This is a genomic window from Spirosoma arcticum, assembly GCF_054779955.1.
This window is the reverse complement of sequence record NZ_BAAGXG010000001.1, coordinates 173,015-229,621: the sequence shown is the minus strand read 5'-3', so window position 1 is coordinate 229,621 and position 56,607 is coordinate 173,015. Positions and strand designations below refer to the sequence as shown.

At 53.8% G+C, this 56,607-nt stretch carries 55 protein-coding genes (2 of these 55 only partly in view); 22 read left to right on the top strand and 33 right to left on the bottom strand.

Features of this window, described 5'->3' with window-relative positions; all coding sequences use genetic code 11:
* The 3 genes from ACYVHB_RS01010 to ACYVHB_RS01000 all read left to right on the top strand — a co-directional run.
* Positions 1-776, top strand: the 3' portion of a protein-coding gene (locus ACYVHB_RS01010) for a helix-turn-helix domain-containing protein (protein ID WP_461048764.1). 127 nt of this gene lie to the left of the window's left edge; only the last 776 of its 903 coding nucleotides appear in the window; the start codon falls outside the window, past its left edge; it ends in the stop codon at positions 774-776.
* A 103-nt stretch (positions 777-879) separates the two neighbouring features.
* On the top strand, positions 880-1,287 hold the full coding sequence (locus ACYVHB_RS01005; protein ID WP_461048762.1) for a cupin domain-containing protein: 408 nt from the start codon (positions 880-882) through the stop codon (positions 1,285-1,287).
* Between the two features lie 41 nt (positions 1,288-1,328).
* Positions 1,329-1,688 carry a cupin domain-containing protein gene (locus tag ACYVHB_RS01000; RefSeq protein ID WP_461048760.1) on the top strand — a complete coding sequence of 120 codons (360 nt, stop codon included), beginning with the start codon at positions 1,329-1,331 and terminating at the stop codon, positions 1,686-1,688.
* Between the two features lie 138 nt (positions 1,689-1,826).
* Here the strand turns inward: ACYVHB_RS01000 and ACYVHB_RS00995 are convergent, their stop codons facing one another.
* The 4 genes from ACYVHB_RS00995 to ACYVHB_RS00980 form a co-directional block, all read right to left on the bottom strand.
* Entirely contained in the window at positions 1,827-2,543 is a 717-nt protein-coding gene (locus ACYVHB_RS00995; RefSeq protein WP_461048758.1) for a DUF4386 domain-containing protein, read from the bottom strand.
* A gap of 22 nt (positions 2,544-2,565) precedes the next feature.
* Entirely contained in the window at positions 2,566-3,030 is a 465-nt protein-coding gene (locus tag ACYVHB_RS00990; protein ID WP_461048757.1) for a hypothetical protein, read from the bottom strand.
* A 167-nt stretch (positions 3,031-3,197) separates the two neighbouring features.
* A complete protein-coding gene (locus ACYVHB_RS00985) occupies positions 3,198-3,761 on the bottom strand; it encodes a Crp/Fnr family transcriptional regulator (protein ID WP_461048755.1) in 564 nt (187 codons plus the stop codon).
* 56 nt (positions 3,762-3,817) lie between these two features.
* On the bottom strand, positions 3,818-4,720 hold the full coding sequence (locus ACYVHB_RS00980) for a histone deacetylase family protein (RefSeq protein ID WP_461048752.1): 903 nt from the start codon (positions 4,718-4,720) through the stop codon (positions 3,818-3,820).
* A gap of 124 nt (positions 4,721-4,844) precedes the next feature.
* Here ACYVHB_RS00980 and ACYVHB_RS00975 point away from each other — a divergent pair, with 124 nt between their 5' ends.
* The 3 genes from ACYVHB_RS00975 (at position 4,845) to ACYVHB_RS00965 (ending at position 6,516) form a co-directional block, all read left to right on the top strand.
* A complete protein-coding gene (locus ACYVHB_RS00975; protein ID WP_461048750.1) occupies positions 4,845-5,594 on the top strand; it encodes an SDR family oxidoreductase in 750 nt (249 codons plus the stop codon).
* Positions 5,595-5,727: 133 nt separating this feature from the next.
* Positions 5,728-6,168 (top strand): hypothetical protein, encoded by a 441-nt coding sequence (locus tag ACYVHB_RS00970; RefSeq protein WP_461048749.1) that lies wholly within the window; start codon positions 5,728-5,730, stop codon positions 6,166-6,168.
* Positions 6,169-6,201: 33 nt separating this feature from the next.
* The gene (locus ACYVHB_RS00965) at positions 6,202-6,516 is read left to right on the top strand and encodes a hypothetical protein (protein ID WP_461048747.1); all 315 of its coding nucleotides are present in this window, start codon (positions 6,202-6,204) and stop codon (positions 6,514-6,516) included.
* Positions 6,517-6,610: 94 nt separating this feature from the next.
* Here ACYVHB_RS00965 and ACYVHB_RS00960 read toward each other — a convergent pair whose 3' ends face one another.
* Together ACYVHB_RS00960 and ACYVHB_RS00955 are read right to left on the bottom strand one after the other, a co-directional pair.
* Positions 6,611-7,333 (bottom strand): YciE/YciF ferroxidase family protein, encoded by a 723-nt coding sequence (locus ACYVHB_RS00960; RefSeq protein WP_461048745.1) that lies wholly within the window; start codon positions 7,331-7,333, stop codon positions 6,611-6,613.
* Positions 7,334-7,553: 220 nt separating this feature from the next.
* Complete coding sequence (locus tag ACYVHB_RS00955) at positions 7,554-11,315, bottom strand: PAS domain S-box protein (protein ID WP_461048744.1); 3,762 nt, start codon at positions 11,313-11,315, stop codon at positions 7,554-7,556.
* A 194-nt stretch (positions 11,316-11,509) separates the two neighbouring features.
* Here ACYVHB_RS00955 and ACYVHB_RS00950 point away from each other — a divergent pair, with 194 nt between their 5' ends.
* From ACYVHB_RS00950 to ACYVHB_RS00935, 4 genes are all read left to right on the top strand, one after another.
* Positions 11,510-11,845, top strand: a complete 336-nt coding sequence (locus ACYVHB_RS00950) for a PKD domain-containing protein (RefSeq protein ID WP_461048742.1) — start codon at positions 11,510-11,512, stop codon at positions 11,843-11,845.
* Between the two features lie 44 nt (positions 11,846-11,889).
* On the top strand, positions 11,890-12,876 hold the full coding sequence (locus ACYVHB_RS00945; protein WP_461048740.1) for a hypothetical protein: 987 nt from the start codon (positions 11,890-11,892) through the stop codon (positions 12,874-12,876).
* 105 nt (positions 12,877-12,981) lie between these two features.
* The gene (locus ACYVHB_RS00940; RefSeq protein WP_461048738.1) at positions 12,982-13,944 is read left to right on the top strand and encodes a hypothetical protein; all 963 of its coding nucleotides are present in this window, start codon (positions 12,982-12,984) and stop codon (positions 13,942-13,944) included.
* Positions 13,945-14,067: 123 nt separating this feature from the next.
* A complete protein-coding gene (locus tag ACYVHB_RS00935) occupies positions 14,068-15,000 on the top strand; it encodes a hypothetical protein (RefSeq protein WP_461048736.1) in 933 nt (310 codons plus the stop codon).
* Positions 15,001-15,310: 310 nt separating this feature from the next.
* Here ACYVHB_RS00935 and ACYVHB_RS00930 read toward each other — a convergent pair whose 3' ends face one another.
* From ACYVHB_RS00930 to ACYVHB_RS00870, 13 genes are all read right to left on the bottom strand, one after another.
* A complete protein-coding gene (locus ACYVHB_RS00930; RefSeq protein WP_461048734.1) occupies positions 15,311-15,619 on the bottom strand; it encodes a hypothetical protein in 309 nt (102 codons plus the stop codon).
* A 72-nt stretch (positions 15,620-15,691) separates the two neighbouring features.
* Entirely contained in the window at positions 15,692-17,131 is a 1,440-nt protein-coding gene (locus ACYVHB_RS00925; RefSeq protein WP_461048733.1) for a WG repeat-containing protein, read from the bottom strand.
* A gap of 83 nt (positions 17,132-17,214) precedes the next feature.
* Complete coding sequence (locus ACYVHB_RS00920) at positions 17,215-17,805, bottom strand: retropepsin-like aspartic protease family protein (protein WP_461048731.1); 591 nt, start codon at positions 17,803-17,805, stop codon at positions 17,215-17,217.
* A 103-nt stretch (positions 17,806-17,908) separates the two neighbouring features.
* A complete protein-coding gene (locus tag ACYVHB_RS00915; RefSeq protein ID WP_461048729.1) occupies positions 17,909-19,480 on the bottom strand; it encodes a hypothetical protein in 1,572 nt (523 codons plus the stop codon).
* The gene (locus tag ACYVHB_RS00910) at positions 19,477-20,370 is read right to left on the bottom strand and encodes a hypothetical protein (protein ID WP_461048728.1); all 894 of its coding nucleotides are present in this window, start codon (positions 20,368-20,370) and stop codon (positions 19,477-19,479) included. The genes ACYVHB_RS00915 and ACYVHB_RS00910 overlap by 4 nt, the downstream gene beginning before the upstream one ends.
* Positions 20,371-20,404: 34 nt before the next feature.
* Positions 20,405-21,670 carry a caspase family protein gene (locus tag ACYVHB_RS00905; protein ID WP_461048727.1) on the bottom strand — a complete coding sequence of 422 codons (1,266 nt, stop codon included), beginning with the start codon at positions 21,668-21,670 and terminating at the stop codon, positions 20,405-20,407.
* A complete protein-coding gene (locus ACYVHB_RS00900; RefSeq protein WP_461048725.1) occupies positions 21,667-23,226 on the bottom strand; it encodes a M48 family metallopeptidase in 1,560 nt (519 codons plus the stop codon). Before ACYVHB_RS00900 ends, ACYVHB_RS00905 begins: the two co-directional genes overlap by 4 nt.
* A gap of 33 nt (positions 23,227-23,259) precedes the next feature.
* Entirely contained in the window at positions 23,260-24,825 is a 1,566-nt protein-coding gene (locus ACYVHB_RS00895) for a caspase family protein (RefSeq protein ID WP_461048723.1), read from the bottom strand.
* Between the two features lie 301 nt (positions 24,826-25,126).
* Positions 25,127-26,485 (bottom strand): hypothetical protein, encoded by a 1,359-nt coding sequence (locus ACYVHB_RS00890; protein WP_461048721.1) that lies wholly within the window; start codon positions 26,483-26,485, stop codon positions 25,127-25,129.
* Between the two features lie 215 nt (positions 26,486-26,700).
* Complete coding sequence (locus ACYVHB_RS00885) at positions 26,701-30,141, bottom strand: hypothetical protein (RefSeq protein ID WP_461048720.1); 3,441 nt, start codon at positions 30,139-30,141, stop codon at positions 26,701-26,703.
* Between the two features lie 3 nt (positions 30,142-30,144).
* Positions 30,145-31,635 carry a hypothetical protein gene (locus tag ACYVHB_RS00880; protein WP_461048719.1) on the bottom strand — a complete coding sequence of 497 codons (1,491 nt, stop codon included), beginning with the start codon at positions 31,633-31,635 and terminating at the stop codon, positions 30,145-30,147.
* A gap of 99 nt (positions 31,636-31,734) precedes the next feature.
* Positions 31,735-32,178, bottom strand: coding sequence for a hypothetical protein (locus tag ACYVHB_RS00875; RefSeq protein ID WP_461048717.1), 444 nt, complete (start codon positions 32,176-32,178; stop codon positions 31,735-31,737).
* Between the two features lie 75 nt (positions 32,179-32,253).
* Complete coding sequence (locus ACYVHB_RS00870; RefSeq protein ID WP_461048716.1) at positions 32,254-33,756, bottom strand: hypothetical protein; 1,503 nt, start codon at positions 33,754-33,756, stop codon at positions 32,254-32,256.
* A 203-nt stretch (positions 33,757-33,959) separates the two neighbouring features.
* Between ACYVHB_RS00870 and ACYVHB_RS00865 the strand changes: the two genes are divergently transcribed.
* Positions 33,960-35,612, top strand: coding sequence for an Ig-like domain-containing domain (locus ACYVHB_RS00865; protein ID WP_461048714.1), 1,653 nt, complete (start codon positions 33,960-33,962; stop codon positions 35,610-35,612).
* 127 nt (positions 35,613-35,739) lie between these two features.
* Here the strand turns inward: ACYVHB_RS00865 and ACYVHB_RS00860 are convergent, their stop codons facing one another.
* From ACYVHB_RS00860 to ACYVHB_RS00845, 4 genes are read right to left on the bottom strand one after another with little or no spacing between them, the layout of a single operon-like run.
* Positions 35,740-36,504 (bottom strand): hypothetical protein, encoded by a 765-nt coding sequence (locus tag ACYVHB_RS00860; RefSeq protein ID WP_461048712.1) that lies wholly within the window; start codon positions 36,502-36,504, stop codon positions 35,740-35,742.
* 19 nt (positions 36,505-36,523) lie between these two features.
* Complete coding sequence (locus tag ACYVHB_RS00855) at positions 36,524-37,333, bottom strand: SDR family NAD(P)-dependent oxidoreductase (protein WP_461048710.1); 810 nt, start codon at positions 37,331-37,333, stop codon at positions 36,524-36,526.
* Between the two features lie 10 nt (positions 37,334-37,343).
* The gene (locus ACYVHB_RS00850) at positions 37,344-37,775 is read right to left on the bottom strand and encodes a DUF2147 domain-containing protein (RefSeq protein WP_461048708.1); all 432 of its coding nucleotides are present in this window, start codon (positions 37,773-37,775) and stop codon (positions 37,344-37,346) included.
* 46 nt (positions 37,776-37,821) lie between these two features.
* Entirely contained in the window at positions 37,822-38,436 is a 615-nt protein-coding gene (locus tag ACYVHB_RS00845) for a TetR/AcrR family transcriptional regulator (protein ID WP_461048706.1), read from the bottom strand.
* A gap of 252 nt (positions 38,437-38,688) precedes the next feature.
* Here ACYVHB_RS00845 and rsmA point away from each other — a divergent pair, with 252 nt between their 5' ends.
* The 8 genes from rsmA (at position 38,689) to ACYVHB_RS00805 (ending at position 46,212) form a co-directional block, all read left to right on the top strand.
* Positions 38,689-39,495, top strand: coding sequence for a 16S rRNA (adenine(1518)-N(6)/adenine(1519)-N(6))-dimethyltransferase RsmA (rsmA, locus tag ACYVHB_RS00840; RefSeq protein ID WP_461048704.1), 807 nt, complete (start codon positions 38,689-38,691; stop codon positions 39,493-39,495).
* A 90-nt stretch (positions 39,496-39,585) separates the two neighbouring features.
* Positions 39,586-40,938, top strand: coding sequence for a magnesium transporter (gene mgtE, locus ACYVHB_RS00835; protein ID WP_461048703.1), 1,353 nt, complete (start codon positions 39,586-39,588; stop codon positions 40,936-40,938).
* A gap of 296 nt (positions 40,939-41,234) precedes the next feature.
* A complete protein-coding gene (locus tag ACYVHB_RS00830) occupies positions 41,235-41,522 on the top strand; it encodes a DUF2442 domain-containing protein (protein WP_461048701.1) in 288 nt (95 codons plus the stop codon).
* Entirely contained in the window at positions 41,519-41,971 is a 453-nt protein-coding gene (gene dtd / locus ACYVHB_RS00825; protein ID WP_461048699.1) for a D-aminoacyl-tRNA deacylase, read from the top strand. The genes ACYVHB_RS00830 and dtd overlap by 4 nt, the downstream gene beginning before the upstream one ends.
* A 58-nt stretch (positions 41,972-42,029) precedes the next feature.
* Positions 42,030-42,392: a DUF2237 family protein gene (locus ACYVHB_RS00820; protein WP_461048697.1), complete on the top strand. Its 363-nt coding sequence runs from the start codon at positions 42,030-42,032 to the stop codon at positions 42,390-42,392.
* A 134-nt stretch (positions 42,393-42,526) separates the two neighbouring features.
* Positions 42,527-43,168 (top strand): O-methyltransferase, encoded by a 642-nt coding sequence (locus tag ACYVHB_RS00815; RefSeq protein ID WP_461048695.1) that lies wholly within the window; start codon positions 42,527-42,529, stop codon positions 43,166-43,168.
* A gap of 11 nt (positions 43,169-43,179) precedes the next feature.
* Positions 43,180-45,519, top strand: a complete 2,340-nt coding sequence (locus ACYVHB_RS00810; RefSeq protein ID WP_461048693.1) for a LysM peptidoglycan-binding domain-containing protein — start codon at positions 43,180-43,182, stop codon at positions 45,517-45,519.
* A 75-nt stretch (positions 45,520-45,594) separates the two neighbouring features.
* Positions 45,595-46,212 (top strand): DUF3109 family protein, encoded by a 618-nt coding sequence (locus ACYVHB_RS00805; protein WP_461048692.1) that lies wholly within the window; start codon positions 45,595-45,597, stop codon positions 46,210-46,212.
* Positions 46,213-46,845: 633 nt separating this feature from the next.
* On the opposite strand, the gene ACYVHB_RS00800 is transcribed toward ACYVHB_RS00805, so the two are convergent.
* Together ACYVHB_RS00800 and ACYVHB_RS00795 are read right to left on the bottom strand one after the other, a co-directional pair.
* Entirely contained in the window at positions 46,846-48,255 is a 1,410-nt protein-coding gene (locus ACYVHB_RS00800; protein WP_461048691.1) for a SulP family inorganic anion transporter, read from the bottom strand.
* Between the two features lie 6 nt (positions 48,256-48,261).
* Entirely contained in the window at positions 48,262-48,747 is a 486-nt protein-coding gene (locus ACYVHB_RS00795; protein WP_461048689.1) for a hypothetical protein, read from the bottom strand.
* 151 nt (positions 48,748-48,898) lie between these two features.
* On the opposite strand from ACYVHB_RS00795, the gene ACYVHB_RS00790 reads away from it, so the two are divergent.
* A complete protein-coding gene (locus ACYVHB_RS00790) occupies positions 48,899-49,594 on the top strand; it encodes a response regulator transcription factor (protein WP_461048687.1) in 696 nt (231 codons plus the stop codon).
* Entirely contained in the window at positions 49,591-50,958 is a 1,368-nt protein-coding gene (locus ACYVHB_RS00785) for a HAMP domain-containing sensor histidine kinase (protein WP_461048685.1), read from the top strand. Before ACYVHB_RS00790 ends, ACYVHB_RS00785 begins: the two co-directional genes overlap by 4 nt.
* 140 nt (positions 50,959-51,098) lie before the next feature.
* Here the strand turns inward: ACYVHB_RS00785 and ACYVHB_RS00780 are convergent, their stop codons facing one another.
* The 4 genes from ACYVHB_RS00780 to ACYVHB_RS00765 are packed head-to-tail and all read right to left on the bottom strand — an operon-like array spanning position 51,099 to position 53,864.
* Entirely contained in the window at positions 51,099-51,785 is a 687-nt protein-coding gene (locus ACYVHB_RS00780) for a hypothetical protein (protein WP_461048683.1), read from the bottom strand.
* Entirely contained in the window at positions 51,782-52,159 is a 378-nt protein-coding gene (locus tag ACYVHB_RS00775; RefSeq protein ID WP_461048681.1) for a GntR family transcriptional regulator, read from the bottom strand. The genes ACYVHB_RS00780 and ACYVHB_RS00775 overlap by 4 nt, the downstream gene beginning before the upstream one ends.
* 2 nt (positions 52,160-52,161) lie before the next feature.
* Complete coding sequence (locus ACYVHB_RS00770; protein WP_461048679.1) at positions 52,162-52,995, bottom strand: hypothetical protein; 834 nt, start codon at positions 52,993-52,995, stop codon at positions 52,162-52,164.
* The gene (locus ACYVHB_RS00765; RefSeq protein ID WP_461048678.1) at positions 52,992-53,864 is read right to left on the bottom strand and encodes an ABC transporter ATP-binding protein; all 873 of its coding nucleotides are present in this window, start codon (positions 53,862-53,864) and stop codon (positions 52,992-52,994) included. The genes ACYVHB_RS00770 and ACYVHB_RS00765 overlap by 4 nt, the downstream gene beginning before the upstream one ends.
* A 213-nt stretch (positions 53,865-54,077) precedes the next feature.
* On the opposite strand from ACYVHB_RS00765, the gene ACYVHB_RS00760 reads away from it, so the two are divergent.
* Complete coding sequence (locus tag ACYVHB_RS00760) at positions 54,078-55,109, top strand: NADP-dependent oxidoreductase (protein ID WP_461048676.1); 1,032 nt, start codon at positions 54,078-54,080, stop codon at positions 55,107-55,109.
* 222 nt (positions 55,110-55,331) lie between these two features.
* Here ACYVHB_RS00760 and ACYVHB_RS00755 read toward each other — a convergent pair whose 3' ends face one another.
* The 4 genes from ACYVHB_RS00755 to ACYVHB_RS00740 all read right to left on the bottom strand — a co-directional run.
* The gene (locus ACYVHB_RS00755) at positions 55,332-55,568 is read right to left on the bottom strand and encodes a hypothetical protein (RefSeq protein ID WP_461048674.1); all 237 of its coding nucleotides are present in this window, start codon (positions 55,566-55,568) and stop codon (positions 55,332-55,334) included.
* A 29-nt stretch (positions 55,569-55,597) separates the two neighbouring features.
* Positions 55,598-55,858: a hypothetical protein gene (locus tag ACYVHB_RS00750; RefSeq protein ID WP_461048672.1), complete on the bottom strand. Its 261-nt coding sequence runs from the start codon at positions 55,856-55,858 to the stop codon at positions 55,598-55,600.
* A 64-nt stretch (positions 55,859-55,922) separates the two neighbouring features.
* Positions 55,923-56,378: a hypothetical protein gene (locus tag ACYVHB_RS00745; protein WP_461048670.1), complete on the bottom strand. Its 456-nt coding sequence runs from the start codon at positions 56,376-56,378 to the stop codon at positions 55,923-55,925.
* 89 nt (positions 56,379-56,467) lie between these two features.
* Positions 56,468-56,607 carry the 3' portion of a peptide chain release factor 3 gene (locus ACYVHB_RS00740; protein WP_461048668.1) on the bottom strand. 1,462 nt of this gene lie beyond the right edge of the window, so the window shows 140 of its 1,602 coding nt (coding positions 1,463-1,602); its start codon lies beyond the right edge, outside the window — the gene reads right to left on this strand; it ends in the stop codon at positions 56,468-56,470.

Genomic DNA, 56,607 nt, shown 5'->3' with positions numbered 1-56,607 from the left:
TCCGAATCAACTTTGGACCGGTTCGTACTAATTTTTACCAGATTGTTCTTCCTACCCGTGCTCAGTTTGGGCATAAATTGAACGCCTTTGCGCGAACATCTACCGAAAATACCCTCATGTTTGGTGCGCAGGGGTTCACCGCATCATTCGTAAATACGAAACCCGTTGAGGGCTATGCAGTTTGGTTTAAACCCGAATTTTTACGAGTCGGCAGTCCGAACGGCCGGTTTCTGCAAACATTTTCGTTTTTTCGAGCCGGTGCGTTTCCGTTTCTACCCTTGCACGAATCGAAGGTGACTGAACTTATTGATCTCTACGAACGCATTGATTATGAGTACCAAAGTGATAATCCATATCGTTTCGATGTCATTCGGTCGTACCTGACCATTCTGCTTTTCCGCGCTAAACACCTCTATGAACAGGTTCCATCAGCGGCTCCGTTGGCGGTTCCTTCCCGTGCCGTTCAGGTGACGCAGGCCTTTCAGGATTTAGTTGCAGAGCGGGCGATTTTTGACCGGGCGGTGGCGTCTTATGCCAGCTCACTGTGCATTACGCCCAAACACCTTTCCGAGTCAGTAAAAGTAGCGACGGGTAAAACAGCCCATCAACTCATTGCTGAACAACTCTTACTGGAAGCGAAGACGCTACTCCTGCAAACCGAACTGACCGTTACGGCGATAGCACACGAGTTACGGTTTCACGATCCGGCTCATTTCTTCAAATTCTTCAGGGGGCAGACGGGGCAGTCACCCTCGCAATTCCGCATACTTCCGTAGTTTTTACCAAAGGTGCCGCCCTCCTTACGTTTTCGATTGCCCATGCACCCACCACCTTTGTCGTGTCAATACTGGCAGAAAACATTTTTATCATAACACAGTAATGGGTGCGAACCTCAACGAACACGACCAGATCATACCTGTCGAGACAATTCGATGGGCTCCCTACGCCCTGGCTGGCTTCGATGGCGAGTATATGGCCACTATCGTAAATACCAATCTTCGCAAGGCTCCTTTTATTGCGTTGCTTCAGATGAAGCCGGGTGCCCGGATCGTTAAGCATTACCATCCCAAACTGATCGAATCAGTTTATGTAGTTGAGGGAGAAATGATTAACGAAGGCGATCAGCTACTGAAAGCTGGCTCATTTCTCGTGCACGGTCCCGGCGTACTACATGGATCTCACGAAACTAAAACGGGATGCACGCTCATGTTCATCCAATACCCAACTGAACTGTCAGAGAACGGTGAGTATCTGGTTGGACCTGACGATAGTGTTTTTGCCGAATAATCACTACCTGCTAATTTCCCAACACGAACCGATTAACGGTCATGGAAAATATCATTAATACCGTCGACTCTGCGTCCATTCCGTTTCCAATTCCAGGCGCTACGGCTGATAAATTATTCGTTCAATTACTCAATCAGAACCTGGAATTCGGGCCAGTTTTTGCTATTCTGGAGATGAAACCCGGTGCTTATATCCCGGCCCACATTCACCACGCCACTGCGGAGCAGCACTTTGTGCTCGAAGGTGATTTTATCAACGATGACATCACCTACGGGCCAGGCGCTTTCTTCTCGCACGATAAAGGGCAGAAACACGGGCCGCACAGTACGCAGGAGGGATGCAAACTTATCTTTATTCAGCCTGCCGAGGTAGATCCCTCTGACTTCGAGATTGCTAAGTAGGCAATACAAACCCACACTGGTCATAAAGTCCTTTGTTAAATGCCAAATCACAAGTAGGCTAACTAAAACAAAACAGCAACGTTGGACCGAGAAGCCCACGTTGCTGTTCTTCATAGAGTTGCCCGGAAGACTCCCCTTTCAGTCAACGGAGTCCGGTAGCCGTCGAAATCGGACGCCCACAATCAGCAGCCAGACCAGCCAGAGTGTGCTGCCCAACAGGCCCGCCAACCCCCAATTCGGAAATCCGGGAACAACCGTCGCCACCAACTCACCCTGCGCCAGCAGGTATATCCCCGAGGCAACGTAACCAAAATAGCCTACCCAGCGCGGCAACAGCTTCAGTTGCGCGAAGGCTAATGAGAGCAGAATGGTGTAGATAATCGTGAATAACTGTCCCATGTGTTCGCCCAGGGCAACGCCCCCGTACTGATGAATGGCCGAGAAAACAACCGTTGTGGCCTGCCGGGTAGCCGCGTCGGTGGCCGTAACGTATTGCAGGGCCAGCGTTGGTACCACGAATGGCCAGCGCATCAGCCCCACGACCTGAACAATCACTGAGATGACGCCCAGAGTAGTAGCCCAGCGGATAGCGTAGAGCCGGTTTTCGAGCGTCTGACCAAGCAGGACGTAGGCGACCAGCAGGGGCAACCCACCTATGGCGAACAGCCACCAGACCGCGATTAACAACCCGCCACCCTCGTGAAAACGGGTTAGTACAAGGCCGGGGTCCTGGCGCAGAATATCGGGGTAATCAAACACAATAGTCAGCGCAGTATAGGGGATCATTACCCCTACGACGCCACTGATAAGCAGATTGCCGATGAGCCGGTTCGACGGCATTATTGAAGGTTTCATTTGTTATGATTAGTTAACTGGATTACCAATGAATGGAGTAGCTGATGCCCGGTGTGGGATTCAATTTGAGCGTTTTGCCGGGCGACGCCAGCACGGCCGCACCAATGCGCAGATTCAGGCCCTTCCAGACGAACCAGCGGAAACCAACCTCCCCCATTGCGCCGTTGTCGCCTTCGTAGTCGCGGTCTAAGCCCCGGACGTAGGAAGCCGACGCGTAAAAAGAAGATGGGTTCTCGCGCCGACCAACGGCCCCAAACCAATAGGTCAGGCCCGAGCGCACGAATGAGGTGGTGACGTTGGTGCCAGCCGCGTTCTGCGAGACGATGGTTGGGTAATAGCCCGCGTGAACCGAAACGTGGCGTTGGCGATATTCCAGCCCGATGGATGGATTACGAAACGCGTTGAGGCTGATTTCGTTACGCGGAAAGCGCTGAGCGAAAGTGGGGCCTGCTACCAGAAGCAAACCGAATAAAATGGACTTCTTCATACCGTCATTTTTGTGTGATTGACGGTACAAAGGTGGCCAGTGGGTCAGGCCCGTCTCGTAGACATTTGTCTAATTCGCCGGGTGCAAGAGCGTCCTGTATCGACGGTTGAGCTGCGGTGCATAACCCAAACACGTACTCACTAAAAACTCAACTACCACATACTTGACTACCGAATCTGGCCCCGAATACGGCTCAGGTGGCGGGGCGTAACGCCCAGAATTGACGCTAAATAATGAAGCGGCACTTCCTGCAACAGGTGCGGCTCTTCGTCCATTAGCTTCTGATACCGTTGTTCGGCCGTCAGCGTCAGCAGGTTGTAGCGGCTCTCTTCAATGCAGTTGATCTGGTCTTCGAGCAAGCCCACGTAAAACGTTTCAAAAAGGGGTAAATCCTGCCGCAACTGAGTAAAAGCCACTCGGGAGATAGACCAAATAACGCTGTCGGTTAGCGCGCGGATAGATTCGCGGGCGGACCGTTGTTTCAGAAAACTCCCCAGCGAAACCAGAAAATCGTCTGGTCCGGCGGTGTACGTCGTGATTTCATCGCCATTGCGGTCGCAGAAAAACTGAAATAACCCTGCTTCAACGAACGCTAACTGATCGCAGATTCGTCCTTCCTGCGCAAACAAATCGCCTTTGTGCAATGCCCGGCGGTGGAACTCTTCCATAACCGCCATCTGCTGATTAGCGTCGAAACCATTCTCACGCAAAAAAACGCGTAGTCCGTCCATTAGCCTCTTGCCTTGTTTTGGTAAAGTAAAGTGCTTAATCCATCCAAAACGCATCGTCAGAAAAACAAACTGTTAGCCACCCGGAACGTGTTGCAGTGCGCTTCGACAATGTCGGTCAGGCGGGGTGAGTAGCCGCCCCCCATCGACACCACAATCGGCAACCCGTGCCGGATGGCCTGCTCGAACACAAACGTGTCGCGCTGTTTGCAGCCATCCCGACTGACGCTCAGTTTGCCCAGCCGGTCGGACGACAGGATGTCGACGCCCGATACGAAGAACAGAAAGTCGGGTCGAACGCGCTCAATCAGGCCCGGCAGGGTGTCGTAGAGCGTGTTTAAGTAGTGTTCGTCGCCGGTGCCGGTCGGCAACTCAATATCCAGATCGGACCGTTCTTTCCGGAGCGGGTAGTTGTCTTTCCCGTGCATACTGAAGGTGAACACGCGTGGTTCGTGCCCAAACATCACCGCTGTTCCGTTGCCCTGATGCACGTCGAGGTCCACAACCAGAATCTGCTTCGACTGGCCGGTTTCGAGCAGGTAATGAGCCGCCACGCCCACGTCGTTGAGCATACAAAATCCCTCACCCCGGTCGGGAAACGCGTGGTGTGTTCCGCCCGCCACGTTCATGGCGACGCCGTCGCGCCGGGCCTTTTGGGTACAGTCGATGGTGCCCTGCGTGATGATCCATTCGCGGTCGATCAGGTCGGGCGTCAAGGGAAAACCAATCCGGCGCACCATCTTGGCATCAACGGTCAGCGCCTTCAAATCCCGCACGTAGGCCGCCGTATGGACGCCCAGCACGTAACGGTCATCGACGGGAGCGGGACCAAAAAAGTTAGCCTCGGTGCAGGTGCCTTCGTAGAGCAGTTGTTCCTGAATCAACTCGTACTTGAGCATGGGAAACCGGTGCCCCTCCGGCAGCCGGAGCCGATAAACCGGCGAAAAAGCAATCTGGAGCATGGATCGGTGCGGACGTTATCGGTTCGTCCCGTTCGATAAAGATTCGTGGTTACCTAACCCGCTGGTGAGGGCTTGTGTTACCAAACCGTGTAGTTTGCCCGTTGGAACGCTTTATCCAATATACATGAGAACAGCCATTATCACGGGCGGAGGTCAGGGAATTGGCCGCGTCACCGCGCAGTATTTATTGACCCACGGCTACCGGGTGGCTATTTGGGAAGCCGACACCGACGCATTAGCCGAGCTTCGGGAAGCCTTCAAGGCGTCGTCGGCGCAGATTCTGTTCGTCTCCTGCGATGTATCGCACGAGGTCAATGTCCGCAAAGCGGTTGAGCAAACCGTCAGTCATTTTGGTCAAATCGACGCGCTCATTAACAACGCAGCGCTGATGATTGAGAAATCCCTCGACAAACTCACGCTGGACGAGTGGAACCGGGTGATTGGTACCAACCTGACGGGTACGTTTCTGTGCGCCAAACATTTAGCTCCGTACATTGCTGCCCAAAAAGGAAGCATCATCAACATGTGTTCGACGCGGGCGGTACAGTCCGAGCCAGATACGTTTGCTTATTCGGCCAGTAAGGGCGGTGTTCTGGCGCTGACTCATTCGCTCGCCGTTAGCTTAGGACCCGACGTCCGCGTCAACGCCATTAGCCCCGGCTGGATCGACGTATCGGCACTGCGTAAAAAAGCCAAAGCCAAATCCGACGAACTCAGGCCCGAAGACCACGCCCAGCACCCGGTCGGGCGCGTTGGACAAGCCGACGACATTGCCCGCATGATTCTGTTTCTGATTGCACCCGAAAACGGGTTTATCACCGGTCAGAACTTCACCGTAGATGGGGGAATGACGGCGAAGATGATTTATGTTTGAGTCAGTGAGTGAGTTGGTCAGTGGCTGACGCAGGGATGTGCTTGCGTCAGCCACTGACCAACTCACTCACTGACTTTATTAACTATATATTATCTTTACGCCCCTGCTTCATCACAACCCTACTTCTTGACTTATGAACATTGAACTCTCCACCGCATCCGAAACAGCCCCGCTGGAAATCCTTGACCTGCAAGTGTCAACCCGCCGGGTCACGGGCCGCTCTGTGTTGTCTGTACGCTTCCTGTGCCAGAGCGATCAGTATGCCAGTCACCTGCACATCCCCACGCTGACCTGGTTCGATGCCAGTCGGCTACAGCAGTTTTCGCAAACGCTGGCTACCTCGCAGTATCCCGAAACGTGCCAGGTCGATTTGATTGATGCGGAGTTACGCCTGACCGGATCAGTGCGCCGTCTGGCGGGACGGTGGACAACGGGCCGCACCATCCGGGTGGAACCACTACCCTCGGCCTCCGCTCAGTTTCTGGCCTTTACCATCCACGCGTCCCACTCCGATGTGAAAACCTACGCCGGAAAACTGTATAACCGGCTTTGGGAAGTGTTTACACGGGGATAAGAATTCAGTTGATAACACAAACTCAATACGTATATGGAAAGCCCAAACCAGGATGCAATGCTCAATGAGCAGTCGAAAACGTTCAGCCCCGATACCGGTGGCCTGATGCACGCGCCCGACCAGAATACGATGCTGAACGAGGAATACAACCCAACCGACTTATCTGGCGATGCTAACACGCTGCCTGTCACGCCAACCGACGAGGAGGAAGCCGCCACGGGCAACGATGGCACCGGAGCCGTGTCGGGTAGCCCTAACATGGAGCCGGACAATACCAACGATGGCTACGGCAATGGCGACACCCTCGGCAACAACGACGGTAATGAACCCGATCCGGAAATTAATTAGTTTCTATGTGTTTGGGTGTGTAAGTGTATAATCAAGAAGGCGGCATCCTGAGTCAGGATGCCGCCTTCTTGATTATACACTTACTGAGGCCGGTTTAAATACCCATTGTGCCACCCAGCGTTGCGTCGTTGCTGCCCGTTTGTGAACCGCTGTACGACTGACCCGACTGGTAGGTCTGGTTCGAACTGCTTTGACCTGCGTAGCGGGTGCCATCAGCATTTACGGTGCTGTCACCGTACGAATCGCGGTCCGACGAATTTATGTTGTCCGACTCGTCACTGGCGCGGTCGTTGATGAACGATTCGGCTAATTGCGTCAGTTTGCGGTCGGTGTTTTTTTCTTCGTCCAGCGTTTGCTGTAACAACTGAGCGGCCTGCGTGTGGCCCATTACCTTCGCCAGCGTCACTAACGAACCGTAAGTAGCAATTTCGTGGTGTTCTCCTTTCTGTCCCGCAATAATTAGCCCGGCATCGCGCGTCAGCGATCCTGATTCCGTATTGCTGACAACTGTACGGGCATCGTCGGCCAGTCCGTCAGCCGCTTCGCATGACCCTTCTTCAGCGTCAATGCCAAGGCTCTGAAAAACCTGCTCCAGCCGGGCCACGTGCTGCCGACTTTCCTGCTGGTGCTGCAAAAATGCGTTGCGTACTTCGTCGGTCGTTGCGGCATCGGCGCTCTCACCCATTCCTTCAATACCCTTCCGTTCGGCGTAATAGGTATTCTTGAGTTCGGTTACGAACAGGCCATGCAACCCTTCCTGCGTTTCGGTATCGTTACCACCAAAAAAATTCGAGATGCGTTCTCCAAAAGTTGCCATGATCGTATCGGTTTTATGGTTAGTTGTTGAATCTCACTTCCCCATTTCACCAAAATCATGCCACCTGTTGATACTGTGATGGTTAGCTTATTTCTACAATTAATTGTGTTTATTTTCTTCTACAACTTTAGTAGACTAATTCCCCTACCCATTAGTGCCAGCCCAATGAGCGTAACAGAAGAGGTAACAAAATGATGATATGCCAATCCGAACTGCCAGTTTATTCTTTTCTCCATTCGATCAAAAATTCACCGAACGCCGTTTTTAACGTCTGTAACGCATCGTACAAACCGCTGGTGTCGGCTACTTTGAGCTTACCTTCAGCGGTGCGGGCGATATCGGCCACGCGGGCAATGCCAATCGTGCCTGCACTGCCTTTGAGCGTATGTAAGTGGCTTTTCACGGTCGGGATGTCGCCGAGGGCGTGGGCATCAATGGCCCCGTTGACCAACTCCGTGGCTTCGGTAACGAATTCATCCATAATACTGTCTACCAGTTCCTGCCCACCAATGTCGCGCAGTTGCCCGACAATCTCGGGGTCGATGATGGGAAGCGCGGGATCGAAAATGGCTGCGGGCTTCGCCCGTTCAGGGGCTGCGGTTTGACGGTTATCGTGTTTAGCGTCCACAATTTCCTTCACCTTCGCAATCAGGCTTTGGGCACGGATGGGCTTGGCAATGTAATCGTCCAGTCCCTGACTGATGAAACGTTCGCGGTCTTCGCGCATCGAGTAGGCCGTCATAGCCACAATGGTCGGCAAGGCTTTACCGAACTCCCGGCGCAGATGCCCCGTCGTTTCCACACCGTCCATGTCGGGCATCTGAATGTCCATGAAAATAACGTCGAAAGAGGAGGGGAACGAAGGGGACGCGCCCACCGGGACTTTTCCTCCTTCCTCCTTCGCTTCCCCTTCGTTCCCCTCTTCCCTTTTTTTTCTAATTTGTTCAATTGCCGCCGGTCCGCTGTCGGCCGTGGTGACGAGACAGCCCGCTTTGCGCAGAATCTCGCTGGCCACTTTGCGGTTCACGGCATTGTCATCGACCAGCAGCACAACCGGGTGGTAGGTACTGAAGAAATTGGCGAGCGATATTTCGGCCACTTCCGTGCTTTGCTGCGTTGGGCTGATGGCGGTTTCTTTCAGTTCGACCGTGAACCAGAACGTGCTGCCCTGACCCACCACGGACTCCACGCCGATGTCGCCCTTCATCAGCGTCGCTAATTCTTTGGAAATGGCCAACCCCAGCCCCGTACCGCCAAACGACTTGCGCGACGAGGTGTCGACCTGACTAAACGAGTTGAACAGCAGGTTAATATTGTCGGGCGAGATTCCAATGCCCGAATCATTCACCGCCACCCGAACCCGGTTGAACTTACCCCGTTTGCTCAGTAGTGTTACCTCCACGCGCACCGCCCCATTTTCGGTGAACTTGATGGCGTTGGAGGTCAGGTTAGACAGCACCTGGAGCAGCCGCGTCTGATCGGCAATGACAAACGTTGGCAGGTTGGGACCAAGGTGATAGGTCAGGGTATTATTTTTAGAGTTGGCCTGCTGACCGAAGAGCGCGATGAGTTTCTCGAATATTTCGGCAAACGCCACCGGCGACTCGTGCAGAGCCATTTTTCCCGCTTCGATTTTGGAAAGGTCCAGAATATCGTTGAGGATATTAAGCAGCGTTTCCGACGAGCGTTTGATGGTTTTGACGTAGTCGCGCTGTTCGGCGTCGAGGGGCGTGTCGTTGAGCAGGTCGATCATGCCGATAACGCCGTTCATGGGCGTTCGGATTTCGTGGCTCATGTTGGCCAGAAACCGCTCTTTCACCTTCAGCGACCGTTCGGCTTCGTCTTTGGCCTTCACCAGCTCCACCGATTGCTTCTTGAGTTCGGTAATGTCGCGGGCCAGCACCGCCACCACCGAGTCACCATCCGGGGATTCCGCGCTACGCCCTTCGTTGAGCAGCAGCATGTTAAACATAAACTGTCGCTCGGTGCCATCCTTCCGGCGCATGCTCACCTCAAAATTACGCAGGCTGCGGTTGCGCTCCAGTTTAATCATGGCCCGGTGAATCTGGATTTTGTTTACAAAATAAGGCATAACGTCCTGGCCCAGCACTTCTTCGGGCGTGTACCCCATGCGCTTAAACACCGACGGGCTGATCATCGTGATGCGGCCTTTACGATCCACGCGGGCGTAGATATCCTGAAGATTCTCGAAGATACCCCGGAACTTCTCTTCGCTCTGGCGAGTCGCTATTTCGGCGCGTTTGCGGTTGGTAATGTCGCGGGCAATGCCCGACACTTCGTCAATTACGCCACCCGACAGCAGAATTGGGTTTAGCTGAAAGTCGAGCCAGGTTTCGGCTTCGGTGATGCGCTCTCCATCAACGCGCAGTTCAAACGTTTGGGGAATACCTCGGAACGCCTGCCGGTATTTTTCTTCCAGCAGCCTGCGGCCATCCGGCCCAATCATGCGCCAGCCTAAGTTGGGCGCACTGCCGTTGAGCACGGGCGTCTGACCAATGTTCCGTTCGAGCAGGCGCGTGTAATTTTTGTTGAACGACGTCAGTTGCAGCGCTTTGTTCACCGACCAGATCAGGTAGGTGCTGCTGTCGAACATGGCATTCAGGCGGGCGTTTTGCTTGTCTAAAGCAGCCTCGGCCTGTTTGCGGGCGATGGCCAGCGCTACCTGCCCCGAAATAAATTCCAGCAGTTCAAGGTCGCGGGGGCCGTAGGTGCGGGCGTCGTCGTAGGATTTCACGCCGATGATGCCCGTAATCTCGTCGCCAATGCGGAGCGGGGCCGTCAGCATCACCTGCGGCTGAAGCTGCCCGTAGAGGTCGATCTGGTGCTGGTCGGCAAGTTGACGAATGTCTTTTTCATACAGGAATAAGGGTTTGTTGGCCTGAATCGTGTATTCGGTCAAGCCGTTGCCGAGTTTGCGCTTGGTAAATCGCATGTTGCCGCCGAAGTACTCGTCAACGTAATACGGGAACGACAGGTACGTTTTGCCAGAGTCGTAGAGGGCGATGAAAAAGTTGCGGGCGTCGATGATGTTGCCCAGTTCGTCGTGAATCTTGTGGTAAAACTCGTCTAAGTTCGTCGTGTTGATGGTCCAGTTGGCAATGCTGTAATACAGCTTCTGCGATTTTTCGGCCCGCACTTTACCCGTCGTATCGTGCAGAATGCAGCGAAACGCCGTCGGTCGCCCGTTGTCGAACCGGCAGTTGATGCTGCCCGACAAAAAAATCGTCTTGCCGGTTTTACTCCGGAACACTGTCTCGATATACGGCAGGTTAGCGCCCCCCTGAATGCGTTTAAGCATCGACAGGGTGCTCCCGGCATAATCGGGGTGGAGCACCTCGCTCAGGTTCAGCGAGGCAATCTCCTCCGAACTGTAGCCCAGCACTTCGCGCCAGGCCCGGTTCACGAACATAAACTTGCCGTCGAGGTTCAGGAGCTGAATCAGGTCGGAGGTGTTGTCGACTAAATCCTGCAACTGCGCATTGGTGTTGGACAGGGCCGAGGCCACGCGCCGTTTGTTGGTTATGTCTTCACCAATAATCGTGAATGAGGCCACATCCCGGCCCGATCCGTTGACAATGAACGAGTTGAGCTGAACGTTCCGGACCGCCCCGCTCCGCGCCAGCAGGTTTATTTCTTTCTGTTCGGGAAAACCGCCCTTCACTAAGGCTTCGTCAAATTCGAGTTCGAGCCGGGCGCGGTCAGCCGCCGGAATGAAAATATCGAAGAAATTCTTACCAACAATATCGCCCGGATGCCAGGCCGTTACTCGATACGTGTAGGGATTTACGTAGCTAAGCGTACCGTCGCGGTCGATGGTGACACCAATGAGGTTGAGTTGATCGACGGTCTGTCGGACGTCGAAAGCGGGCTGTGGGTCGGCCACGGCCACCTCGTCGCGTTCGTTGTGCAGCCGTTCAATTTCGGCGACTAATTCATCTTTCGTTTTGGCGGACCAGCGCATACGGACAGCGGATAAGGCAATGACAGAGTCAACGGTTGAACTCCGTTGAAAACAGTTAAATTTACGAAAAATGCTGATTTCCGCCATCGGGTACGGTATGGCGGACTAAAATTAAACGACCGGGGCAGTCACTTGAACAGATTGTCATTTGCCGTATGCGTACTTTGTGTTTTGTTAGCTATTCCCTGATGCGTATGCACCGACGTGCCGTTTGTTGCCTGTTGCTGCTGGTCCTGACGGCCTGCGAACCGTTCGACCTGACGAAGAAGAATTTCCCTGCCTGCGTTGTACCCAGCGCCGACGTTGGCGTTACCATTGACCGGTTAGACGTTACCTTCTTCTTAGACAAGCCACAGGGCGACATCGGGACCGTGGGCTGGGACCCCGGCGACGGGAAGGGCAGAAATCGCGTGGGCGCACGGGTGACGTATAATTACGAGCGGGCGGGTACGTACACCGTTACCATGATACTCGTCAACTCCTGCGACGACAGGGTCATGGTAGCTAAGCAAATTACCGTCAGCAATTAAGCTGATTTCCACTCCGTATTCGTACCACTGCTTACCAACCCGATATGCGCCTGCTGCTTCTCATTTTGAGCTTACTATTAACCCGGCCCGGCCAGGCGCAGGAGCGTGTTCGTAATGTCAGATTACACGTTGCCGACTCCTCAGCGCTTGAAATCCAGTACGACCTCATCAACGCCCGTCCCGGCGACTCGATCTACCTGGAGGTAAGAAGCCGCCTGCGCGGGGCGCTGCGCATTGGACCCGAGTTTGTGCGGGGTGACGTGGGCAAGCGGATCGTGGCGGGTTCGGACCGGCGAATTGTCTGGAACGCACTGGCGAATGGCTACTCGCTCAACGAAGAAATCCGGGCAACGGTGCTGGTAAAAACTGGCCTGCCAGCGGCTCCTGACCCGCCCCGCCCCGCCGAATCTGTAGCCATGGCGCAGCCGAATCCCAGTCCAGACCGCGCAACGCCAGATGTTGTCGAAAGGCCCAAACGGGATGAGCCGACCGCTACGCCCCGCCCTACCCCAACCGACGTAGCGGCCCCGGCCGTTCAGCCTCCTATCAGTGAACCCTCCACGCGGGCAGACGTGGTCCAGCCCGATACGGTTGTTACCCAGAAAAGGCGGTATGCCGGGCCTGCCTGGGCGTTACTGTCGGCGGTGGCACCGGGTTTTGGTAATATATTCGTGCAAACGCCCAGACCCAGAATTGGTTTGCGTCCCTTGCTGGCCGTGAGTTGCTACGGACTACTGGTGTACGGCCTGCAGGAGCGTCAGAAATCGCGCGATGCGTATGTCGTTTATCAGGAGCAGAAAAACGTCGAAACGGGTGAACCTTATTATCAAACCGCCAACGACCTTCATCACCGTTATTACTTAGCTACGCGGGGAGCCATCGTTATTGCCGCTGCCGACGTTATTCTGACCTTTTTCAAAGGCCTGCGCAACAGTCGAACCGTTGCCGCAAACCGCCCGCTGCAATCCGTCACGCTCCGGCCGGGCCTGCAGGCCGGGCAGCCAACGGCCATGGTTCGCTACTCGTTCTGATCGTCTTACCTCCGTGTGCATATGTGTGTGGGCGTACGTATTTTATATACTTTGATAACGGCTCCTTTACGCACGTAGAAACGAAAACACTCAACAACTGAACCTATGCGTTTGTACTCCCTGATTGTATTCTTTACCGGCCTGTTCTTCAGCAGTATGGCGCAGCCGACCCAGCGTACCGGACGGACGAAACCAGTCATTTATTCGGCTTCCAGCGATTGGCAGAGAGTGACGTTGAAGTCAACGCCCCGGCTTTCGGCGGGGTCTGTTTCGTCAGCATCCACGTCCGAACGCACCGCACGCCCGGTTTCGCCACCACCCGTTCCGCGTGAAGCAGGCGGCCGAACGAGTCCAGCCGTCGGTGCGGCACCGTCATCGGCTGGCCCTCCGGCAACGGCGCAGCCGAGTCTCAGTTCAGAACCCGTTGCGCAACCAACTGCCAGACCAGCGCCGACGGCGTTGCCCCGGTACGTCCCGCCTACTCCGACCGGGGTGGGCTACCGGCCCGCGTTTACGGGCGATTTTGTCACCAACCGCAACGGCTGGAAAGCGGGCAACAAAGGCGATTATTACTATCAGATCGGCGTGGGCAAGTACAACATCCGCAAGCGAAACGTGAACACAAACCAAATCGCGTTCAGCTACGTACCGCTCCCGACCGAAATTAACCTTAACATTGCCGAAACGTTCACCATCAAAGTCGACGTGGTGGCCGACTCCGGCCGGGTTCCAACGGGGGGGCTCCTGTTCGGCGTGGCCGATTCGCTCAACTACTGTGCCTTTTCGCTGAACAGCCGGGGCGAGGTTTCCATCATCCGGGTGTCCAATGGCATGACCTTCAGCGACTATATGCCGGGGGATTATTTCAGGCCAGGGGTTTTGCTCGAAAAAAATCGCGACCGGCTCACGATCCGGCGCACCGGCGACGTTTTGCATTTTTTCATCAACGAACAGGAAGTGCGCAGCAGCCCGTATCCGTTCAGGATGCTTCCCGGCAACGGTATTGGCCTGACGACGACGGGTTACTGGACTTCGTTTCAAAAACTAACCGTGACGCTGGGGCCGTAATCAACACAGTATCAGACTTTTCAGGCGGCCCGTCGGAAAGGAGAAAAAGGTTAACTTTGAGAACTGCGCTGCCTTCGGTACGCAAGTTTATCCAGGCCCACCGTTCCAAACCGTACTGTTTTTGTGAAAAAAGAATCATCCGGCGTACTCGGTCGGCTCAGTCGATGGTACGACGTGCTGTCGACCGAGCGCAACGTTAGCCAAATCGAGCGGACCATCATCACCTTTGCCCTGATCGGATTCGCCCTGCACCTGCTGCTGATTTTTCTGGCCCGCCACGATGCATTCGGGGCCGATATGCTGCTCCGGCTGCAAACCAACTACCTGAAAGCCATTTATACACCGTTCAGCATCATCCTCTTTTATGAAGTGCTGACGTTGGTCATTATCCTGCCCCGGAGCATTGCCATTTTCATCGGCAAGCAGTACGAAATTATCACTCTCATTACAATTCGTAGTTTCTTCCACGACATCGCCGACTACGACCTCGACCAGCCGGAGATCTACACGTTTGGCTTCCTCGGCGAAATCAGCCTGGACCTTACTGGTGCGCTGCTGTTGTTTTTCCTGACTACGGTGTATTACCGGATTTTTGCGGGGACAAAAAAATTGCGGCCCGACCCATCCTCGAAACGTACGCGCATTATCCAGATCAAAAAGGCTGCTGCCGTGATTCTGAGCGGTTTGCTGCTGGTGCTTTCGGTGGTAAGTTTAACGGGCTGGCTGGAGGAACTGTACCGGGCGGGGGTCACGGGGGGGGATTTTCCAAACCCGAACGGCGTGTTTTACAACGATTTTTTCACCGTCATGATCTTCGTGGACGTGTTCCTGCTTATCCTGTCGTTTATCTATTCGGGCACCTACGATCTTATTTTCCGCAACGCCGGATTCGTAATTTCGACCATTTTAGTGCGCGTTGCCCTCACCGCCGAGCGGCCCTTTACAATCTATTTCGCGCTGACGGCCGTACTGTTCGGCGTGTTGCTGATTGCGCTCTTTGCTTTTTACAACAAATCAGGCAGCGGACTCGTGGAGGTCCCCGATGATGCGGAATAACGTGACGGGAATTAACGACACCTATCGAATCAGTAGTGAGTTAACTGGCAAGAGACTATTTTTGCTACAGCAGTTGCCCACGTTTCAGTTTAAAACAAAAACTAATCGCTAAACCAAACGATCATGGCAAAGAGTCAGGACTCCAAGAAAAGTACGAAGAAAGAGCCGTCGAAAACCCCCAAGGAGAAGAAAGAGGAAAAGCGGGAAAAGAAGGCAAAAAAAGAGTATTAACACCTCCGGCCTGTGCGAACACAGGCCGGAATTTATTTAACAGGCTGGTTGCTGCGGTGGCCGAACAACATTTCCCTTCCTACCGATTCAGCGTATCTTTTTTGGTTTTTGCCCCCTCCAGCGGTATGGCTACGCCGAAGGCACGCGGGTCGCTCGGCGGACTTGTCCTGAGCCGCCCTTTCCTGCCTCTTTTCTGAGGAACCGCCACCGCGTTGGGATTCGGCGATGACTGAAGCAGCGTTCCCGGACCGGACAAGGGCGTATCAATACCCGGTATTTGCACCGCCGGGCGGGACGACGGCTGAGGGCGTTGCGTTGTATCGGTTTGACCAAAGCAAACAGAGGCACACAGACTGAGCAGGGAAAAAATTAAAACCGGGCGTATCATAAACAGGGCGTTTGTTGAGCAGAGTAATTCTATTCACGTATCAACTCTGGTTTATGCACTACGGTTTACGACTTATTTCCTAATCTGCTCCCCCTCCCGGTTAATGTTCATAAGCTGACCGTTCAGAAATACGGCCGCGGTGTTGCCCCGAAACGGAGTCACGGCCTCGTACTCCGGCCGAATTACCCACTGGTCAGCCTCATTGATATAACCCCACCGCCCATTGCTGCGGGCACGTCGCCAGCCGCGCTCGTCGGCTCCCAACTCGACTTTGTCGTAAGGTTTATCGCCAAAGGCTTCTTCGTATTTACCAATGCGGGCATCGGCGGGCGTTGTGGGTGTTACTACTGGTTCGGCCGGGGCCTGCACGACTGGTTCAGGTTGCTGGACCTGCTGAACCGACGATTTCTCAACGGTTTTTTCTATCTCAGTTGTTTTGGCAGAGACTGGCGCGTCAATTGTCTTTACGGGGTCACTGGGCGACGGATCAATAGCTACGTCTTCGTCCGGCTCCCGTCGCTTTTCGCTCCGGCTGATCGACGACGTTCGGCGGGTTGTCCGTTCCGTCTGGCGTTCGGGCTTCTGGCGGGGAGGGGGCGTTGCATTGTTATTTTTGATGAACCAGTAGATCAGCCCCAGCAGTACCAGCGCGAACAAAACGCCGTATAAACCGCTGCGATCGGGCTGAATCACTTCCACCCGGACCGTGCTGAGCGGGTTATCGTTGGCATCGAACAACGTGTAATCAGCGGTTTTCGATGGTTTGATCCAGCCCCGGTTTTTGGGTGATAGGCCTTCGCCGAGGTCATCAATCGTCACCGCCAGCAAATTTTCGACCTCCCAATCGAGCGTCACCGTATCTCCCTTGCGAACGCGGGCGGGCGTAGCCGTAAACGACCTGACAACGGGTGGAGGACCCGTTAACGGCGTTGATTCGACAAAGGCGGGCAAAGGAGTTGACGCAGGCGTCGGAACAAAAACCGGTGGCTTAGGCAGCTCAGGAGCGGGTTTGGGCGTAGCCACTGGGGCCAACGGCTCCACCGACGCGGGGCGAAGTGGCTGAACGTCAGTTTCAAGCAGGCTCTCGAAACTGCGAGGTTCGTCGACCGGCACTACGGGCGCGGGCGGAACAACCACAGCGGGCGGCTGTTGAGCTTCAGATGGGGCCAAACTCGCTTTCAGCCGGGCCAGTTCGGCGGGCACCCACCGATTGCGCACAAAATCGGGCGACAGCTTCAGCGACCGGGCTGCGTTGACAATCTGGCTCAGGTCCTGTTCAACGAGGTGGCTGCGTGAAGGCTGCGCCAGCCGGGCAATGCGCGTTTGGATATTCTGAAAGAGAATGCTGTTGTTGCTGACCTCCTGACTGACTTCGGTAGCCCGTTTCAGGGCAACTTCCAGTGACAACCCAGCCGCCTGAGCGTCCTGAAGGTAGCCATTGCTCCGCCAAACATCGGGGCCATCGAGCACGATGGCTTCGCGGAGTCGGTCGGTCAGTTCGGTTTCGGTCATGAAATTGGGGCGTGTTTGACTATTTAGTTGTTTGGGTGAGGATGCGGCCTACACTGATACACACAAACACGTAAACACAAAATTTAATCAAACGTCACCACGTTACGCCGGTAATCCACCGAAATTTTACCAAACTGCGACAGAGCCGACTGTCCCAGCAGCAGGGGCGCTTTTGAGCCGCTGACGATGTTTGCGCTTACGTTTTCAAGTACCCGGTCGCCGATTTGTACCGATCTCAGCCGGACGACCGCGCCGGGCGAGATGGCCCCGGTGGCATCCTGAAACCGCGACCGGCCGATGATGTCGGCGGTAGTAATGGCACCTTGTTTGTACATGGATTCAGCTTCGGCTTCCGACATCGAGATCAGGCTCGCCCCCGTGTCCAGAATGAACCGCATTGGTACACCATTGACCGTGACGGGGACTTTGTAAACACCGTTTTCGCGTTTCATAGCCACTTCCGTTGGGCCATCACCAATTTGCTTGAGCGTCGGCTTTGTCGCGGGTCGGGGCGCATCGAACGAGTCCCGGACGGGGGTTTGCGTTTGACGGTCCGCCGTATTTCGTTTGGCCCGGCGCGGCTGGTGACTGCCCGACCGGGAGCAGCCCGAACAGCCGGAAAGATAGTGTAAGGTCAGTAAGGCGAGGAGCAAAAAAGTCAGACGATTGGTCATTCGGGGCGCATTCAGTTCTCAGGAACCAAGATTGATAAAACGGATACGGACCGGTGCATATTGTTGTTCAGTCTGGAACAGGAGTCGCTTTCAGGGTTAGTGGTTACTCCGTTTCGTTGTAATACAGTCTTTTAATCATCCGCTTCAGCAACGCTAAATAAATACCAATCACCACGATATTAATCAGGTGATTGAAGAAAGCAATTGCCCCGAGCAACAGGATGAGCGCCAGGAAGTAAGCACGGTTATTCACTATGCCCTGAATGAAATTAGTATATTCTTCGATCATCATCTTAGCCAGCGACGGCAATTCTTTTCTGTTCTCATCGTCTTCCCGAGGGGGTCTATGGGCGTCCGGTGTTATCAGCACGAAACTAACAATCAGGAAACCAACGAGGAGGTACAGCAGGTAATAACAGCTAATCCGGTGGCTCCCGGCCAGCAGGTTTATAAATACGTTCAACAACAGAACCGACCCATGCATCGGTCCGACCAGGGTTTGGTGCGTATCGCGTTCCGCATCCTCGAACAAACCAATGAAAATAATCGACCGCTTTCCCTGCCTGTGATTCATGCGTAGCTGATTCAGAAAGCCTTCCTGTTCGGTGGTATCGGTCTTTTCGGCAAGCTGTCCTAAGTAATAAAAATCAGGCCGCAGCCGTCCGGTAGCCGCTTGCAGAGTGTCATTCGAGTCGGCTGTGGAAACCCGCAAAAACGCGTCCCACCAGTTGGTTTCGATGGGTTCCGCTTCGCGGCTCACGTCCGCGTTGGTGATCCAGAACTCCGGCACGAATTTATCAGGCACCCGAACCCAGGCACCGCCCGCCCGTTTCTCCCGAATCTTCTGGCTAAACGAGGATTTGAGACGCGGGGCATCGACCGTTACCTGTTCAAGTCGGCTGTATAACTCATAGGGCAAACTGAACCGGTAACCACCGGCCACCGTGTCGAAAAGTTGGTGCGTAAAAAACGTGCCTTCGTAGTACTTAGTGACATCGACCGACCCGCCCGCCAGCGAGTCGGTGACGATGGCCGACTGACCGTAAATAGACTTGCTCTGACCCAGTTGACTTTTTGCGATCAGCAATTTACTGTTTGTTTTGGGACTATTATCCCCGTCGATCCGGTTGAGTGCGTTCTGGAGCGCCCGGTCTACGTCTGTGTCGAAAGGTTCGCCGAAAGTCAGGTCGCAAACAACCATGTCGACCAGCGAATCGACTGAGTCGGCCGCGACCAGGTCCAGGAGCCGGGTGAGCTTCTGCCGGTCGGTAATCAACTGATTCGTACCCCATACGGTGTTGAGCGAAGGGTCGGCTACCAACGCCAGATCATGCGACGCGTCGACCAGCAGCAGGCGGTTGTCGCCCAGAAATTTATTGATTGACTGATTCTGATGGAGCAGGCTCTGAAAGCGGTACAGATCGCTGAAGAAAGCCGTTTGGGCGTTCATCAGCAGTGGAAATTCACCCGAACAGTTAACGGTGAAAAGTGTTAGAAAAAAGGCATTGACGATTGAAACCGACCACTTAAACCACGGCGGGGACAATTTCAAACGGGTAAACGACCAGACCGCCCCGTAGATTACCACGTAGGACGCCACGAAGATCAACCCCTGAACCAGCCACTCATGCTGATACTGGGGGTCGATGTAGCGGTCAATGAAGGGACTATTCATGGCGCACAGGCAATGCGCTCGGTGCGGAGCAGGTTGCGGATCACCTGCCGCTGCGCTGATAAATAAAGCCCCAGACTAACGCACTGCTTGCCCCCCCAGTTGCGGGTCAGGTAGGCCATCAATCGGTCGGGCAGGTCGCGGCAGGTGGCCGGTTCCTCGTCCATTGAGGCCCGGAGCGACCGCACGAGTTGGGCGCGGTCGTCCGGCGACAGGAAATAGAACGTAACCGGGTAAGATTCTTCCTCTATTTTAACCGTAGCGGGCAGGTACCGGCCCGCCGAACTGGCCGGTAGCAGACCCGCGTACACTAATAGTTCGGTGCGGTTTGCGCTCAGTGGTAGTGGGTAGGTTTTCTGGCCAACGCTCAGCACGAAGCGCGTGTCAGGGCTAAAATCGCCCAGCCGAATGCGCAGTGTATCGAGGACGATGGTCGTATCCTGAAAAAAGCACCGCTGATTGTCGCCGGGTTTGGCGACTAAGTTAAGCCCGGTGCCCCGGCCCGCTGCCGCACTCACCGTTGCGTTGAACAGACCCGGTTTGTTGTCGTTGTCTGACTGCCAGAACCGAACCTGCCTGTTCGGGTAGCGAATCTCGACCTGATACCGCTGTAACCCGAGTTTTCGAACGGTTTTGTCCCATTCGTTCAGGTGTTCCTTCAGCGTCTTTTCGTTGGCTTCGTACTGAGCTTTGGTCTTCTGAGCGTATTCTTCACCGGTTGGGACGGGTAATTCCCGGACCTGTTTGACTAACTTTTTATAAGCGTCCACCGGACCCGGACACAGGGCAACCCGGTATTTAGGTTGCTGGGCGCACAGGGTCAGGGGCACCAGCAGCAACAGGCCAACCAGTCGACCGGGGACACGAAGCAGCAAGAGTTGCCGGGGAGTCATAGTGGAAAGTGATGGGGTGAGAACGATGGGTAATTTACTTTTCGAGTCTGTCCAGAATCTCTTTGAGCCGGTTGATGATGGAAGGCAGGTCGCTGCGGGCCTGGTGAACGAGCTGCGTGGGTTTACCAGCGTATTTTTGGATCACGTCATAGCGCCGGTTGATCTCCAGCATACTTGGTTTGAGCCAGTCCGTTTCGCGCGTAAACTGCTGCTGACAGGCCGGAGACAAATCATTGATCCGGTTGAACAACAGTTGCTCCAATCGTTCATAAAATGGTTTCTGATTGGCATAAAACTCACTGAAAACTTCGGCGTATTGCTGCGCATTGTCCGTCGTAATCGAATTATACATATCGGACAGCAGCGGCATGTCGTCCCGAATCCCGGCCAGCGCAATTTCATTCACGAACTGATTCATGGGTGGGCAGAGCTTCGTTACCGGCCGTTTGTCATCGCCAGTGTCTGCGGTTCCGCCCGCGTACGGTTTGAGGTCCTGTTCATACTGCGGGTTCTGCTCCTGACTGTTCTGCCGGGCAATGGTTTCCGTCCGCAGCACCACGTCGTCGAGCAGGGGTTTCCAGTTTATAGCCCCTTTGCGGCTGGTGGCGCACCAGTTGTTAAGGGCGTTCTGAAACGACACACTCATCCAGCCGCCCTTCGCGTCGGTGTGAGAGAACTGATTCCGGCGCGAACTGCTCATCAGTATGCCCCCCTGCCAGTTTCGGAACAGGTCCCGGAACCGGTCGGGGTTCAGGTTTTGGGGCGGCATCACATCGATGGTCCGTGCACTACTGACTTTAGCGGGCGGGTCAGTACGTTCTTTGTTGCAGGCGTCGCCAACGACGATAGTCAGGCGCGGCTTTTTGGCCCGAATGCGGGCGTAGAGTTCGCGCAGGTTCCGGGCCGACGCGTCAATGGTGGCGGGGTCGGCGGTGGCCTTGCCAAAAATCAGGGACGGGTATTCATTCTGGCGGTTGTTGAACCCGTGCCCGACGAAGTAAAAAAACACGACGTCGTCCGGCCCAACGGTCAGCTCGTTCAGCGCGTTATCTAATTCGGCCATGCGGCAGCGGGTACCGTAGAACCCCACCGACCGCAGCTTCAGTTTAGCCTGTTCGGCGATGGTGCTGGCCAGTCCATTGCCACCGGTGAGAGCAGCGTACGTTTTCATGTTGTTGGAACCAATGTCGATGTCGTCGGTGTCAGCAAAAGCGATAAAGTGCAACGTCTGACACCGGGCCACCGGGCCGCCCGCCAGCAGAACCAGTACCGACAGCAACGCGATAACGGTACGGCTCATGGTTTAGTGGTTTTAGATGCCGTGGTACGACTTTTGACGGATTTAACGGGCTTTTTCGATCCGGGCTTGGTGGGTTTTACCGGGTTGGGCGTTAGTAGTTTGATCATCTTTTTGTGTCCGTCGGTGTTCAGTGTCGCTTTCGAATAGTCCATTGCTGCGTAGGTAGTCGACAGCAGAAAATTGACGTGATTGAACCGGTCGCGCGAGCGGGGGTGCGATTCGTAGAGCGATTCGCGGCTTTCGGGTGTCACTTCTTTGGTGGGAATTTCGCTGGTGTCGTCGCCCATCGACTGAAACAGCATGGCGGCCGCCTTACTGTCCATCTGCCCGCCCATATCGTCCTGAGCCAGCTTTTTCCAGATGTTAGCCGCTTCCCGCGCGTCGTAGCCCGCGTCGAACATGTAACGCAGGCCAATGCGGTCGGCCTGGGTTTCCTGCGTTCGGCTGTACTTGCTAACGTACATCTCCGACATCAGCACGACGGCGACGGCCGGAGCCACATACCCCGTGCTGACCAAACTCGCCACGGTCAGTATATCGCTGACCGCCTTCCAGTTTTGCCGGTTGCGGTACGTTTTGGCGTGGTGTTTCTGCGTAACGTGGGCAATTTCGTGCCCCAGAATAGCCGCTAACTGCGCTTCGTTATCAAGTTTCTTGAGCATTCCCGTATGCACAATCACGGTACCGTTGGGGTAGGCCGACGCATTAACGCGTTCATCATCAATAAGGTAGTATCGAAAGTCGATGTGGTCAGGGTGATTCAGCGGTAGTGACCGCAGATAGGCCGGTACTACCTTCTCGCCCACCGTGTTGACGTAATCCTGAAGGACGTTGTTAGTGATGAATTTACGGGTAAACTGAGTGCCTATGCTCAACTGGTCTTTGTCTAATTTCAGGGTCAGGTCCACCCCCCGGCGCAGCAGCCGGTCTTCAACGCTGGACTCGATGGGCCGGGCTGTGCCGCGCGTCACGTAAACAACGCCGTCAGTCTCGCGTTTGCCCTGTAAGTTCAGTTCGCAACCCAGTTGAAGTTCGTTGAAGGAACCGAAGGTTTTGTCGCGCCATTCGTTGGTGCCTTTCAGCACAGTCCCCGGCTTAATGATTACCAACTGCCCGTCGACCGACGCTTTTTCACCATCAAAAAATTCAAATAACCCCTTCAAACTGGTATTGCCGTAGTAATTATCGGACAGCACTACTTCTTTGGCCTCATTTTTAAGACTGATCTGGTAATGATCGGAGCGCAGACTGATCTGCATACCGGGCCGGATATCAGCCGCATTCAGTTTGTCTTCGGGTTTTAGTTTCTCGAGTTTCCGTCCCCCGAGCGCCCGTTTCAGAAACAGTGTTTTTGGTGTCATCGTCAACGTCGAGTAGCGCGTGTCCAAGTCATCCGCAATGAAAACGCTCATCGTTTCGTAGGGTGGCTTAAAGGTGAGCACGGTAGCCTCAGTAAATTTCTTATCGAGAGCTACTTCGGTCGTCTGAGCGCGGGCGACCGAACATGTACTAATTAGCCCGACCAGAATAATTCGTGCGTAAAGGTTTGTTTTCATGGTGTGCGTTCTATGAGTTGTAGGTTAGATGCATCAGAAAATAAGGTCATCGGTTGTTTGATCTAGAAATTCGGGCCGTTGTTCGGTACCCGCTTTTTTTGACGCATCAAGTACGTCACTGCGTACCCGCTTCAGGGCCGCCCCCAGCGAGTTTCCCCGGTTCAGATGACGCAGCAACGCTTCCGTGTAGCAGCCATTGCGCCCTGGTCCGTTCCAGGCCCGGCTACCGGCGGCCGTAGCCTGCGCTACGCAGCAGTTGCGAATGAAATTCTCGACTACAATCGGCACAAACGGCTGGGGAGTGAGGTGACTTCCCGCACCGGCGTCGCCCGCCGGGGCCGTCTTCGACGTTCGCAGCGGGTCTTCGCGGCAGGCATCGAGTACGATCACGCAAAACTGCGGTCTGCACTTCTGCAATCGTTCGATGACGGTGGTAATCAGCAGCGCCTGACGGTTCAGTTTCCCGGCGTAACTCGCCGGATCATTCGGAAAAAGCTCAATGTCGACCGGCAGCAGGTAGTTCGACCCATTGTACTGCAAACCGTGACCGGCAAAGTAAAAAAATACCAGATCGGCTCCCGTCGCCACTTCGTAAAAAGCGTTCAGTTGATCGTGCAGGGTTTTGGCGTCCGTGTTCAAGCTAATGATCGAGGTGAAGCCAAGTTCTTTCAGGCGGGCATCAATGGCTTGGGCATCCTGTTCGGGCTGACCGTTGAGATGCGGATCAATCGTTAGGTATTCCGAATTACCAATAACCAACGCCACGCGCTTTCCCGCGAACGTCGGCGACCCGGCCGCACTGGACGTTGGCTGAGCACCCGGCACCACAGTCGTCGCCTTCAGCCATCCGTTTTTGGTCAGACCCAGCAGGCGAACTTCGGCATCGACATAGCCCGGCTTCAGTACCAGCGCCTGTTTGTAATAATCAGCCGATTTGGTGTATTCCCGTTTACGTTCGTAAGCCTCCCCCAGGTCGGTCAGTACCCGGTATGACTCAGCGTGTCGGCGGTCGAGACTACGCTGAAAATCAGCAATGGCTTCGTTGGTTTTACCCGAGTAAAGCTGGGCACGTCCCCGGTTTCGATAGGGGTACGGGGAGTCGGGCGTTAACTCAATGCCCTTCTGGGCCAGAGCGAAGGCTTCAGGAAGCCGGTTCTGTTTGAGTCGGCAGTTGCTGAGTCCGCTGTAGTAACGGGCATCGCGGGGGTCGAATCGAAGGGCCTGCTGGTAGTCGCTGGCTGCGTCATCATACTCGCTCAACTGAAGCCGCAAATAAGCCCGCTGTGCGTAGTAAAGTGGTTGCTGGTCGCTGAGGGCGATAGCTGCCGAAGCGTCGCTGATGCCCTCCTGATAACGGCCAAGTCGACCCCGCACGATTGCCCGGCCAAGTAGGACGGCATCAGCGCTGGGGTTGAGCCGAAGGGCTTCCGTATAAAATTGTTCAGCCCTGGCGGGGTCCGGCTCGGCATCAGCCCGGTTCGTCCATTCCTGAGCAGTTTGGGCATAGACCGCGCTGCTGAGCGACAGCAGAATTAACCAGCAACAGAAGGCAGGGCGGAGCGCAGATACGCACGCGCAGCCGCAGAAAAGCTTGCGCATTTTTAAACGATGATTAGCGTGGATAGAGGAAATGCCGACCCTGCCAATACCCGTAACTGGCGACTCGAATCAGCAGGCTAAATATAAGATGGTCAACTGATAATCAAAAAATATCTTTTCTTTTTATTCTTGTTTCCGACGCAGTTAATCCCCGTTACCAGCGTCGATTCCGGGTCACCCACCAACAAATCGGCGTCCGGGAAGAATTTGCGGTCTACTCGCAGATTCTTCCCGGACGCCGACGTAACAAGGCATTCAACTAAGTATTTAGACGCCCAGAAACACAGACACGGACAGTCTGTCACTCATACCGAATCAGCGCTTTTATTTTCACGCGCCATACGCCGTTTTCGAGCACCGCTTCGCCGTCGCGCTTGTTCACAATGTGGGTATAGGTAGACGAAAAACTATTTTCACTGTCGCAGGCGGGTTCGATCATGTAGTTGCGATACGTCAGAAACCGAGCAACCCGGCCCGGCTCAGCCTCGAACCGGAACGTGGCTGCGTCAGGTGCCTGGGCGTTGCTGCTGAACCGGTAGGCCGATTCGGGCGAAAGCCTATCAGCCCGGTGTGCGTTGTCGAACTGACCATTCGGGTCCGGGGGCGGAAAATAAAACACGTCGCTGCGGGCCGGTACTGGAGCCGTCGGCTGCGGTTGACCTGGGACAGAAATCAATTCCTGAGCGGCCAGTGACTGACCGAGGGGTTCGTTTGGGCCGGACGATCCCGGCGCGGGCGTACCAGAACGCATAATCGGCGGAGTTCCAGCAGCCGGAGCCTCGGTTGTCGACGGCGTTGGATCAACCGGCGTAATGGCCCGAATCGGATTGCCTTGTTCCGGTTGTTGCGGAGCGTACGTATCCGGTTTTCTTCGATTGTCGGGCTGCGGTCGTCGAACTTCATTCGCCACTTTCGGACGTCGGGCAGCGTCCAGATCGCGGCTCAGTTGTTTGTTGTCGTCGGTCAGCCGATCAACTTCTTTCTTCAGAGCGCGATTCAGTACGAAATAGACAACCCCTGCGCCCACCAACAGGCCCAAGAGGGCACTCACAATCAGCATCCAGATTTGATTAGCCTGCCCTTCCTTCACCTCGCGCTCCAACTGACTAATTCGCAGGGCATCATTGTCAATGTTCGGGTTTCCGTCCGGTGCAGCAGCGGGGTCCGGTTGTGCGGTGGCGGGTTGGCCAGCCGCTGCCGGTGCTGACTGGGGTGCAACAGCGGGTGGCAGCATCCGGTCAATCTTCGCCAGCATCTGCGCCTGAATCTCCTGACTAAGCGGAACACCATAGTTTTTGTCGGTCTTGTATTTTGCGTAAAACCGGGCTAATTCCTGCCGAATAGCCGCGTTTGCTTCGCCAGGCGACATTGCCTGAAACCGGGCGGTGTTCTTCAACCGACCTAATTCCTGCATCTTAACACCGACAGCATCCCATCCACCCACACTTTTGATAATGGAAACTGCGTCGCAACCATCCGTACAGGTTGAAAATAAATTGAGGATCTCGGCCGCTTTCTCCCCCGTCTGGTTCGCCAGCACAACCGTGGCTACATCCTTCGTTAGCGTGTCGACGGCCGCCTGATTCACGTTCGGCGTTTGGGCCAACAGAGACGTGGCGAACCCGGCTACGGCGATGAGGAATGCAATAGTTTGTTTCATTTATCGGGGTTTTATGGATTTTACAAGCCCCCAACGCTAAAGCGGTGGGCTGATACAAATGACGACAGCTCGTATTTTACTGTGTACCACCAGCTTGTTTTATTGCATGAACGCACCAACTCTTACCAATCCGGCGTGAACGCACCAGCTTTGCGTTAGCCCGGCATGAACGCGTCAGCCCTGTATCAGCCCACCGCTTTATTGGGATCGCAAAATCACGCCAAGGCGTTCGCTAATTTATTGATGGCCCCAACCAACGGATAGAAAAATAAGGTTTCCTCAATGGGTGCCCCCAACGCGTCGGACATGCCGCTGAACTCGGCTGCCAGATCGCTCTCCTTACGCTGGATACCATCCATCAACGATGTATCTAAGTGCGTCCGCAATTCCTGTTGCGCCACCACCAATGACCGCGCCGATACGTTCAGATTCCTCACAAAGCTGAACTGCTGGTTAAGCGCGAAAAAGAAGTCGATGAACGCGTTAGTTTCCCTCAGCAGCGAGTCCACCACGTCCGGCTTGCGCAGGTCAGTGTAGGTCAGCGTGGGAAACTCGTCGTTGAAGGTAGCCGGGTAGACGTAGCTGATCGCTTCGGTATCGACGGGGCGGCTGTTGGCAGGCTGCATCAGAGCGCCTTTGCAGGTCACCTCCTTCGGGCCGCGCTTCTCATAAAACAGCGTCAGGCCGCTCGTGCCGTACTCCTGCCCGTAGACCTTCTCAAAAATTGCCCGGGCCAGCTTACCCAGCATGGCATCGTCGGCGCTAATGATCGTGAGCACTTTAGACCCCGTACCGCTGAACGTCAGCGCCCCCGGCAACCCAATGCCCCGGTGCTTCATCAGCCGCGCAATGTGATACAGCAGGGCCGTGTAGAACAGCACGAATACAACTTTCAGGTCCTCGTCTTTCGATAACATCCCGTTGAACGACAGCATACTTTTGGCCTTTACGTCGTTGCTCCGCTCAATCGAAAACCAGAACGCCATGATGTCTTCTGATCGGTTCGTATCCAAAATTCGCCGGTTATTATCGCTCAGGTTACCCAGGCTCTGGCTGTCCAACAGCGTTTGAATTTTGTCGGCGTACTTCCGAACGAACCCGTTGTGGCTGGCCGCGCCGTATTCGCTGAAGGCGTCACCGTAGATGGCGTTACCCGCAAATCGGAACGAGGTCAGCAGTTTCGGTTCGTTGCGTTCGTATACCACCACGTCGGAGGTGCCGCCCCCGATGTCTACGTTGATCACCGGCCGGGCCGATGCGCTCAGCGTGGGGTTTTGCTTGTAATAATAGAACGGCGCTACCGACTCCGACACTTCGCGAAGCCGCCCCGCCGACCCGCCGATGTAGCGTTCGTAAAGTAGCTGCCAGTCAGCCCGGAGCTGACTGACGCGGCCGGGCGTCATACTGGCCGGGAAGAACCAGTACACCGTTGTCTGGGCCAGATTGCCGCCTTCGGTCAGCACTTTATTTTTGATCAGCATCAGCAACTCTTCCAGAAAAGCTTCCACGCGCCGTTCGGTCTGATCGCTGGCTTTGGCCCATTTCAGGTTCGTCGTGATGCGGTTGGACCCCGCCGGTTGCCGCTCTACGTAAAACGGAATGTTGAAATCGGCAAGGGCCTGCGTTTGCTGGTTGAAACTTAAGTTTAGCGGCTCGGCAATGGCCGTGCGCGTCGGGAAGTTGTCCGGTCGGCCGGGGCCGATGGTTGGTGGTACAAATTCCAGGTCATAGAGTAGAAACAACTCGAACAGCGCCGGGTTGTACTGCGCTGGGTTCACTAATGTCGCCACCTGCGGGGTTAGTTCGGCCACATCGAACGGCCGGGGCGCTCCACCGTCCACTTTGTATTCGACGTGGGTATTGGTTGTACCGAAATCGACCGAAAACTCGAATACTTTGCTACCACCGTCGTAGCGTTGCCAGCGTGGAATCAAAATTCCGTTGAGTTCCCGGCCGTCGGCGCGGATGTTCGTCTGCATATAGTCGAACTCCTCTCGCATAACATAGTAGACGCTCGACCCGTCGGTATTCTGCTGTCGAACGGTGCGGTTGTGCTTCGACTCGGCCGCAACCGGGGCGTTGGTCTGCTGCTTAAAATACGTCAGTTCGTAGGTGTTCTGGCTGTCGAAACCTGACTCGATCAACTGCACCCGGTAGTCGGCGGGAACCGTCACGCTGCCCGACCGCACAAATGGATAGATGTTGACGGTAAACGAATTCTCGACGATGATGCCCTCATTAGTCGTCTCGTTGGGCGCGGTGGCGTTCTGCGTGCCGATGGCCTGCGCGTACACCCGTTCAAACGTCACGAACTGGTTGCCGGGCTGGTTCGGAGCCGTTACGGGAATGTCCAGCGTCACCAGCACGCCCCCGCCCTGGGGCGTCATCTTCAGCCGAACGCGGCCCGTCAGCAAATCATCGACGTCAAAAAAGTCGAAAAAATCCTTTTTCAACGGCAGTAAAAAGCCTTTTTCGGATGCTGTTGATTGTAGGTTCCCATCAAAAAAACGGCCCCGGTCCGTGGGGTACGGCAGACGAACCAGGTACGGCTCCAACAGATCGCTGACCGTTAGCCACGGGTAATTGCCCGGCTGACCGGGCAGGGGCCGCTGGTTGTCGCGCCACGACTCACGAGCCACGTAGGGCACGGGTGTATTGGGGTTCCACTGCGCCTGTGGTACGTAGGTAAATTGCCGAAAAAACCGGTTTTGCAACGCCATTGGGCGCGGCTTACCCTGATTGAGCCGGGCGTACTTGTCTGATTTTATGATGAAATCACTAACGGTGTCGATGGCGCGGGCGTCGGACTTTTTCTTGCGGAGCGGAAAGCCCAGCACCTCCACCACGTCGCCGGGTCCGGTGGTCAGTTCGTCGAAATCCGAATCGAACTGTTCGCGCGTCAGCAAGGGCTGGCCGTTCTGCGATTCGATGTGCTGGTAAAACATCGCCGGGTTTTGCTGCTGCAACAGGGCCTTGCTGCGGTTCAGGTAATCATCGACCTCGCGGAAACGCGTACGAAAATCGGGCATGAACAGCTTAATGGCGTACCAGAATTTTTGATACTCAATATCGCGCTGATGCAGCGGGCACACCGACGAGTCGAATAGCCGGTCGTTGCCCATCGACACGTCCACCCAACTTAAGTCATTTCCCGACGAGAAAAACAAGGTTTTCGGTGAGGTTCCGCCCACCACCCGGCCCCGATAACTGAGCACGAACAGCCGGTTGATGGCTCCGAAATTGTATTCGGCTGCGTCCTGATCCAGAAACAGTTTCAGCGCGTCGCCGAGTCGTTTATGGCCCAGATTGCCCGAATTACGCATCCGGTCGAGGTCGGTGCGCACGTCGAACGGCGTGATGGTGACGAACGTTTTGAGCTTGTCGTAGTTGAAAAACAGTTCGCCTACGTCGAGGCAGTCCGACACGATGCGCTGATCGTTGACGGTGCCGCTGAGGTCGGGCTTGAGCGACAGGTTCAGGAACGCCGACCGCACCAGATCCATCCGCGCAAACGGGCTGGGAATGGACGTTGGCTGCTTCACGGTCTGTCCCCCCTGCGGATCGCGGATGGCCGCAATCTGGTCGGTGCCCAGCGGTTTGCTGACGTACCAGTGCAGTCCCGGCGTGGGGTTATGTAAGCTGAGTGTTGTGGGCATAATTTAATAATCTGTCACCTTTGGCAGTCGTTCGCGGACGAACCGGTCGGTGCCTTCGTTGAAAAGTTGCACGAATTTATCGGCTTCGCTGACGTAGGCTTTACCCTCGGCAGTTTTGTTAAGCGTCTGGTCGAAGTCGTCGACGATATCAAGTTTCACATCCGATTCGCCCCCGAAAATGCCTTTCTTTTTTGGCTCAAATCCGCGTACTGTCTGACCCAGGTTGCCCGCATCGAGCAGGAACGGCGCAAACGAGCGTTTGTTGGCACCCATCTCCGACAGCCATTGCCGGAACCCCGTATCGAAGTTTTTGACGCTGTTGAAAAACTGCGAATTCAGAAACGACGTCGAAATGGGCGGGTTCGCTTTAGACCACTGCACCGTGCCAGCCGCCGTGCGGAGCCGTTGGCTCAGGTAGGTGCTGAACAGGGCCATTTTGGACAGCGGCAGGCTGATTAGTTGCTTGGTGGCTCCAGCGAGATTACCCAACTGGAGCGCCATACCGTCCTGGTCAATGCCGAATTCTTTATAAACCGGGTTCGTCGGGCGGCCGTTAGCAACGGCGAGACTACCGTCGGGCATATTCATAAAATCGACGATGGACAGCGCCGACGCCATTTCTACAAAGTGCGCTTCGTTTTTCTGGCCACCCGCGCCGGGGTCATACGTGTAGGCTTTCGTCTGGTCGTCGCCAATGTAGTACAGCGCGTTGACCGACGGGTTAACGCCTTTTTGGTAATAATCGAGCGCGGCTTTGGTCTTGGCAATGAACGACGCCGGGTCGATCAGTTTGTTGTCGCTGGTAGTCAGGCTGAAGTACGGCATCACCGTTACGGCCCCGATTTTAGCATTGGTCAAAAACGCCGGATTCGGGATCTGACCGATGGCCTGCGCGCCCCGGATATTTTTGAGCAGAATGGGGAAACCAGCCGCACCCGTGCCCCCGAAAATCGAGCTGACGATAAAGATCCGGTCGTTGGCCCCGAAGTTTTCGGCAAACGCCTGAAACACGTCGGAGTACCGGAACTGATTTAGCACCGTGCTGCCGATGTTGGGATTTCCCACGAAGCCGATGTCCATTTTAGTTTCCAGGTTCTCATCCGAAAACAGCAGACTGGCCATCGCTTTGTTGGGTGCGTCGAGCCCTTCATAATTAATATAATCCTTGAATTTCTCCTGCTGAACGCCCTGCAACTCGAACACGTAGGTATCGGCGATGGTCGCGTTGCCGCCGATGGCTCGGTTAAGCGTCTTGATCTCGGTCCCGAAAAAGCCTTCGGTTGGTTTGGTTTGCAGACCCGCCCGGATGTTGCCATACTCGCGCAACAGGTCTTTGGTACGGAGCAGGTCGTCGTTGGTGGCGTGGGGGTCCAGCACGATGGGAATTACCTCATCAGTATTGTTCAACTTAACGCCCGACGCCAGCAAAAACGTGAGTGCTTTCAGCACCCGCGAGCCGGTTCCGCCAATGGCGAAGACAAATAATTTTGGCATAATTACAATTGATAAGTCTATGCGTCAGTGAGTTAGTCAGTGGCGAACGGGCGTCAGCAACTGACTAACTCACTGACGCATAGACTGGCTAACTTATTCTCATTTCGACGGCCAAAGCATGGGCCGGTGTTTGGCATTTTTGCTGAAATTTTTCGTCACCATCGAGATCACAAAGAAAATGATGGCCGTCAGCAGGGCCATCGAGAAGGCGTAACTTAAGAATACGCTCACGCCCTGGTCGAACAGAAAACCCTGCTCCGCATCGGCTTCATCGCGCGGTATTTCCTGGTTAGCTTTCTGATAACACGTAACGAGCGTAATCACAAACAGCAGCAGTGAACTGACGCCCAGCATAAGTAGCCAACTTCCCAACCCGCTGAAACTGACCCGGTTGAACGGCCAGATGTAGAACGCAAACGCGACCACAAGCGCAATGCCCACCGCCGTCCAGGTCATGGGCGATAGGAGCTCTTCCTGATACAAATCTTCCAGCAACGCACTGTTAACGAACAGGTTGTAAAAATTATAGAGTGATTCTTCCATGTTTAATGAGTGAATGAGTGAAAGAGCAAATCAGTGATAGCGTTAACTCGCTCTTTCACTCATTCACGCTTTCGCTCATTGTAAATTTATCGTTAGCGTGAAATATTCGGTTTGATTGTTTGGATTATAGGCCCGTTCGACGCCCTGCAACAGGTTTTGTAAGCCGAATGTAGAACCAGCATCGACGGGAATGTCATTGGTTATGCTGGTGTTGGCGATCCAGCGGGGCGGGAACTCCCGACGCAACCGAATCGTCGCCGTGCGGTCGCCACGTGCGGGTTTATTCGCCGTCAGCAGTAATTTATGCGTCGTGCCGTTGGTGCCCGCGTAGGGCTGTACGGCCGAGACCCTAAAGTTGTCTTTTCCCGCTACCTCATACTGGCTTTTGTCCGTCAGCAACGACGCCGGTAACCGCAGGGCCGACAAATCTACCGCCACGGGAATGGTTAAACCCTTGTCCGATACGTCGGGCTGTACATCGTCGAGCGCATGAACCGCTTTAGTACGTTCGCGGACCTCGTCGTTCGCCCGCTTAAACCGGCCTCTGCACGATGGGTCATTCACCAGAATCGTATAAAACGGCGTAATGGCCTTGCCGTCTCTTCCAAAAAACCACGAATCGTCGTAGCCGGGTAGTTGGTCGAACCGGCGGATGGTCTGGTAGGCCGGGTCGGTGTAGAGCCGTTCCATAGCCACGTTAGTCCCGATCAGGCAAAGGTAATAGGGTCGTTCACCCTTGTATTTCTGTTTGACGTTGTTCCAGCTATAATACGTACCGTCGAAGTCGGCGGTCATTTTCAGCACCAGCATAGAGTGCGTCTGAGCGTAGGGATTAAATACCGTTGTCAGCAGCGAACTGGCCGCGTCTAAGATTTTCGGAGCGCTCATGCCCTTCATGTTCGGGTCGGAGTAGATCAGATCCGAAACCAGTACGCTTACATCGTCGCCGGAAGTTTTGGATAAAATCTCCCGAAAGATGCCTTCAAAATCGGTACTTGTCGTTTTTCCCTTCGTTTTAGCGACAGTGAAAATGCTGCCCTGCTTAAAAAACTGCGACAGCGACAGGCCCAGGTCATTGACTTCGGTATTGACCACAAACGTTTTGCCCTGACCCGGATTAATCCCGTCGAACCCCGTCAGCACATCATTGAGCGCCCGCTTAAACGTGCCGTTGCCGCCGGGCGCGTCGTAGGGAAACATACTGGCGGATGCTTCAAGGTACAGCCGGAGCCGGAGCGGTTTGGCCGGGGCCGTCGCACCGGACAACGCAATTGTAGGTGCATCGCCTTCTTTAGCCAGCTTCCGGTAGTCAATATTGCGCTTGATGTAGTTGGCCAGTGCCGATTCGTCGACGCTCCCACTGGCGGTCAGCAGTTTAGCCGTTTTCTTATCGTCGGCAAGGTTCTTTTTTTCTTTCGTGATAAACGCCCGGATCGCGCTGGCTTCGGTTGCATCGAGGGCGTTGTCGCTGGTGATTGCCTCGCTGATCTGGCTGTCCAACTCGTCGGCGGGGCTGAAGCACCCCATTAGCAAACCAGTCAGCACTACAAGCAAAAGGCAGAAACGGGTGTGAATCATGAATCGGTTTTTGAATTTGAACGGGTCAGCTCACCGTGCGGCAAAAGTACCAAACTGACCAGGCACTAACCCACTACCGGGCGGAAGCGGGTTAAATTTTCTTAAATTTCTACTTAACGTAACGAAGCGAGTGCCCATTTTATGTCAGCCGGTACAGAAGAACGATAAACGGGCGTTTACCTTTGTAGTCTTATCTGCTTTCCATGACATTCCGCCATTTCATACTTGCCTGCTTGTTTTCGCTCCCGATTCTGCTTCAAAACTGCGCTCAGGTTGCCCAGCCGCCGGGCGGCAAAAAAGACACCATAGCCCCAAAATTAGTCGTCAGCGTTCCCAAAATTCGCCAACTGAACTACCAGGGGCAGTCCGTTACGTTGACGTTCGATGAGTATGTCAACAGCGAAAATCTCCAGCAGAAAGTCATCATCACACCCCAGGACAGCAACACGTTTATCGTTAAATCGCTGCCGACGGGTGTCCGACTGAATTTCGACAAGCCGCTGCAACCCAACACGACCTACACCATCGACTTCGCCGACGGCATCAAGGACATCACCGAGCGCAACATCGCCAAAGACTCCAAAGTCGTGTTCAGCACCGGCCCCACCCTCGATTCACTCTACCTGACCGGCACCGTGCTGGACGACGAAAGCCGTCAGCCACTACTGGGCTTTGTGGTAGGCCTGTTTGCCGCCACCGACACGCTGCCCATCAATCGCAAACGGCCGCAGTACTTCGCCCGCACGGACAGCAACGGCAACTACCGCATCGAAAACGTGAAAGCCGGTCCATTTAAGGTCTACGGTTTCGACGATAAAGACCTGAATTTGGTGAACAATACGGCGGGCGAGCGCGTGGCTTTCCGCGACAGTGTGCTGAACCTGACCCGCAACTTCACCGACCAGAACTTAGTAGCGTTCCGGGGCTACGGCAAGCCGCGCATCAGCCGACGCGAACGCACCGACGAAACGCTGGGGCTGGAACTGAGCAGCGGCATTCTGAGTTACCGGCTGCGCTTCACAAAGCCGGGTGATACGCTTGTATCGTTTCTTGAAACGCCAAAGATGATCCGGCTTTATCGCCCCGCCAATCGCGCTGCCGCCGATACAATAAACCTGACTCTCCTGGCCGAGGACTCGGTGGGAACAATCACCGAATTGAAAGAGCGGATTTATTTTTCGCCCCTGAAAACGCGAACCCGAAACCGAACACCCCTGGCGGTGCAAATTACGCCTTCAGCCAGCGAACCCATCGACAACAACTTAGAATTCACCCTGACGTTCAACAAACCCGTATTCCGGTTCGATGCTACGCTGATTAACATCGGCCCCGACAGCACCAAACCGTTTCAACTAACGCCCGCCGAACTGACGTGGAGCAATAGTTTTTCGCGCTTAATGATTAAACGGGCTACTAATCGGTCGGCTGGTGCGGTGGTCGACAGTGTGCTGTTTCGGCTCCAGAAAGGCGCGTTCATCAGTGTCCAGGGCGATACGCTGCCGCGTTATTTAGCGAAATACACCCTTGCTGAGGAAGATTCGTACGGCCTGATTGCCGGGCGCGTGAACCCAACCACGGTCGGTTCCGCAGGTACTAATTTCATTGTGGAGTTGTTAGACAAGGATTATAAAGTAGTCCGAACGGCTTATGGAACGCCGAGTTATAATTTTGCCCGGCTCCGGCCCGGTTTTTACCGCGTCCGGCTGATCATTGATGCCAACGGCAACCGAAGGCGCGATATTGGGAACGTGCAAAAGGGACTTCAACCCGAGCGAATCATTTATGCCCCCGGCACGGAGGAGGATGGAACAATCCGGGTGAAGCAGAATTTTGAACTGACCGATACTGATTTTTAAACGGTCATCTGACTTCGGTACTTCAAAAGGACGAACAATTTCGTTGAGTAAGGACCTGCACATCCTACACAGTGTGTATTCCCAATTCGCGTCAATAATAAACTATTGATCCATCATGACACCTGAGTTACCGAAAAATAGGTTTCGCCTGCATGGCCTGGATGAACAGCAACGTAGTTACAGCACCATATAACACGCCTGCCAGTAGGGTAAGCTTCACATTTCTCAGTACATAATAGGAAAGAATGGGTAAAACCTGCAATGCGTGCATACCCATGAAATGAGCAACGCGCAGATCACCGTACGTTCGGCTCCAGTTCACCGCAGGCAGACCGGGGCTACCGTCCGGCCCGCCAATGGTGTGCGTCAGGCGGGACCCCATCGTTAACCCCTGCATGGAGAAAAAAACGAATATAATTAGGCCTATTCGAATGCCCCACAGGTAGGCAGGCGGCAGGTCAGGAAAGTCTCTTTGGAAAAACAATATACCAATGTAAGCCGTCCATAAGGAAATACCGACGGCCGCGAGGGCCATTGCGCCGTAGACACCGGCGTACCAGGGTGTGCTGATGTTGAAATGAGATAACTGTCCCCGGCCCGCCTGAACAGCGATGTACAGATCCTCAAAGCCGAACAAAGCAATCAACCCCCACGAATACCAAGTTACCGCCCGGATGTTACCCAAATAACCCGTGTACCAAGCCATTGACCACACGAAAATGGCGGTGGACAGGAAAAACTTGAACGGTTTATACCAGGCGTTGGTGCCCATCACCTGCGTCTGTGTCACTCTGGTAAGTAGGAGGCATAGCAGGGCAGCCACAAAACAGAGCAGACCGAAGTAATACAGCGGCTCATTTCGTTGTTTGAGCAAGTCGATAAACGTCTTCATGCGAATAAATCCGGGTTAGCTAGCGCTGGTGAGCCGTCATACCGCCCATGACCTGTTTCATGATTCTTACTTTACCCCAGCGGGGAACCGTCCGCAACGAGTACGTTAAGAACTTGCTCAGAAAGCCGGGCAGCACGGTTGTCTGCCGCCCCAATGCCCGCAGGATCGGGATGCCCACCTGAGCGGGCGTCAGGGCCATGTTCATCTTCATATTAGCGCGTTGCTCAAACCCGCTTTTTACCGGTCCCGGAGCCGCAGATAATACATCAACCCCGTCTGGTTTCAACTCTACAGCGAGCGCTTCGGCCAGTGACTGCACGTACGCTTTGGTAGCCGCGTAGTTCGCCGAAAAAGGAACGCCCTGGAACGCCACCAGCGAACTTAACAAGATGATGCCTCCTCGCTTGTTCCCGACGAACCGCTTGCTGTAGTGATGCGTCAGGGCTAACACGGCCTCGCAGTTCACTCGCAACATGCCCATTTCTTCGGTTAAATTCGACTCAGTAAACCAACCCGACGTGCCATACCCGGCCGAAGCTACCAGCAGTCCGATGTCTAAATCGGCGGTTTGGTCAATTACTTGCTGAACGCCCGCTGGTTCCGAAACGTCGGCAGCAATTACCCGGACAGTTATGCCATTCGTGGCGGTCAGCAATTGCGCTACTTTCTCTAACTCGTCCGCTCGTCGGGCATTGATAACTACGTTCAAGCCGGCTTCGGCTAATCGGTGGGCCAGTTCAAGGCCAATCCCCGACGAAGCACCCGTAACAACCGCCCACGGTCCGTATTTTTGCTGCAAGCGTTTCTTCTCTGAGGTTTTGAATAGCATGTCTACTGTGTTATTTTGGTTGGTTGACTCTTGACCAAACTTCGCTTCGCCCGAAGAGCGACACGCCAACGTACCCGCGTATGCTGAGCGTATTAGTGTTCTTAAGCGTCATTTTGCAGGCGTATATTTTACCTTCTCTGGGGTCGTAAATGGTACCGTTTTGCCAGGTGTCGTCGCCGTCGTGTCTGAAGTTGTTTAGAATGGTTAGTCCGACTAATTCCCGCTTTCGCAGGGCTGGATCAGGATTTTTTTCGTCGTTGGCAGGCCCGCCAATACCCCAGGTGAGCCTGCCGTAATACAGGTTTCCCCGCCGGTAAATAAGCACCCGGCTGTCTTTCTTAGCCGAAAGCCACTCACCGAGTATTGCATCGGACTTATCCTGAGAAAAAGCGGTTAGTATTGGACCGCTAATCAGTAGCAGCAAGAGGATTATAGACCTCATTGATCGTCGTTATAAATTTGAACAGTGTTCGTTAAAGAGACAAAAATCAGACCCTATCTATAATTTTCAAAAATTCATCGTACCCCTGATCGACAATAGCGGCCGTACTGTGCAGATGAACCCCTTTCGTTCGTTGCCCAATTTGCAAGCTGCACATGCCGTGCACAAGACTCCAGATCATGAAAGAGAGTGGCTCCAGCTCGTGTCCGCTAAAATGTCCGGCGTCCATGCAGTGTTTAACGGTCATTCTGAGCGCATCGAACGTAGCTTTGCCTTCAATCCACTCTTCATTTATTGTGCTCAGAAACTCCATTGGCGCTTTAACACTAAACATCAGGTCGTACATATCTGGACTGTCGAGCGCAAATTTTATATAAACCTTACCCATCGCCTTTAGCCTTTCCATTGGATTAGCCACGCTGGACAACACCCCAAACCGACCACTCAGGTCAGTGAAACCCTGCGTGTGGAGGGCGTGTAAAATGGCGCTTTTGTCCCTGAAATAAACGTAAACAGTTCCGACACTGTAATCAATGGCGTCGGCAATGCTGCGAATGGTTGTTTGCTCAATGCCTTTTTCAACAAAAAGCGTTTTGGCTCCCCGAAGAATAAGCTCCCGCAAATTTTCCTTTTCCTTCGCTTTACGTTCGACAATACCCATCCGTACCAATTAGACTACAAACATAATGAACAACGTTCAAAATAGTCAACACTATTTATTTTTCTTTTCAGAATTGTCCAACGCAAGCGCTGTACGAACGCTATAAAATTACCCCAATAGACAGTAGCTGTCTGATCAGGTATCGTGACTGGTTCAGGTGCCCGGTAAACATCCATTTCTTGCCGCTACTAATTCACCCGTGGCCCGTACCTTTGCACCCAATCGCTTTGGCGACCCGAAACCGACCGTATCATGTACGTTAAGCCTAAGAAAGAACTTGGTCAACATTTCCTGAAAGACCTCGACATTGCGCAGCGCATCGCCGAATTACTGACGGGGCACGACGGCTATTCACAGGTTCTTGAAATCGGACCGGGAACGGGCGTCCTAACGCAGTTCCTGCTCCAGAATTCAGCGGTTGATACGTACGTAATCGAGATTGACCGGGAATCAGTCGATTACCTGAAACTTAATTTCCCTGCACTTGAGGGACGTATTCTGGCCGCTGACTTTCTGAACATCCGCCCCGATTTGCTGCCGACCAAGCAGCCCGGCAACACAAGCACCTTCGCCGTCATTGGCAATTTTCCGTACAACATTTCGAGCCAGATTCTTTTCAAAGTGCTGGACATGCGCGACCGGGTGCCCGAAGTAGTTGGCATGTTTCAGCGCGAAGTAGCCCAGCGGATCGCGTCGGGGCCGGGCAACAAAGAATACGGTATCCTGAGCGTGTTCATGCAGGCCTGGTACGATGTCAAGTACGAGTTTACCGTTGACCCGGCCGTGTTTACCCCCCCGCCTAAGGTGCATTCAGGCGTGTTGTCCTGCCGACGCAACGACAAAACCGACCTCGGCTGCGACGAGCGCAAGTTTACGCAGGTTGTCAAGCACGGCTTCGGACAGCGCCGGAAAACCCTGCGCAACGCCCTCAAACCCCTCAACCCGCCCGAAGCCGCGCTCAATAGCCCGTTTATGGACAAACGCGCCGAACAACTGAGCGTGGACGAGTTTGTCCAACTGACAGTATTAATGGACCGCGCGGGCGGCCCCGAATGTTAATGTTCAATGTATAATGAGCGAATCGCACTACTAAGCCATTATTCATTCGGGGCCGCCCGCGCAGCACATTAATCATTATCCATTGGAAGAATGACGTTCGAACTCACCAAAGACTATCTCGCTCACCTTCAGTCGGCCATTGATGTGGGCGACGATGCGCTGTTGCGGACGGAGATGGAAGAATTGTTCCCGGCCGACATTTCGGGAATCTTGTACGAATTAGACCCTCAACCGGCGCATTACCTGCTGGGCTTGCTGGATAAATCCGTCGGTGCTGAAATCCTGGCTAACCTCGATCCCACCGACCGGCTGCGCCTGCTCAAAGCATTTACGTCGGAAGAACTCGCTCCGTTCATCAACCTGATGGACTCCGACGATGCCGTGGATTTACTCAACGAACAGCCCATTCAGATACGTGAGGAAGTAATCGGCCTGCTCGAAGACCGTGAACAGGCCCGCTTCATTCTGGACTTGCTCCACTACGAAGACGGCGTAGCGGGGAGTCTGATGCAGAAGGAGTTGATCAAAATTAACGTCAACCTGACCGTCAATGCCTGTATTGAAGAGATCCGTCAGCAGGCCGAGAACGTCGAAAACGTTTATGCCGTGTACGTAGTGGATGACATGGGGAAACTGCTCGGTTTAGTCTCACTGAAAAAGATTGTGCTGGCTCAGAAGTGGGTGAAAATTGCCGACATCTACGATGACGATGTGGTGTTCGTGGAAACCTACCGGGCGGTGGATGAAGTGGCCGAGGTGATGCAGAAATACGATCTGGACGCGATTCCGGTCGTGAACGTGCAGCAGCGGCTACTGGGCCGAATCACGATTGACGACGTGGTGGACGTAATTACCGAACAGGCGGAGGAAGACATTCAGGTTATATCGGGGTTGTCGGGCGAGGTGGAAGAGGACGACAGCATCTGGCAGCGGTCTAAAGTGCAGTTGCCGTGGCTCGTGGCCGGGGCAGTGGGGAGTTTGCTGGCCGCAACGGTCATTAATGGCTTCCAGACTGAATTGGGTAAGATCGCAGCCTTAGCGGCATTCATTCCCATCATTGGCTCCACGGGCGGCAACGTCGGCATTCAAACCTCGTCGCTGATTCTACAGAGCTTAGCCGACACGTCAGGCTTGAGCACCACACTGGGTCGGCGGTTGCTGCGAACGCTTTTCGTCGCCATCATTAACGGCTTAGTCGTGGGGCTGATTGCGGGTACGTACACCTTCCTGATCGGCGAACCGCGCTTGTTTTTCGTGGTGGCCACGTCGCTGCTGTCGGTGGTGCTGTTGGCCTCGTTCATGGGCACAGTAACGCCCTTGCTGCTCAACCGCATCGGCATCAATCCGGCCGTGGCGTCGGGGCCGTTTATTACTACGGCCAATGATTTAATTGGTATCGGCGTGTATTTTATGATTGCGCAGATGCTGCTGGCGGAGGTGTGAATCCTTAAACTTGTCTCATGCCCAAACTGTTGATCTACTAAGCCATCTGGATATCCACTATCTTCGGAACAGCTGTTTTCGAGAATCGAAAACACGTGCACGTTGGCCGTAAAGGCACCCTAAAGCTTTGTAAAATTTGGTTAGAGCAACAATAGAGATTGTAAAATCAGGCGAATTAACGGTGAGCGAGCAGCGTGAGGTCTTGCAGATTGTTGAATTATACAGGGATGAGTTGATTCAACACTAGAATCAGTTTCTGACCGGACAGAAAATCGACATCATAAAAATTAATTGACATGACTACAGCTCCAACACAGCAGGTAGAAGGATATTGGAACATCGTCCCGGTCGTGCGGTCAATTGGTTTTCCAGCTACTGACCAACTACAGGTTGAGTTAGAAGACGGTCGTGTTATCAGTATGCCGTTAGAGCGTTTTCCAAGCATCCAGCAATTGACGATTGAGCAGCGGCAGCATTGGTACATATACGGAAATGGCTTCTCGTTCGATGATAGTAACGAAGTCATTCATATCGAACAAATTTTGGGAAATTTCAATCTGTACCGACACGAAGACAACGCATGATCGCCGTTATTCAGCGCGTCTCACAGGCTTCGGTCACGATTGGTGGTGAAGTGAAAGGTCAGATCGGTATCGGGTTTCTGGTGCTGCTGGGCATTACGCACACCGACACCCGCGAAGATGTGGACTGGCTCAGCAAAAAAATCGTGGGAATGCGGATTTTCAACGATGCCGCCCAGAAAATGAACCTCGATTTAGCCGCTATTAATGGCGATGTTCTGCTAATCAGTCAGTTCACACTCCACGCCAGCACCAAAAAGGGCAACCGCCCCGGCTTTACCGAAGCCGCCCGGCCGGATGTAGCTATTCCGCTCTACGAACTGATGATTGCCCAACTGACCACCGACCTCGGCAAACCCATTCAAACCGGCGTATTCGGGGCCGACATGAAAGTTGCTTTGCTCAACGACGGTCCTGTAACGATCATTATCGACTCGAAAAACCGGTTATAAATGAGTTCGTAGTTAGCCGGTCCGGTTCAATCACTACAAACCACAAACCTGCTTTCTCATGCCTAAAAATGTGCTTGGCTCCGACCTCGGTGGCTGCTGTACCAATCCGATGACCGGTTTCTACCGCGACGGTTTCTGCCGAACAGACGAGCAGGATCAAGGGCGTCACGTAATCTGCGCCATCATGTCCGAATCGTTTCTGACCTTCACCCGCAGCCGGGGAAATGACTTATCTACGCCCCGGCCGGAGTACCAGTTTCCCGGCCTCGTTCCCGGCGACCGTTGGTGCCTGTGTGCCCTGCGCTGGCGCGAAGCGTATGATGCGGGAGTTGCCCCGCCGGTGCTGCTGGCCTGCACCCACGAACGGGCGTTGCAGTACGTTTCACTCGACATGCTCCGGGCGTCGGCCTTTGAAGAGTAAACCAGTCAAACAGGTTAGATTCTTTTTTTTGTACTGCGATCTCATTTTAGGCGTTGATTCTTTGAAAACAGCTACTTTTACTTAAACCAGCCCATCGCCCACGTTCCTGACAGCAACGCGGGATAGAAGCCCGAATGGATTTTTTGCCTGCCGACATTACTGCTTACGCCGAAGCGCACACCTCGCCCGAAAGTGAGTTGCTCTACCAACTCAACCGCAACACCCGCGCTCAGGTGATGGCCCCCCGGATGCTGTCGGGCCACCTTCAGGGGCGGTTTCTGGCCATGATTTCGAGAATGATCCGCCCCCGGCGCATTCTCGAAATCGGCACCTACACCGGCTACTCGGCGCTGTGTCTTGCCGAAGGGCTTACCGATGATGGGACGCTGATTACCATCGATGCCAACGAAGAACTCGAAGATTTTGCCCGCTCCTACTGGCGTCAATCATCACTGAATGATAAAATAGACCTGCGCATTGGCCACGCAGCCGACCTAATTCCCACGCTTGACGGGCCGTTCGACCTGGTATTTATTGACGCTGACAAACGTAACAACAGCCTCTATTTTAACCTGATTTTTGATAAGCTCCGGCCGGGCGGCATCGTGCTGGCCGACAATGTGCTTTGGAGTGGCAAGGTTGTTGACGAGGTCAAACCAGTTGACCAGGATACGGCCGCCGTGCTGGCTTTCAACCAGAAAATTCAGGATGATCCGCGCATCGAGAATGTGCTGCTACCCATCCGCGATGGAATCATGCTAATTCGTAAATGTTAAGTTGTTCACTTATGCAAAGAAGAACTCCCCCCCTAACCCTGCTTCTGCTCCTGATTGGTTTTAGTACCCTGGCTCAAACGTCGACACCGACCGTTCCGGAGCAGGTGACGTTCGCCGACATTTCGGTGCGGTTCAGCACCGATGCCCGGCGCATTGTGCAACAGGATGTCAACGCGCTGCTGGCCAACCGGCAGTACTGGACCGCTAAGCTCGACCGCGTAGCACTGTATTTCCCCATGATCGAGTCGATTTTGATTGATGAGGATGTGCCAACCGACTTTAAATACCTCGCCGTGCAGGAAAGCTCACTCACCCCCGATGCTGTTTCATCGTCGGCGGCAGTGGGCTACTGGCAGTTTAAGCACGAAACGGCTACCGGCAACGGCCTGCGCGTCGACAACGAAATCGACGAGCGCAAGAGCATCACCGCATCAACTCACGGCGCTGGTAAGTACCTCAAAAAGAGCAACAGCCAGTTCAACAACTGGGTGGCTTCGCTCTACTCCTATTACCTCGGCGCGGGGGGTATTTCCAAACTGATTCCGCCCGATTGGTCCTACGCCCGCGAAGTGGTCCTCGACAGCCGTACTGACCGCTATATTCTGCGGTTCTTCGCCCATAAAATCGCGATTGAAAGCGCCTTGAAGTCCCACCAGTCCAATAACCGGTTTGCCCTGATTGAGTATCCCCACGGGGGTGGAAAAACCATTCGGGCCATTGCCGACGAGTTGGGCGTCGATGAGTTCGAGATCCGTAAATACAACCGCTGGATACTGGTCGAAACCGTGCCCACCGACAAATCGTACGTGTTAGCCATACCCGTATTGAACGACCAGATCAACGACGTACGCCAGAAAATAGTGAGTGTCAGCGGTCGAAAAACGGCCGACTTCGTGCAGAACGACGTTGGGTTTCCGGTGCTGCGCCGGGTGGCGATTGGGTCCGGTGGCAAAAACGAACCGGTGCTTTATGAAATCAATGGGTTGCCGGGTATTCAGGCCCAGGCGGGCGATGGCGTTACATCACTGGCCCGCAAAGCCAAGATCAGCGTATCGAGTTTCCTGCGCTACAACGACATGAACGACAGCGACCCGATTCTGCCGAATGACGTTTATTATTTAGCTAAAAAGCGCAAGAAAGCTTTAGTACCCTTTCATACCGTCCGCGAGGGCGAGACCGCCCGCAGCATCTCGCAGCGTTATGCCATCCGGCTTAAAAAACTCATGCGCAACAACCGGCTGGATCGAGTCCAGAAATTAGCCGTTGGGCGCGTCATGTGGCTGCGCGAACGTCGGCCGGGCAACAAACCCGTCGAAATTATCAACGCTCCCACCGCCCCGGTCTACGACCGTACGCCCAGCCCATCGGGTCGCGAGGTAGCGGCAGAACGCACGTCCAACCGACCCGTAACCGGCAGCGATGGAATACCGCGCAATTCGTCGGAGCGCAAACTGTATAAGCCCAAGTTGGTAGACGGGGGCATTACGCCCAACGATGGTACGTCGGAACCAGCTACCGTTCAGCGACCCGAGCCAGCACGCCCGGTTCGGCAGGCAGCTACGACGTCCCCACCAGCCACGCGGCCGGTCGTTGGTAGTTCGTCGATGGAGGCTGATGGATCGCAGCGGGTAGTGATCGTGCGCTCGTCGGAAACAGCACCGCCCAGCCCCACCCAATCGACCGAATCTGCCAACCGGCCCACGTCATCAGGTACCTCCAGGCCATCGTACTCAGCCGACCCGTCGCTTCAGCGCACGGGTTCGTCACCGGCTCAATCGGCGGAACGCACTGCGTATGACGGCCCACGCGAGCAGCAGGCCGACGGAACACTGACGGTGCCTGCGGGTAAAGCGCCCCCCCGACCAGCCGCCCCAACCGCTGTCAAACCCGAACCACGTCCGGTAGATGCTGATGTGGTCATGACCACCCCGAAACCAGTTTCCCCAACGGTTTCTCCTCGACCAACACCCGCAGCATCAATGGCGGGTAATCGCTCTAACACAACACACACCGTTGAACCAGGGCAGACCTACTACAGCATTTCGAGATTGTACGGCCTCACAGTTGATGAACTGCTGACGATGAACAGCATGACAACGAATGACTTACTGGAAGCAGGCAAGCAATTGACAGTACGAGCTATGCCCACGGCAACGGTTAAGCCGGTTCAGCCATCGCGAACGACACCGGCCAATACGTCGCCGGGCATGTCCTACCACACCGTGGCAAAGGGTGAGACGATGTTCCGCATTTCAAAACTCTACGGTATCACCATCGAGCAAATTCAGGCCTGGAATAACCTGACCGACGTCGGCGTTAAAGAAGGGCAGAAACTTAAAGTAAATGAATAATGTAAAATGAGTAATGGATAATGGACTGACGCATCATTCTACTTTCTACATTTTACATTACTCATTCTAATACGGATGATTTTATTAGACAACACCTGCATCAGCGACGACGTAGCGGAAAAGTTTTTCGTCTGCAACTTAGATAAGTGCAAAGGGGCCTGTTGCGTGGAAGGCGACATGGGCGCTCCCCTCGAAGGAGACGAACCGGCCATTCTGGACCGGATTTACGAAGATGTGAAGCCGTATCTCTCGCCCGCTGGTATTCGGGTTATTGAGCAGCGGGGCGGGTATGAATCCGACAATGACGGCGGCTACGTGACCAGTACCGTTGGCGGGCGCGAGTGTGTATATGCCACCTGGAACGAGCGTGGAATTCTTAAGTGCGGCATTGAAGAAGCGTATAACGATGGTAAAGTCGATTGGAAAAAACCCATCTCGTGCCATCTTTACCCCATTCGCATCACCAAGTACGAGTCTTTTCACGCCCTTAACTACGACCGCTGGCCCATTTGCAGCCCGGCCTGCGGATTCGGCGAACAACTCAACGTACCCATTTATAAGTTCGTACGCGAAGCTCTTATTCGCAGTTATGGCGAAGAATGGTATGGCCGACTGGCAAAAATCATCGAAGAAAAGAGCCCGGCCGAACCAGCGTTCAGCAACCGAACTGACACCGAATGCGACGGAAATTAATATTTTTTACACTGAATAATTTTGAACGTTGTGTTAACGTTTATTAAACAAAGCGCGGCCAATGTAGCGTCGCAGCAGCAGGCAATTAAACATTATGGTTTATTGCACTGTTAAAGAAATTGCTTAATTTAGCATAACAATCCTTTAACAAGGGAAGGTTGAACATCAAGATCCGGTGGCCTCCCGGTCACCAATCTTGAAATGGTGTGGATAGAAGCGGAAAGCCGCCCCGATATTCGGAGCGGCTTTTTTGTTGATTATCAACTATTTACAGCATTTATTTAATTACCCTCGGTCATCACCTCCGTCACCTAATTCAGCTTGAGCTGCCTATCTTGGAGCTTCGGCGTTTTGTGTGCGTTACTACTCAGTTACCTTCACACTCAAAATTTTATGCACGGGCCGTCACTGATCGCAATCATACGAAAGTGGATCATAGGTTGTTGAACGAAAAGGGCATTTTGGGGATTCATTGCAGGGCACAACCTCCATGACCCAATACTGGGGAGCGGGCAATAAGCCAATTGGGTAAGGCAGGCAGGATATAGCCGTCAAGTCTATAGCAAGCCAGACACACCTAACGTGCCTGCACCCATACTATGGCCTGCTCAGCAAAGCCGACGAGTCAACCCGTTACTCCAGTGCCGGGTTATATTCAACCTTAACCGGTTTCTTTTTACCCGTGATAAATCGGTTGACGACAAAGTAAATGACCAGCGCCGACAGCACCCCGGTCAGAAAGTCGGTCAGAGGAACCATGACCGCCGTATACAGCATCATCGCCAGCTCAAACCGCCCGGTGTGCCTGACTTCCCGGATCTCGGAGGGCTTAATCATGTTACTGGCTACCCAGACCAGAATACCGCCAATGCTGGCCATCGGAATCAGTTCGAGATACTGCGCTAAATTATAAGCCAGCGCGAGTTTCAGGATGGCTTTGAAGTAGCCAGCCAGTGGCGTTACGGCCCCGGCTTTGATGCTGGTGGCGGTCCGGGCCAGCGCGCCGGTGCAGGGAAAGCCCTGCACTAAGGGCGTAATGATCTGTACCATACCCTGGCCAAAAAACTCCTTGTCGGGGTTGAACGGGGTCTTCTGGTTATTGGCCAACCGGTCGGCCATGGACGAGCACAGGACACTTTCCACGCCCGATACGAACACGATAGCGCCCACAAAATAAAAAATATCGAAGACGACCGACGCGCTCAGGGCCGGCAGGGCCGGGGCAGTGAAGACGAAAAAGTTATTAGGAATCGAACCGTAGATGTCTTTGACCAGCACAATGCCCTGATCGGCCAGCACCGTAGCTGACAACAACGTCGTCAAGGTTAGGGCAATCAGGGGTCCGGGAATGAAGATGGAAATCCGCAGCACCAATTTGGTAACGGCAAATGTCAGCACGCCCAACAGAATGGACCACCCGTTGATTTTGTCTAAATTTTGAGAGGCCGCACGTAAGTTTTCAATCAGCCCCCCTTTCACCTCCTCATCCTGCCCCAGCAGGCTGGCGAATGATTCAATACCCAGAATATCTTCCAGGTTGGTGAGCGCAATGGCCGTCGCAATCCCAATGGTAAAGCCCACGATAATCGAATTGGGCACCAGTTTGGCGTATCGCCCGAAGCCATATATGCCCATGATAATGAGCACGATGCCCGCCAGAATGGATACCAGTACCAGGAAACTGTGGGCCGTGCCAAAATCACCACCGGCGGCCGGGCCGTACTTAGCCATCAAACCGGCAATGACGGGTATAAAGGCAGCGGTGGGGCCATAAACCTGGTATTTGGAGCCGCCGAACGTGCGGCCAACCACGCAGGCCAGCGCGCCGGCAATGATGCCGTTTTCGGGGCGCATTCCCATGGCCATCGCAAACCCCATGGCCATGGGAATGGCCGTCATAGCCACGATCAGGCCCGCGCTAAAATCCCGGTACACAACCGTAGCCCAGTTCGCCCTGGTCAGGTCCTCCCAGCGGGAATCGAAAAAAGTAAAAAACAACTTCAGTCTGCCTGCCGGTGTCGTCGGAAATAGTGTGTTTCTCATAGGGGATTAGTACAAAAATAAATTTTCGAGTTTATCGGTTTCAGCCGTGGCCGGATGCCCCTTCGAGCCTATTTGGTAGTGGGGAATCGGACATTTCTGGACGTAAGGCCAGGGGTCGAAGGCCCGATTACTCAGGTGCAGCCGGTACGACTCAGGAATGAAGATGGAGTCGATCTTCAACGTTTCGAGCAGGGTGTCGAACGCAGACTGCGCGTAGCCGTGAAACAACTTGATCCGCAGATTCCCAATTTTGGGTTCAAATCGGTTCCGTATAATACTGACGGCGTCGTTGAAATCATCCGTTGCTAAATCACGGATGATTTGGGTCGGCGAATAGAATAGCATTTCAGTAATTGAATCATCTAAGGTCTGGCAATGAAGCAGCACGACATCTACCCTTGGCTCGTCAATTAGTTCGAGCGCCAGCCTAAGCGTATGGAGTGAAGCTACCCGGAAATCGGTGGAAATCAGTATCGTTGTTTGACTATTCATCGTCCTGCGTTGATTGACGCATAAAAGTCCTCGTATTCAATTAGAGACGACTAAGAGAATGATTAGAAACGGATTAGAAATGGGGCAAACCGTTGACTTTAACTTATTTTTGACCTGCGCAAGTCGGAGCGGGGCTTAGCTGGGAGGTATTATGAAACACATTTTGCTGATAGAAGATGAAGTCAGCGTTGCTGAATTCATCCGGCGGGGTCTCACGGAGGAAAACTATGCGGTATCGGTGGCCTTCACTGGTGCAACCGGAACCCGAATGGCCCTGGAATCTTCCTTCGACCTGATTATCTTAGACATTATGCTGCCCGACCGAAACGGCCTGGTGGTTTGTCGGGACCTGCGCGACAACCACCTGCTGACGCCTGTTTTATTCCTGACGGCCTTAGGCACCGCCGAAAACATTGTTGTTGGTTTGAATGGTGGGGCCGATGATTACTTAGTGAAGCCGTTTAAATTTATCGAACTCAGTGCACGAGTCAAGGCCCTGCTCAGACGAGCCAATCAAACCGGCGAACCGGAAGCCCCTTCGTACACAACTCAGTATACGCTGGCCGATTTAACGGTGGATGACGTTGCCAAAACGGTAATTCGAAATGGGCAGCCTGTTCAGTTGACCGCTACGGAGTACCGACTGCTGCTGGCCCTGATCAGGAACAAGGGCAAGGTGTTGTCCCGAATTGATCTGCTGGAAACCGCCTGGGACCTGCACTTTAATACCGGCACCAACGTCGTTGACGTCTATGTCAATTATTTAAGGAGGAAACTCGATTCGGGTACATCCAACAAATTGATCCACACGGTAGTAGGCATGGGCTATGTACTGAAAGAGGCATGAACATCCGCATTCGCATTGCCTTATTGCTGGCCGCCTACAGCCTGACCATTCTGACCCTCCTCGGAGTAGGGATCTATCTGTTTCAGGGCAATTATTCCTACGTCGACTTCTACAAGCGGCTGGAAACCAGAGCCACCATTTCGGCCCGCTACAACCTTAAGCTGGATACGCTGAACCCGGAGAGTTACCGAACCATCCGCGAAAAGCACTTAGAACGGCTCGATGGGGAAAAAGAATACTTAATTCCCGTGGGCGATACCGTTTCGCCCGCCCAGCTTGCCCGCATTCATGGGCTACCCGTTCGATTTATTCAATCCATCCTTAAGGAAGGGCGGGCAACGGCCCAGCGCAGTACGACCTTCTACGCCGGTGTGCAGGTTAACGCAGCTGAGAAAGGCTACATCGTCGTCGTGTCGGCCAATAACTATTATATCAATCATCACCTTACCTTTTTGAGAAACATACTCGGTGTGGGTATTCTGCTCTCATTGATTATTTCGATCTACCTGTCATTTTATTTCTCAAAGCATATTTTTGATCCAATCCGGCGAATTACCAACCAAGTAAGGCACATCAGTACGGAGAACATCTACCTGCGGCTGGAAGAAACTACGTATCGAAACGAAATCAGCGAATTGACAGCTACGTTTAATGATCTGCTCAACCGGATTGAAACGGCGCTGGAGATTCAGAAAAACTTTATCAGCAACGCTTCCCATGAACTGGCCACGCCCCTGACATCCATCATCGGTGAAGCCGATGTTACGCTGAAACGAGAACGGAGTCCGGCCGAGTACCAGCAGGCCCTCCAAACGATCCTGATTCAGGCCGAGCGGCTCAATGAGATTACCCGGTCGCTGCTATCGCTGGCGCAGGTTGGCTTCAGGGGCAAGAAATTAGTTTTTGAAGTGATTCGCACAGATGAGCTGATCTGGGAAGCGAAGGCGATCATCGACAAGCTCAATCCCCAGAATAAAATTGGCGTTGAATTAAGTTTCTTACCCGAAGACCCGAAGAAACTAAAAGTGAATGGCAACCGACAGCTTCTTCAGCTCGCGCTGGTCAACCTGATCAGCAACGCCTGTAAGTATTCGTACAACAAGCCGGTATCGGTGCATATCGGAGCCAGTGATCAGCAGGTAATTATTGTTATTCTGGACAAAGGGGTGGGTATCCCGGAAGAAGAAATAAAATTTATTTTCGACCCTTTTTTCCGGGCTTCTAACAGCAAGCTGTTTGAGGGGTATGGTATTGGACTCCCGCTGGCCAGAAACATCATTACGCTGCATAACGGAACGCTTAACGTATCTTCCAAAATTGAAGTTGGCACCACCGTGCAAATTAGAATTCCGTCATTGTCCTAAATGAGCACTATGTAACCTTAAGACCACAGTGGATCATAGGTTGTTGAACGAAAAGGGCATTTTACGGAATCATTGTGATGCATAAATCGCATAGCCCAGTGCTGGCCGGATGACCATTAAAGTTGCCCGAAAGCGAATCTTCACTTTGCCAGCCACCGTAACGCTTGACCCCGCAACTGCACTTCGGCTTTGAGCGACACGTCGGACGTGAACTGCTCCGTTTGCGTATCATTAAGTTGCACCCCACTCGAATCCCGCACGGTTAGCCGCAACGACTGATAGCGGTCAGTACCCAGAACGGCAAAACTGTTGCGGCTTCCCGTTAGTATCATCGGGCCGCTCACGGTCAGATAGTTGGTACGCAACCGGGTATTGTCCAACTCAATCGCAAGCGTGGTAGCAGTTCGTTTAAGAACAGTAAGTCGTCCGTTCCTGATGCGCAGGCTTTGCAGGTCAGGCAAACGCAGGACCAGTCCGGCTCCCAGTGCATTATACGCGTCGTTTTTCGGCTCATGCGGGCCGTCGTAATCGGGTGTGAACGTAACGTAAGCGGTATCGCCCTGCTCCCGCACCCGGAAGAATTTGGCTCGTTCGGGTTGTATTAATGCCTGCGCTTTCCCGGTACTTTGTTCAACAATTACTTCGTCAGTCGGGGCACCCTCAATAACCCAATGCGTTACGGTAGGCACCTCCCGCCGGTCAAACGTCTGGTACGGATCGCTCCAGTTAATCTTGTCGTACTGCCGCTTCAGCAATACGTCCGTTGCGACCATGCCCGTCAGCGTGACGACGGCGATGATCGCTAAGAGAATGTGGCTTGTTTTCATTGCGCGTTGTTTGTGGCGTTTACGTATTCGTCGTAGCGCGTTTCGATTTCGCGCAGGTCGATATTCAACAGGGTCAGGTTCTTGAAGAACTGGGGCAGATCGTTTTCCAGAAACTGTTCGCGCCGAAACCCGCGAATCTTGTTGGTGGCGTCGTCGGCGGGGAAGTAGCCGATGCCGCGTTTGTTAGCAATCACGCCCTGTTGATTCAGAAATTCGTAGGTCCGCATGACGGTGTTGGGGTTTACTTCCAGTTCGGCGGCCAACTCGCGGACGGACGGAATCTTGTCGCCCGCCCCCCAGTGGCCCAGCAGCACCTGCTCGCTGACGTACTCGGCAATTTGCAGGTAAATGGCTTGTTTATCGCGGAAATCCATCGTTATACCTCCCGTTCTTTGAGCCTGAAATAGGCGGTGATGTACAACAAGACGACGACCACACTGCCCACGGCGTAGCGAATCTGACTACCAATGGGCTGGGGCAGACTGATAGTACGATAGAACAATTCTCCCGTTGGCGGCTGCGCCAGAAAATTGTTGAATGGTATAACGTTACTGGCAGAATCTGATCCGGTCAGGCTGCTCAGAATGGCTGAGTTGAGAAACATACTACCAATGAAGAGACAGAAGGCCAGCACAGCTACCAAAGGCAATGAGTATCGTTTAACAATCAACAAGAAAACAGTGGACAGCGGGTGTAACAAGCCAGTAAGTACCAAAATAGGCGTGGGTGGCCAGAACCCATCAGACTGATAAAAAGGCTTGATCGACAGTATACCACCCACATTTCTGATCTGCGCTAATTGAGCCGGACTCCACTGACGACCATTGACATATGCCACACCGAACGAATCCAAAACCGTAAATATCAGCACATACACGGTTAAAAAACATACTCCCGACACTAACCACAACAAGACGAATTTCTCCAACTGAGATGCAGGTTGCAACAGGTAGTTGAGTGACCGCTCTTTATTGTTTAGTATATCAGTTTGCTGCCAAGTGAAAACGTACCAGGCCGCCCAGCCCAGGAAAAAACAAGGAATTGGCCGGTTACGGTCTACAGCAAAAGGCAAGTTGCGGTAAAATACAACAGTCAGTGCTATCATTAAACCAATCAGCAACGCCAGCCCAGCCAATAGTTGTCCCCGGTTATCGGTAAAGTGTTTGCGCAGCAACCGCCCGAAACGGGGCAGTGAAAAGGTCTGGTTCATGCGTTGGTGAGGATTGAAGTGGACGAAAACAATTGTTTAATACGCTCTGGCTCGGCTTGCACGGCGTTGAAAAGCCGCTCCAAATCCAGCCGACTGTGTTCACTATTTCGGTTCTCGGCGATAATGGCGTAACCACCCACCGCCCGCTCTGAGTACAGAATCGAACGACCCTTTTCCAACTCCGTCACCATGCCAAACCACAGCCGCGCCGTAATCTCTTCGACCGACGCGTTCAGTGCTACCGTCATGTGTGAGCGTGACCGCTCGGCCAAAATCACGATAGGATCAATGAGCGCTTCGAGGTCGCGAACCTGATGCGTCGAAATAACAACCGTCCGGCGCTCGTCTACCGCCCCGGCTACTAACCGCCGAAACTGACTCTTCGACGGAATATCTAAGCCATTGGTTGGCTCGTCCATCAGCAGCACGGCCGTGTTGGTAGCTAATCCAAAACCGATCAGTACCTTTTTCTTCTGACCGTAAGACAGTTCGCTCAGCTTCTGGTCATCGGTCAGACCAAACTCCCAGACGTAGCGCGCCATCTGCGCCCGGTCGAAATGCGGATAGAACGGCGCATTGCTGTCCACGAACTGCCGGATGCGAACGGGCGGCAGATAAAATTCCTCCGGCACCAGAAACAAATCTTCCAGAAATGCTGGTTTGCGGTCGGCGGGGGTGTATTCGCCCACCCGAATGCTCCCCGACTTTGGGTAAAGCAGTCCCGACAGTAGCCGGAGCAGCGTCGACTTTCCGGCTCCGTTCGGCCCCAGCAGACCATAAATGCTACCCGGCGACAGCGACAGGTTTAGCCCCTCGTACAACGGCTTGTTGCGCCGGTAGCCGAACGACACATTGCGTAGTTCAAGCATAAAAGTTTAGGTTGTTATAGTGTATTAGATAAATAGTACACTGCAATGGTAAGCGTCTTTTTTTGAATAATCAATCAGATGGAAGAGATTTATTTATCGTAGATGATTTTTGTCATTCCGACCGGTCCGCCGGTGCGGCAGGAATGACAAACACTCACAAACTTATCGGCTAACTTGCCGCCATAAATCATTAATCAGCTTACGACTCGTTTCATGTCAGCAACCCGCAGCAACACCCGCATTTTGTTAGCCTCCCGCCCGGTGGGCAACCCTCAACCGGAAAATCTTACACTCGAAACCGTACCTGTGCCAGTTTTGGAATCCGGTCAGGTGCTGGTACAAACCAAATACGTTTCGCTCGACCCGGCCATGCGCGGCTGGATGAACGAAGGAAAATCATACATTCCGCCCATTCAGATCGGCGAGGTGTTCCGGGCAGGTGCGGCCGGGCAGGTTATCGAGTCTAAACACGAACAGTACGCCGTTGGCGACTATGTGACGGGCACCTGGGGCGTTCAGCAGTTCGCCGTCCTTACCGGTCCCTCTGACCACGACAAAGGCGACAGCATCCTCAAAGTCGACACCAGCATTGCGCCGTTGGAAACGTACATGGCCACGCTGGGTATGCCCGGCATGACCGCCTACTTTGGGTTGCTCGATACGGGTCAGCCACAAACGGGCGAAACCGTCGTGGTGTCGGGGGCGGCCGGGGCGGTGGGGAGCGTTGTGGGGCAGATTGCCAAAATCAAAGGGTGCCGCGTCGTGGGTATCGCCGGAGATCAGGAAAAGTGTGACTACTGTGTCAACGAATTAGGCTTCGACGCCTGCATCAATTACAAAACCGACGATGTTCGGAAAGCCCTCAAAACCATCTGCCCCGGTGGTGTGGATGTGTATTTCGACAATGTTGGGGGCGATATATTAGACATTGTGCTGACTCAGATTCGGCGGAAAGCAAGGATTGTGATCTGCGGGGCTATTTCGCAGTATAACAACACGACGCCCGTTAAAGGCCCGTCGAACTACCTGTCGCTGCTCACTAACCGCGCCCGCATGGAAGGTATTGTGGTGTTCGATAATGCCGCCAACTATGGGGTAGCTGCCCACGAAATGGCGGGCTGGATTCGGGAAGAGAAACTCGGCTCACGGGTTCAGATCGAGTACGGCATCGAAAACTTCCTACCTGCGCTGATGATGCTGTTCACCGGCAAAAATAAGGGCAAGTTGTTGCTACAGGTCGATTGATTACGATGAAGCTGTTTAGGCTTTTGTTTTAGTGCCCCATTTTAATTTGCTATTCGGGTTAACCGTATCCTGGACGGCCACGTCCGGGCGAAAAAAACCTGTTTACGCCCGGACGTGGCCGTCCAAGATACGGCTGACTGCCTACAGCGAAGAATTCTAAACAGCTTCAATAAAAAAGGCTCAACCGTTGCTGGTTGAGCCTTTTTGCCTATCTGAGAACTGTTATCGGTTATCTATTTTCTTTGCTTCTTTCTTCAGGTTCTTGTTAGCCTTTTTCAGGTCTTTAGCTGCGTCAGCTTTCGTATCGTCGCCCGCCCGTTTGGCGTCTTTCTTCATGGCTTTGGCATCCTGCTTCAATTCCTTACCCGTTGCTTTGGCTTCTTTTTTCACCTCGTCCTGAGCAAAGGCTGCGCCCGACATTAGCAGGACAGCAACAACAGCAATCATCATCTTTTTCATAATCGTGCTTGTCTAATAAATTGGTTAAACTACTCCTTGTTTGCGGTTTTCACTCGATTACCGTTCTCAGTTGCCCCCTGAACGGCCTGTTTACCACTTCTTGGTTTTGGCTTCTGTGGCCGGTCGGGTTTTTGTCCATTAAATTTCTCGGCTGTTGCTTTTTCTTTTTCCTTATCAGGAACGCGCATGGCCGCACTGTTGAGTTTATTGCTGCTTTTGATGCTTTCGCGCTGAGCCATGGCCATGGCAGGCAGAAAGAGCATAAGTGCAATAGCGAAGACGGTTTTCATAGCAGTTGAGTTTGCAGACGACCGGACACACAAGAGTTCACTCGCCCATCAAGCACACGTTGGCTTAGTTCGATGACGTGTTTTTCCGCTTTTTCAATTTCCTGGCTTTCACCGTGCTACCACCCGTCATTGTGCTACTACGTGCGTCGGTCGTGGTCACGGAGCCATTGTTAGTGGTGCCATCGGTAACGCTACCCGCGCTGTTCTGCTCCAGTGTAGTTCCCGTTCCAGTGCTTTGAGTAGTATTAGCGGTTCCGTTAATGCCCGTGCTGGATGAGTTTGAGTTGGATAAGCTTGACCCGGTTGTGCCGGTTTGGCTATTCGTAGTCGTGCCAGCCGAGCCGTTGTTGGTCGTTCCCGATGTAACCGTGCCCGCGCTGTTCTGTTCCAGCGTTGTACCAGCACCGGTCGAGCCGGTAGTTGTCGTTTGACCACCCGTTGCGTTTGTGGGAGATTGTTGGGCTGCGGCCGACCCGGCAATGAGCAGGACGGCGGCAACTGTAGCGAGTGCGTTTTTCATTGTGTTGAGTTAATTGGTTTTCCTACATAACTCAACAGAATAGCAGGGGTTTAAAAAAAAGAGAAAACCCTGCTGTATGGACCTTCTGATCAACGAACCGCTTCCAGCTTGAACTCCGAGGTTAAATGAAACTGCACATCCGGGTTGTTCTGCTGGTTCATGCGGAGCATCCAGTCCGATTCGGCCAGAAAAACGGCGTTATTGTCTTTATCGTAAGCAATCTGGTTGC

Excerpts from the sequence above, each read along its gene's own strand:
- ACYVHB_RS00865 (WP_461048714.1), top strand. The coding sequence starts at position 33,960 with ATGACATTCCGCCATTTCATACTTGCCTGCTTGTTTTCGCTCCCGATT.
- ACYVHB_RS00780 (WP_461048683.1), bottom strand. The coding sequence starts at position 51,785 with ATGAAAACAAGCCACATTCTCTTAGCGATCATCGCCGTCGTCACGCTG.
- ACYVHB_RS01000 (WP_461048760.1), top strand. The coding sequence starts at position 1,329 with ATGGAAAATATCATTAATACCGTCGACTCTGCGTCCATTCCGTTTCCA.
- ACYVHB_RS00975 (WP_461048750.1), top strand. The coding sequence starts at position 4,845 with ATGAGAACAGCCATTATCACGGGCGGAGGTCAGGGAATTGGCCGCGTC.
- ACYVHB_RS00795 (WP_461048689.1), bottom strand. The coding sequence starts at position 48,747 with ATGAATAGTCAAACAACGATACTGATTTCCACCGATTTCCGGGTAGCT.
- ACYVHB_RS00845 (WP_461048706.1), bottom strand. The coding sequence starts at position 38,436 with ATGGGTATTGTCGAACGTAAAGCGAAGGAAAAGGAAAATTTGCGGGAG.
- ACYVHB_RS00970 (WP_461048749.1), top strand. The coding sequence starts at position 5,728 with ATGAACATTGAACTCTCCACCGCATCCGAAACAGCCCCGCTGGAAATC.
- ACYVHB_RS00830 (WP_461048701.1), top strand. The coding sequence starts at position 41,235 with ATGACTACAGCTCCAACACAGCAGGTAGAAGGATATTGGAACATCGTC.
- ACYVHB_RS01005 (WP_461048762.1), top strand. The coding sequence starts at position 880 with ATGGGTGCGAACCTCAACGAACACGACCAGATCATACCTGTCGAGACA.
- ACYVHB_RS00775 (WP_461048681.1), bottom strand. The coding sequence starts at position 52,159 with ATGGATTTCCGCGATAAACAAGCCATTTACCTGCAAATTGCCGAGTAC.
- ACYVHB_RS00950 (WP_461048742.1), top strand. The coding sequence starts at position 11,510 with ATGCACCGACGTGCCGTTTGTTGCCTGTTGCTGCTGGTCCTGACGGCC.
- mgtE (WP_461048703.1), top strand. The coding sequence starts at position 39,586 with ATGACGTTCGAACTCACCAAAGACTATCTCGCTCACCTTCAGTCGGCC.
- ACYVHB_RS00920 (WP_461048731.1), bottom strand. The coding sequence starts at position 17,805 with ATGACCAATCGTCTGACTTTTTTGCTCCTCGCCTTACTGACCTTACAC.
- ACYVHB_RS00875 (WP_461048717.1), bottom strand. The coding sequence starts at position 32,178 with ATGGAAGAATCACTCTATAATTTTTACAACCTGTTCGTTAACAGTGCG.
- ACYVHB_RS00955 (WP_461048744.1), bottom strand. The coding sequence starts at position 11,315 with ATGCGCTGGTCCGCCAAAACGAAAGATGAATTAGTCGCCGAAATTGAA.
- ACYVHB_RS00770 (WP_461048679.1), bottom strand. The coding sequence starts at position 52,995 with ATGAACCAGACCTTTTCACTGCCCCGTTTCGGGCGGTTGCTGCGCAAA.
- ACYVHB_RS00895 (WP_461048723.1), bottom strand. The coding sequence starts at position 24,825 with ATGCGCAAGCTTTTCTGCGGCTGCGCGTGCGTATCTGCGCTCCGCCCT.
- ACYVHB_RS00880 (WP_461048719.1), bottom strand. The coding sequence starts at position 31,635 with ATGCCAAAATTATTTGTCTTCGCCATTGGCGGAACCGGCTCGCGGGTG.
- ACYVHB_RS00885 (WP_461048720.1), bottom strand. The coding sequence starts at position 30,141 with ATGCCCACAACACTCAGCTTACATAACCCCACGCCGGGACTGCACTGG.
- ACYVHB_RS00965 (WP_461048747.1), top strand. The coding sequence starts at position 6,202 with ATGGAAAGCCCAAACCAGGATGCAATGCTCAATGAGCAGTCGAAAACG.
- ACYVHB_RS00910 (WP_461048728.1), bottom strand. The coding sequence starts at position 20,370 with ATGACTCCCCGGCAACTCTTGCTGCTTCGTGTCCCCGGTCGACTGGTT.
- ACYVHB_RS00870 (WP_461048716.1), bottom strand. The coding sequence starts at position 33,756 with ATGATTCACACCCGTTTCTGCCTTTTGCTTGTAGTGCTGACTGGTTTG.
- ACYVHB_RS00860 (WP_461048712.1), bottom strand. The coding sequence starts at position 36,504 with ATGAAGACGTTTATCGACTTGCTCAAACAACGAAATGAGCCGCTGTAT.
- ACYVHB_RS00915 (WP_461048729.1), bottom strand. The coding sequence starts at position 19,480 with ATGAATAGTCCCTTCATTGACCGCTACATCGACCCCCAGTATCAGCAT.
- ACYVHB_RS00800 (WP_461048691.1), bottom strand. The coding sequence starts at position 48,255 with ATGAGAAACACACTATTTCCGACGACACCGGCAGGCAGACTGAAGTTG.
- ACYVHB_RS00815 (WP_461048695.1), top strand. The coding sequence starts at position 42,527 with ATGGATTTTTTGCCTGCCGACATTACTGCTTACGCCGAAGCGCACACC.
- ACYVHB_RS00855 (WP_461048710.1), bottom strand. The coding sequence starts at position 37,333 with ATGCTATTCAAAACCTCAGAGAAGAAACGCTTGCAGCAAAAATACGGA.
- ACYVHB_RS00785 (WP_461048685.1), top strand. The coding sequence starts at position 49,591 with ATGAACATCCGCATTCGCATTGCCTTATTGCTGGCCGCCTACAGCCTG.
- ACYVHB_RS00850 (WP_461048708.1), bottom strand. The coding sequence starts at position 37,775 with ATGAGGTCTATAATCCTCTTGCTGCTACTGATTAGCGGTCCAATACTA.
- ACYVHB_RS00760 (WP_461048676.1), top strand. The coding sequence starts at position 54,078 with ATGTCAGCAACCCGCAGCAACACCCGCATTTTGTTAGCCTCCCGCCCG.
- ACYVHB_RS00820 (WP_461048697.1), top strand. The coding sequence starts at position 42,030 with ATGCCTAAAAATGTGCTTGGCTCCGACCTCGGTGGCTGCTGTACCAAT.
- ACYVHB_RS00930 (WP_461048734.1), bottom strand. The coding sequence starts at position 15,619 with ATGATACGCCCGGTTTTAATTTTTTCCCTGCTCAGTCTGTGTGCCTCT.
- ACYVHB_RS00985 (WP_461048755.1), bottom strand. The coding sequence starts at position 3,761 with ATGGACGGACTACGCGTTTTTTTGCGTGAGAATGGTTTCGACGCTAAT.
- ACYVHB_RS00960 (WP_461048745.1), bottom strand. The coding sequence starts at position 7,333 with ATGGCAACTTTTGGAGAACGCATCTCGAATTTTTTTGGTGGTAACGAT.
- ACYVHB_RS00755 (WP_461048674.1), bottom strand. The coding sequence starts at position 55,568 with ATGAAAAAGATGATGATTGCTGTTGTTGCTGTCCTGCTAATGTCGGGC.
- rsmA (WP_461048704.1), top strand. The coding sequence starts at position 38,689 with ATGTACGTTAAGCCTAAGAAAGAACTTGGTCAACATTTCCTGAAAGAC.
- ACYVHB_RS00980 (WP_461048752.1), bottom strand. The coding sequence starts at position 4,720 with ATGCTCCAGATTGCTTTTTCGCCGGTTTATCGGCTCCGGCTGCCGGAG.
- ACYVHB_RS00900 (WP_461048725.1), bottom strand. The coding sequence starts at position 23,226 with ATGAAAACAAACCTTTACGCACGAATTATTCTGGTCGGGCTAATTAGT.
- ACYVHB_RS00995 (WP_461048758.1), bottom strand. The coding sequence starts at position 2,543 with ATGAAACCTTCAATAATGCCGTCGAACCGGCTCATCGGCAATCTGCTT.
- ACYVHB_RS00765 (WP_461048678.1), bottom strand. The coding sequence starts at position 53,864 with ATGCTTGAACTACGCAATGTGTCGTTCGGCTACCGGCGCAACAAGCCG.
- ACYVHB_RS00890 (WP_461048721.1), bottom strand. The coding sequence starts at position 26,485 with ATGAAACAAACTATTGCATTCCTCATCGCCGTAGCCGGGTTCGCCACG.
- ACYVHB_RS00905 (WP_461048727.1), bottom strand. The coding sequence starts at position 21,670 with ATGAGCCGTACCGTTATCGCGTTGCTGTCGGTACTGGTTCTGCTGGCG.
- ACYVHB_RS00990 (WP_461048757.1), bottom strand. The coding sequence starts at position 3,030 with ATGAAGAAGTCCATTTTATTCGGTTTGCTTCTGGTAGCAGGCCCCACT.
- ACYVHB_RS00790 (WP_461048687.1), top strand. The coding sequence starts at position 48,899 with ATGAAACACATTTTGCTGATAGAAGATGAAGTCAGCGTTGCTGAATTC.
- ACYVHB_RS00925 (WP_461048733.1), bottom strand. The coding sequence starts at position 17,131 with ATGACCGAAACCGAACTGACCGACCGACTCCGCGAAGCCATCGTGCTC.
- ACYVHB_RS00945 (WP_461048740.1), top strand. The coding sequence starts at position 11,890 with ATGCGCCTGCTGCTTCTCATTTTGAGCTTACTATTAACCCGGCCCGGC.
- dtd (WP_461048699.1), top strand. The coding sequence starts at position 41,519 with ATGATCGCCGTTATTCAGCGCGTCTCACAGGCTTCGGTCACGATTGGT.
- ACYVHB_RS00810 (WP_461048693.1), top strand. The coding sequence starts at position 43,180 with ATGCAAAGAAGAACTCCCCCCCTAACCCTGCTTCTGCTCCTGATTGGT.
- ACYVHB_RS00750 (WP_461048672.1), bottom strand. The coding sequence starts at position 55,858 with ATGAAAACCGTCTTCGCTATTGCACTTATGCTCTTTCTGCCTGCCATG.
- ACYVHB_RS00745 (WP_461048670.1), bottom strand. The coding sequence starts at position 56,378 with ATGAAAAACGCACTCGCTACAGTTGCCGCCGTCCTGCTCATTGCCGGG.
- ACYVHB_RS00805 (WP_461048692.1), top strand. The coding sequence starts at position 45,595 with ATGATTTTATTAGACAACACCTGCATCAGCGACGACGTAGCGGAAAAG.
- ACYVHB_RS00940 (WP_461048738.1), top strand. The coding sequence starts at position 12,982 with ATGCGTTTGTACTCCCTGATTGTATTCTTTACCGGCCTGTTCTTCAGC.